The 57,517-nt window shown below is 66.7% G+C and carries 49 protein-coding genes and 1 tRNA gene (1 of these 50 cut by a window edge); 33 read left to right on the top strand and 17 right to left on the bottom strand.

What is annotated here, in order from left to right; all coding sequences use genetic code 11:
• The 13 genes from ACZ5V4_RS11180 to ACZ5V4_RS11120 all read left to right on the top strand — a co-directional run.
• On the top strand, positions 1-147 hold the final stretch of the coding sequence (locus ACZ5V4_RS11180; RefSeq protein WP_464314936.1) for a beta-lactamase hydrolase domain-containing protein. 330 nt of this gene lie to the left of the window's left edge; the window shows 147 of its 477 coding nt (coding positions 331-477); its start codon lies off the left edge, out of view; the stop codon is at positions 145-147.
• 31 nt (positions 148-178) lie between these two features.
• The gene (gene tmcD, locus ACZ5V4_RS11175; RefSeq protein WP_464314935.1) at positions 179-1,447 is read left to right on the top strand and encodes an electron transfer complex subunit TmcD; all 1,269 of its coding nucleotides are present in this window, start codon (positions 179-181) and stop codon (positions 1,445-1,447) included.
• Positions 1,448-1,463: 16 nt separating this feature from the next.
• The gene (gene tmcC, locus ACZ5V4_RS11170; RefSeq protein ID WP_464314934.1) at positions 1,464-2,123 is read left to right on the top strand and encodes a TmcC family electron transfer complex membrane anchor subunit; all 660 of its coding nucleotides are present in this window, start codon (positions 1,464-1,466) and stop codon (positions 2,121-2,123) included.
• A gap of 26 nt (positions 2,124-2,149) precedes the next feature.
• Entirely contained in the window at positions 2,150-3,487 is a 1,338-nt protein-coding gene (gene tmcB / locus ACZ5V4_RS11165; RefSeq protein WP_464314933.1) for an electron transfer complex ferredoxin TmcB, read from the top strand.
• 9 nt (positions 3,488-3,496) lie between these two features.
• Entirely contained in the window at positions 3,497-3,904 is a 408-nt protein-coding gene (gene tmcA, locus ACZ5V4_RS11160) for an acidic tetraheme cytochrome c3 TmcA (protein WP_464314932.1), read from the top strand.
• Positions 3,905-4,097: 193 nt separating this feature from the next.
• Entirely contained in the window at positions 4,098-5,816 is a 1,719-nt protein-coding gene (locus ACZ5V4_RS11155) for an FAD-dependent oxidoreductase (RefSeq protein WP_464314931.1), read from the top strand.
• A gap of 390 nt (positions 5,817-6,206) precedes the next feature.
• Positions 6,207-6,725, top strand: coding sequence for a phospholipase D family nuclease (locus ACZ5V4_RS11150; protein WP_464314930.1), 519 nt, complete (start codon positions 6,207-6,209; stop codon positions 6,723-6,725).
• Between the two features lie 689 nt (positions 6,726-7,414).
• Complete coding sequence (locus tag ACZ5V4_RS11145; RefSeq protein WP_464314929.1) at positions 7,415-9,145, top strand: aldehyde ferredoxin oxidoreductase family protein; 1,731 nt, start codon at positions 7,415-7,417, stop codon at positions 9,143-9,145.
• A gap of 79 nt (positions 9,146-9,224) precedes the next feature.
• Entirely contained in the window at positions 9,225-9,452 is a 228-nt protein-coding gene (locus tag ACZ5V4_RS11140) for a MoaD/ThiS family protein (RefSeq protein WP_464314928.1), read from the top strand.
• Positions 9,453-9,528: 76 nt separating this feature from the next.
• Positions 9,529-9,780, top strand: coding sequence for a MoaD/ThiS family protein (locus ACZ5V4_RS11135; protein ID WP_464317827.1), 252 nt, complete (start codon positions 9,529-9,531; stop codon positions 9,778-9,780).
• Between the two features lie 46 nt (positions 9,781-9,826).
• A complete protein-coding gene (locus ACZ5V4_RS11130) occupies positions 9,827-10,684 on the top strand; it encodes a ThiF family adenylyltransferase (protein ID WP_464314927.1) in 858 nt (285 codons plus the stop codon).
• Between the two features lie 105 nt (positions 10,685-10,789).
• Entirely contained in the window at positions 10,790-12,244 is a 1,455-nt protein-coding gene (locus ACZ5V4_RS11125; protein ID WP_464314926.1) for a sensor histidine kinase, read from the top strand.
• A complete protein-coding gene (locus ACZ5V4_RS11120) occupies positions 12,241-13,596 on the top strand; it encodes a sigma-54-dependent transcriptional regulator (protein ID WP_464314925.1) in 1,356 nt (451 codons plus the stop codon). The genes ACZ5V4_RS11125 and ACZ5V4_RS11120 overlap by 4 nt, the downstream gene beginning before the upstream one ends.
• 59 nt (positions 13,597-13,655) lie before the next feature.
• Here ACZ5V4_RS11120 and ACZ5V4_RS11115 read toward each other — a convergent pair whose 3' ends face one another.
• Both ACZ5V4_RS11115 and ACZ5V4_RS11110 read right to left on the bottom strand, forming a co-directional pair.
• Positions 13,656-14,333, bottom strand: a complete 678-nt coding sequence (locus ACZ5V4_RS11115; RefSeq protein WP_464314924.1) for a hypothetical protein — start codon at positions 14,331-14,333, stop codon at positions 13,656-13,658.
• 70 nt (positions 14,334-14,403) lie between these two features.
• On the bottom strand, positions 14,404-16,413 hold the full coding sequence (locus tag ACZ5V4_RS11110; protein WP_464314923.1) for a S16 family serine protease: 2,010 nt from the start codon (positions 16,411-16,413) through the stop codon (positions 14,404-14,406).
• 250 nt (positions 16,414-16,663) lie between these two features.
• Between ACZ5V4_RS11110 and ACZ5V4_RS11105 the strand changes: the two genes are divergently transcribed.
• Genes ACZ5V4_RS11105 through ACZ5V4_RS11085 form a run of 5 tightly spaced genes read left to right on the top strand, consistent with a single transcriptional unit; the run spans position 16,664 to position 19,677 of the window.
• Positions 16,664-16,831: a hypothetical protein gene (locus ACZ5V4_RS11105; RefSeq protein WP_464314922.1), complete on the top strand. Its 168-nt coding sequence runs from the start codon at positions 16,664-16,666 to the stop codon at positions 16,829-16,831.
• 2 nt (positions 16,832-16,833) lie between these two features.
• A complete protein-coding gene (locus ACZ5V4_RS11100; RefSeq protein WP_464314921.1) occupies positions 16,834-17,373 on the top strand; it encodes a hypothetical protein in 540 nt (179 codons plus the stop codon).
• A 59-nt stretch (positions 17,374-17,432) separates the two neighbouring features.
• Positions 17,433-17,732, top strand: coding sequence for a hypothetical protein (locus ACZ5V4_RS11095; protein ID WP_464314920.1), 300 nt, complete (start codon positions 17,433-17,435; stop codon positions 17,730-17,732).
• A gap of 27 nt (positions 17,733-17,759) precedes the next feature.
• Positions 17,760-18,821, top strand: a complete 1,062-nt coding sequence (locus tag ACZ5V4_RS11090; protein WP_464314919.1) for a sulfite exporter TauE/SafE family protein — start codon at positions 17,760-17,762, stop codon at positions 18,819-18,821.
• Between the two features lie 4 nt (positions 18,822-18,825).
• A complete protein-coding gene (locus ACZ5V4_RS11085) occupies positions 18,826-19,677 on the top strand; it encodes a universal stress protein (protein WP_464314918.1) in 852 nt (283 codons plus the stop codon).
• A gap of 50 nt (positions 19,678-19,727) precedes the next feature.
• Here ACZ5V4_RS11085 and ACZ5V4_RS11080 read toward each other — a convergent pair whose 3' ends face one another.
• From ACZ5V4_RS11080 to ACZ5V4_RS11065, 4 genes are all read right to left on the bottom strand, one after another.
• Positions 19,728-22,439 carry a cation-transporting P-type ATPase gene (locus ACZ5V4_RS11080; protein WP_464314917.1) on the bottom strand — a complete coding sequence of 904 codons (2,712 nt, stop codon included), beginning with the start codon at positions 22,437-22,439 and terminating at the stop codon, positions 19,728-19,730.
• A gap of 33 nt (positions 22,440-22,472) precedes the next feature.
• Positions 22,473-23,654 carry an AI-2E family transporter gene (locus tag ACZ5V4_RS11075; RefSeq protein WP_464314916.1) on the bottom strand — a complete coding sequence of 394 codons (1,182 nt, stop codon included), beginning with the start codon at positions 23,652-23,654 and terminating at the stop codon, positions 22,473-22,475.
• A gap of 4 nt (positions 23,655-23,658) precedes the next feature.
• Entirely contained in the window at positions 23,659-24,702 is a 1,044-nt protein-coding gene (locus tag ACZ5V4_RS11070) for a TerC family protein (protein ID WP_464314915.1), read from the bottom strand.
• A gap of 123 nt (positions 24,703-24,825) precedes the next feature.
• Positions 24,826-25,827: a Tim44 domain-containing protein gene (locus ACZ5V4_RS11065; RefSeq protein WP_464314914.1), complete on the bottom strand. Its 1,002-nt coding sequence runs from the start codon at positions 25,825-25,827 to the stop codon at positions 24,826-24,828.
• Positions 25,828-26,677: 850 nt separating this feature from the next.
• Between ACZ5V4_RS11065 and ACZ5V4_RS11060 the strand changes: the two genes are divergently transcribed.
• The 11 genes from ACZ5V4_RS11060 to ACZ5V4_RS11010 all read left to right on the top strand — a co-directional run bounded on the left by ACZ5V4_RS11060 (position 26,678) and on the right by ACZ5V4_RS11010 (position 40,107).
• On the top strand, positions 26,678-27,349 hold the full coding sequence (locus ACZ5V4_RS11060) for a Crp/Fnr family transcriptional regulator (protein WP_464314913.1): 672 nt from the start codon (positions 26,678-26,680) through the stop codon (positions 27,347-27,349).
• A gap of 72 nt (positions 27,350-27,421) precedes the next feature.
• Positions 27,422-31,162 (top strand): proton-conducting transporter transmembrane domain-containing protein, encoded by a 3,741-nt coding sequence (locus ACZ5V4_RS11055; RefSeq protein WP_464314912.1) that lies wholly within the window; start codon positions 27,422-27,424, stop codon positions 31,160-31,162.
• Positions 31,155-32,114 carry a respiratory chain complex I subunit 1 family protein gene (locus tag ACZ5V4_RS11050; RefSeq protein WP_464314911.1) on the top strand — a complete coding sequence of 320 codons (960 nt, stop codon included), beginning with the start codon at positions 31,155-31,157 and terminating at the stop codon, positions 32,112-32,114. Before ACZ5V4_RS11055 ends, ACZ5V4_RS11050 begins: the two co-directional genes overlap by 8 nt.
• A 66-nt stretch (positions 32,115-32,180) precedes the next feature.
• A complete protein-coding gene (locus ACZ5V4_RS11045) occupies positions 32,181-32,636 on the top strand; it encodes an NADH-quinone oxidoreductase subunit B family protein (protein ID WP_464314910.1) in 456 nt (151 codons plus the stop codon).
• Complete coding sequence (locus tag ACZ5V4_RS11040; protein WP_464314909.1) at positions 32,621-33,166, top strand: 4Fe-4S dicluster domain-containing protein; 546 nt, start codon at positions 32,621-32,623, stop codon at positions 33,164-33,166. Before ACZ5V4_RS11045 ends, ACZ5V4_RS11040 begins: the two co-directional genes overlap by 16 nt.
• Positions 33,147-33,695 (top strand): NADH-quinone oxidoreductase subunit C, encoded by a 549-nt coding sequence (locus ACZ5V4_RS11035; protein ID WP_464314908.1) that lies wholly within the window; start codon positions 33,147-33,149, stop codon positions 33,693-33,695. The genes ACZ5V4_RS11040 and ACZ5V4_RS11035 overlap by 20 nt, the downstream gene beginning before the upstream one ends.
• Positions 33,696-34,781, top strand: a complete 1,086-nt coding sequence (locus ACZ5V4_RS11030; protein ID WP_464314907.1) for a hydrogenase large subunit — start codon at positions 33,696-33,698, stop codon at positions 34,779-34,781.
• A 150-nt stretch (positions 34,782-34,931) separates the two neighbouring features.
• Positions 34,932-35,291 carry a hydrogenase maturation nickel metallochaperone HypA gene (gene hypA, locus ACZ5V4_RS11025; RefSeq protein WP_464314906.1) on the top strand — a complete coding sequence of 120 codons (360 nt, stop codon included), beginning with the start codon at positions 34,932-34,934 and terminating at the stop codon, positions 35,289-35,291.
• Between the two features lie 2 nt (positions 35,292-35,293).
• On the top strand, positions 35,294-35,881 hold the full coding sequence (locus ACZ5V4_RS11020) for a 4Fe-4S dicluster domain-containing protein (protein WP_464314905.1): 588 nt from the start codon (positions 35,294-35,296) through the stop codon (positions 35,879-35,881).
• A 408-nt stretch (positions 35,882-36,289) separates the two neighbouring features.
• Entirely contained in the window at positions 36,290-37,159 is an 870-nt protein-coding gene (gene ehuB / locus ACZ5V4_RS11015; RefSeq protein ID WP_464314904.1) for an ectoine/hydroxyectoine ABC transporter substrate-binding protein EhuB, read from the top strand.
• Positions 37,156-40,107, top strand: a complete 2,952-nt coding sequence (locus tag ACZ5V4_RS11010; RefSeq protein WP_464314903.1) for a PAS domain-containing hybrid sensor histidine kinase/response regulator — start codon at positions 37,156-37,158, stop codon at positions 40,105-40,107. The genes ehuB and ACZ5V4_RS11010 overlap by 4 nt, the downstream gene beginning before the upstream one ends.
• Before the next feature lie 39 nt (positions 40,108-40,146).
• Here the strand turns inward: ACZ5V4_RS11010 and ACZ5V4_RS11005 are convergent, their stop codons facing one another.
• Positions 40,147-41,070 carry a class I SAM-dependent methyltransferase gene (locus ACZ5V4_RS11005; protein WP_464314902.1) on the bottom strand — a complete coding sequence of 308 codons (924 nt, stop codon included), beginning with the start codon at positions 41,068-41,070 and terminating at the stop codon, positions 40,147-40,149.
• Between the two features lie 541 nt (positions 41,071-41,611).
• Here ACZ5V4_RS11005 and ACZ5V4_RS11000 point away from each other — a divergent pair.
• Together ACZ5V4_RS11000 and ACZ5V4_RS10995 are read left to right on the top strand one after the other, a co-directional pair.
• On the top strand, positions 41,612-45,052 hold the full coding sequence (locus ACZ5V4_RS11000) for a class I SAM-dependent DNA methyltransferase (RefSeq protein WP_464314901.1): 3,441 nt from the start codon (positions 41,612-41,614) through the stop codon (positions 45,050-45,052).
• On the top strand, positions 45,049-45,429 hold the full coding sequence (locus ACZ5V4_RS10995) for a hypothetical protein (protein WP_464314900.1): 381 nt from the start codon (positions 45,049-45,051) through the stop codon (positions 45,427-45,429). Before ACZ5V4_RS11000 ends, ACZ5V4_RS10995 begins: the two co-directional genes overlap by 4 nt.
• Before the next feature lie 60 nt (positions 45,430-45,489).
• On the opposite strand, the gene ACZ5V4_RS10990 is transcribed toward ACZ5V4_RS10995, so the two are convergent.
• From ACZ5V4_RS10990 to ACZ5V4_RS10945, 10 genes are all read right to left on the bottom strand, one after another.
• Positions 45,490-46,023: a hypothetical protein gene (locus ACZ5V4_RS10990; RefSeq protein ID WP_464314899.1), complete on the bottom strand. Its 534-nt coding sequence runs from the start codon at positions 46,021-46,023 to the stop codon at positions 45,490-45,492.
• A gap of 172 nt (positions 46,024-46,195) precedes the next feature.
• Positions 46,196-46,603 carry a hypothetical protein gene (locus ACZ5V4_RS10985; protein ID WP_464314898.1) on the bottom strand — a complete coding sequence of 136 codons (408 nt, stop codon included), beginning with the start codon at positions 46,601-46,603 and terminating at the stop codon, positions 46,196-46,198.
• Entirely contained in the window at positions 46,600-49,641 is a 3,042-nt protein-coding gene (locus tag ACZ5V4_RS10980) for a DUF927 domain-containing protein (protein WP_464314897.1), read from the bottom strand. Before ACZ5V4_RS10980 ends, ACZ5V4_RS10985 begins: the two co-directional genes overlap by 4 nt.
• Positions 49,638-49,817 carry a hypothetical protein gene (locus tag ACZ5V4_RS10975; protein WP_464314896.1) on the bottom strand — a complete coding sequence of 60 codons (180 nt, stop codon included), beginning with the start codon at positions 49,815-49,817 and terminating at the stop codon, positions 49,638-49,640. Before ACZ5V4_RS10975 ends, ACZ5V4_RS10980 begins: the two co-directional genes overlap by 4 nt.
• A gap of 10 nt (positions 49,818-49,827) precedes the next feature.
• Positions 49,828-50,031: a helix-turn-helix transcriptional regulator gene (locus ACZ5V4_RS10970; RefSeq protein WP_464314895.1), complete on the bottom strand. Its 204-nt coding sequence runs from the start codon at positions 50,029-50,031 to the stop codon at positions 49,828-49,830.
• An 852-nt stretch (positions 50,032-50,883) separates the two neighbouring features.
• Positions 50,884-51,198, bottom strand: a complete 315-nt coding sequence (locus ACZ5V4_RS10965; RefSeq protein ID WP_464314894.1) for a HigA family addiction module antitoxin — start codon at positions 51,196-51,198, stop codon at positions 50,884-50,886.
• Positions 51,199-51,214: 16 nt separating this feature from the next.
• Complete coding sequence (locus ACZ5V4_RS10960; RefSeq protein WP_464314893.1) at positions 51,215-51,493, bottom strand: type II toxin-antitoxin system RelE/ParE family toxin; 279 nt, start codon at positions 51,491-51,493, stop codon at positions 51,215-51,217.
• A gap of 49 nt (positions 51,494-51,542) precedes the next feature.
• Positions 51,543-52,763, bottom strand: a complete 1,221-nt coding sequence (locus tag ACZ5V4_RS10955) for a tyrosine-type recombinase/integrase (protein WP_464314892.1) — start codon at positions 52,761-52,763, stop codon at positions 51,543-51,545.
• A gap of 191 nt (positions 52,764-52,954) precedes the next feature.
• Positions 52,955-53,044 (bottom strand) — tRNA-Ser (locus ACZ5V4_RS10950).
• A 55-nt stretch (positions 53,045-53,099) separates the two neighbouring features.
• Positions 53,100-54,068, bottom strand: a complete 969-nt coding sequence (locus ACZ5V4_RS10945; RefSeq protein ID WP_464314891.1) for a chemotaxis protein — start codon at positions 54,066-54,068, stop codon at positions 53,100-53,102.
• A gap of 198 nt (positions 54,069-54,266) precedes the next feature.
• Between ACZ5V4_RS10945 and ACZ5V4_RS10940 the strand changes: the two genes are divergently transcribed.
• Positions 54,267-55,520, top strand: coding sequence for a glycosyltransferase family 4 protein (locus tag ACZ5V4_RS10940; RefSeq protein WP_464314890.1), 1,254 nt, complete (start codon positions 54,267-54,269; stop codon positions 55,518-55,520).
• Positions 55,521-55,523: 3 nt separating this feature from the next.
• Positions 55,524-57,422, top strand: coding sequence for an asparagine synthase (glutamine-hydrolyzing) (gene asnB / locus ACZ5V4_RS10935; RefSeq protein ID WP_464314889.1), 1,899 nt, complete (start codon positions 55,524-55,526; stop codon positions 57,420-57,422).
• Positions 57,423-57,517 lie beyond the last annotated feature (95 nt).

Genomic DNA, 57,517 nt, shown 5'->3' with positions numbered 1-57,517 from the left:
TCGGTGATCGAGGTGTTCCACAAGGCCAAGAAGTGCGGCTGCGCCATCGACAAGGAATTCGCCCTGAAACAGTTCATCCTGGATTTCTACTCCAGCCATCGCGGCGACATGCTGAACAACCACTTCCAACACCCGCATCACGCCTAGGCGCACGGGCAGAACACAACGCGGAGACAGAATGCTCTACTCAAAGGACTTCGACTGGCAAACGGGAAGCCGTCCGGTGGCCGACCTCGCCAACTGGGATGAGCGCTTCGACTGGGTCGAGGAACCCGTCGTCAGCCCGGACGGCAACCAGGTGGCCGCCGTGGGCAAGGTCGCCGACGATGACGCCTTCACGGTGTGCGTCAACGGCGTGGACTGGCCCGAACCGTTCGAGAAGATCTGGAACCTGCGCCACGCCCCGGACGGGCGACTCACCGCGCTGGTGCAGACCGACGGCGTGTGGACCATGGCCGTTGACGGCGAAGCCTGGGAGGAGACCTTCGACTTCGCCTGGAACCCCATGTTCGGCCGCGACGGTTCCGATATCGCCGTGTGCATCCAGAGCGGGGGCGAATACGGCCTGGCCGTGAACGGCGCGCCCTGGGAGAACCTCTACGCCAACGCCAACAACTCCTGCATGAGCCCCGTGGGCGGAAAGACCGCCGCTGCCGTGCAGACCCGGCCGCTAGGCCAGGCCGAGACCGACAAGTTCCTCTCAGGCATCTTCTCCGCCTCGGTGAACGGCGAAACCTGGGACAAGAGCTTCGTCAACGTCTGGGGCGTCACCTTCAGCCCGGACGGCTCGAAAGTGGCCGCCGAGATCCGGCTGAACCTGTACGAGTACTCCATCGCCGTGGACGGCACGCCCTGGCGCAGGAACTTCGGCGGCGTCTGGGAACCCGTATTCAGCCCGGACGGCAAACGCGTGGCCGCCCCGGTGCGCCTGGCCGGGAAGTGGACCCTGGCCGTGGACGGCGAACGAGCCTGGAACCGCAACTACTACCAACTCTGGCACCAGCTCTTCACGCCCGATGGCAAGAGCGTGGCGGCCATCGTCAGCCCCGAGTTCGGCAAGTGGACCGTGGCCGTGGACGACGCCCCCTGGGCCAGCACGTACGATGTGGTGAAGGACCTGGTGGTCAGCCCCGACGGGAAACACTTCGCCGCCGCAGCGGGCAAACCTGGGGACTGGACCGTCATCGTGGACGGACGCCCCTGGGACGCCTCCTTCGAGCGGGTCTGGACGCCGAAATTCAGCCCGGACGGTCGCCGCGTGGCCGTCATGGCCGAAATGAACGGCGAGAAGGTGACTGCCCTGGACGGCAGCGCGCTGGCCGTGAGTGCTGGCAGCTGCCAGGACCCGGTCTTCTCGCCGGACGGCTCCAGGCTGCTGGTCAAATGCATCAACGCAAACAGCTACATCCGCCGGGTGGTGTCCGTGGACGCTCCCGGAGGGGCCTAACGGGCAGGAGGGATATGTGAACGCCTTATACCAGTTCGTCAGCGGCCCGCTGGTCTGGGCCAGCTTCGCGCTCTTCATCGGCGGCTCCGCCTGGCGGCTTTACTCCATGGCGGTGCTTGCGCGCAAAAAGGACGTCTACGTCTACGAATACTTCAGCCTGCCGCACGCCCTGCGCTCCATGCTGCACTGGGTCGTGCCCTTCATGAACGAGAGCTCCAAAAAGAACCCGGCGCTGACCGTCGTGGCCTTCGTGTTCCACCTGTTCCTGCTGATCGCGCCGCTGTTCGTCATCGGGCACGTGGCCATGCTGGACAAGGCCTTCGGCATCTCCTGGGCCACCCTGCCAGACGGCGTTGCCGACGCCATGAGCTTCGCGGTGGTTGGCGCGTGCGTCTTCTTCGTGGCGCGGCGGCTCGCCGTGCCGGAAGTGGCCTACGTCACCTCCGCCTCGGACTACGCCATCGTGGCCCTGGCCGCCGCCCCCTTCGTCACGGGCATCCTGGCCTATCACCAGATAGGCGGCGCGCAGTTCATGACCATCCTGCACATCCTGTCGGGTGAAGCCATGCTGGTGGCCATACCGTTCTCGCGCCTAAGCCACATGATCTACGCCCCCCTGACCAGGGCCTACATCGGCTCGGAATTCGGCGCGGTCCGCCACGCCCGCGACTGGTAACCCGCTAGAATCAACAAGGAGACGACATGAGTTCCCAAGTCGCCAGAGAGCCGTACGTGCTGATCGCGGACAAGGGCCTGGACGCAGGTGTGGCCAGGCTCACGGATGAAAAGATCGCCAAGGTCATAGGCGCGGTCCTGGAGGCCGAGGGCGGAGCGCGCCTGAAAGCCTACGTGGACACCTGCGCCCACTGCGGCCTGTGCTCCGAAGCCTGCCACTTCTTCCACTCGCACGACCGCGACCCCCGGTACTCGCCGGTGGGCAAGGTCAGGCAGACCATGTGGGAGATCCTGGACAAGGGGGGCAACGTGAGCCCCGAGTTCATAGGCCGGGCCTCGCGCGTGGCCTACACCGAGTGCAACCTGTGCAAGCGCTGCGCGATGTACTGCCCCTTCGGCATCGACATCGCCTACGTCATCGGGGTCATGCGGCGCATCTGCCACAAGCTCGGCGTCACGCCCCAGTACATCCAGGACACCGCCCACAGCCACTCCGCCACCCTGAACCAGATGTGGGTCAAGGAGGACGAGTGGGTGGACAGCCTCATGTGGCAGGAAGCCGAAGCCCGCGACGAGCTGCCCGACCTGCGCATCCCCCTGGAGAAGCACGGGGCCGAGATCATGTATTCGGTCATCGGGCCGGAACCCAAGTTCCGCACCCAGCTGATCTACCAGGCCGCCGTCATCATGCACGCTGCCGGTGTGGACTGGACCATGCCTGCCACCCCCGGCTGGGACAACTCCGACATGGCCATGTACTCCGGCGACTACGAGATCATGGGACGCCTCAAACGCGCCCACTTCGAGACCGCCCAGCGCCTGGGCGTGAAGCGCATCGTCATGGGCGAGTGCGGTCACGCCTTCCGCTCCGTGCACGACGTGGGCAACAGATGGCTCGGCTGGAAGGGCGAGCCCGTGCCCGTGGTGCACGCGGTCCAGTTCTACCACGAGCTCCTCTCCAGCGGAAAGATCAAGATCGCGGAAAAGTACGGCGAGGCCGTCACCTTCCACGACCCCTGCAACATCGTGCGCGGCATGGGCCTGCACGAGATGGGCCGCGAGGTCACCCGCGCCCTGTGCTCGGAGCTGGTGGAGATGACCCCCAACCGCGAGCACAACTACTGCTGCTCGGCTGGCGGCGGCGTCATCAACTGCGGGCCTCCGTTCAGGAACACCCGCGTCAACGGCAACAAGATAAAGGCCGAGCAGCTGGCGGCCACCGGGGTCAAGACCGTCATCGCCCCCTGCCACAACTGCCACGGCGGCCTGGAAGACATCATCCACCACTACAAGCTGGACATGAAGATCAAGTTCCTGGGCGACGTCATCTACGAATGCATGGAAAAACCGTGGGCCGAGGCCTAGGAGGCGACCATGAAAAGGAAAATCCTGACCCTGGCCCTGGCCTCCCTGACGCTCATGGCGCCGTGCGGGAGCCTCTACTCCCAGGACGACATCAAGGCCCTCTCGGACCCGGCCTTCACCTCCATGCGCAAGGGGGCGGTGCCCTTCAAGCACGACCAGCACAATGAAAAGGTCAAGATCGCGGACTGCAAGGCCTGCCACCACCTGTACAAGAACGGCAAGCTGGACGCGTCTGGCGATTCCGTGGGCACCAAGTGCTCCGAGTGCCACACCCTCACGGGCGACAAGAACGCCATGCCGCTCATGCGGGCCTATCACCGCCAGTGCGAGAACTGCCATGCGCAAAAGGGCGCGGGGCCGGTGACATGCGCCGAGTGCCACCCCAAGGACGCCCCCCATGACGCATTGAGGAAATAGACCCCCTGGGTCTTCGGAAGCTGCCTGGGCCGTGTGCCCCCGGAGCCAAGAGATTGGCGTCTCCGACTCCGGGACACACGGCCAAGGCGCCATGCGCAAGGGCGGCGGCCCGGCTCCCCCACCGTCGGGTCGCCGCCCAAGCTGCTCCAGAGTGGCCGTCCGGGATTACCCCCGGACGGCCAAGGAGGACAAAATGTCCAGACATGTTGTGGTCATCGGCGCTGTGGCGCTCGGCCCCAAGGCCGCGGCGCGCTTCAAGCGCATGGAACCCGGTTCGCGCGTGACCATGATCGACCGCGAGGAGATCATCTCCTACGGCGGCTGCGGCATCCCGTATTTCGTGTCCGGCGACGTGTCCGACGCCTCCCAGCTGCGCGAGACCAGCTTCCACATGCTGCGCGACGAGTCCTTCTTCAGCCAGACCAAGGGCGTGGACGTGCTGACAGGCGTGGAGGCCGTGAAAATCGACCGCAAGGCCAAGGCCGTGCACACGCGTGTGGTGAAGACCGGCGAAACAGCCGTGATCCCCTACGACAAGCTGGTGATCGCCACCGGGGCCACGCCGCGCTGGCTTAACGTGCCGGGCGAGAGCCTGGAGGGCGTGTTCCACGTCTCCAACCTGCACGACGCCGAGCGCATCCGCGAGGCCGTGGCCAAGGGCCGGGTGAAGAAAGCCGTGGTGGTGGGCGCGGGGTTCATAGGCCTGGAGATGGCCGAGGCCCTGCGCGACATGTGGGACGTGGACACCTCCGTGGTGGAGATCGCCCCGCAGATCCTGCCGCGTGCCATAAGCCCGGTGCTGGCCCGCATGGCGCTCAAGCACCTGCGCTCCAAGGGCTTGCGCTTTCACCTGGGCGAGTCGCTTATGGACATCAGCGGAGAAAATGGGCGCGTGAACTGCCTGCGCACCGGCAAATCAAAGCTGGAAGCCGACCTGGTGATCGTTGGGGCCGGGGTGCTCCCGAACTCGTCCCTGGCCAGGGACGCCGGGCTGGACGTGTCCAGCCGCCGGGGCATCCTGGTGAACGCGCGCCTCCAGACCTCCGACCCGGACATCTTCGCAGGCGGCGACTGCATCGAGCTGCGCCACCTCATCACCGGCGACACGTTCTACCTGCCCATGGGCTCCATGGCCAACCGCCAGGGCCGCGTCATCGGCACCAACCTGGCCGGGGGCACGGCCCAGTTCGAAGGGGCGCTCGGCTCCTTCGTGGTCAAGCTGTTCGACAGGTCCGTGGCTGGCGCGGGGCTCACCCTGCCCTCCGCCCTGGAGCGGGGTTACGACGCCATGAGCGCGCTGATCGTCCAGCCGGACCGGGCGCACTTCTACCCCACCAAGGAATCCATGACCCTGGAGCTGGTGTTCGAGAAGGGCACGCGGCGCATCCTGGGCATTCAGGGCTTCGGCGGCGCGGGGGACGCCATGGTGGGGCGCGTGAACGCCGTGGCCGCCATGCTCAAATTCAAGCCCACCCTGGAGGACCTCAGCAACCTGGAGATGGCCTATTCGCCGCCGTTTTCCTCGGCCATGGACATCCTGAACAGCCTGGGGAACATGGCCGACAACCTGCTGGCCGGGCGCAACACGGTGGTGGGGCCGGATGGATTCGAGGCCCTCTGGGCCAAGGGCAACGGCAACGGGTCAAGCCCCTACTTCCTGGACTGCCGGGAGGAGCCCGACGCCAGGCAACTGCTGCAATGCCTGGGGGAGGAGCGCTGGCATAACATCCCCCAGGGCAGCATCAGGGAGCGCTGCGCCGAGATACCGCGCGACAAGCAGGTGGTGGTGGTCTGCAACACCGGGGCGCGCAGCTACGAAGCCCTGGTCACGCTCCATGACGCGGGGTTCCAGGACGTGGTCAGCATCCAGGGCGGCATGGCCGCGCTCACCAACTACGGGTCGGCTCCGTGACACGGACCGGCAAATCCGGGAGGGAGGCGCGCCATGGGCAGGTTCGTTGTCATCCAGGATGCCGACGAGTGCGGCCATTGCGAAGTGTGTGTCGCCGCTTTTGAGCGCGCCAAGCCTGGAGGGAGTTGCAGAAGCCTTGGTGTCGCCAGTCACGGGAGCGGCCTCGGGCTGAAGTTCGAAGGAGCGCACGGACGCCGTAGCCTCGGCTGGCCAGCCGCGGCCCCGCCGGGTCGCGTGCCGGGGGCCAGGAAGGCCAGCATCGCCACCCTGCAGCAGGCCGCGACCCGGCACAAGAAAGCGTCGAGCCTTGCGCTTTCCCGTGCTCCCTGGCACGAAACGCGCGGGCGGCGGCCCAGAACCGCCGAACCCGCGAGCACCACCGGGGACGACATGAAACGCCTCCTCACGGCCCTCTTCCTGGCCTTCTCCATCCCGGCCAACGCCGCCGAACTCACCCTCAAGGACGCCCCGGCCCAGGTCTACTTCTCCCCCAACGGCGGCGCGCAGGAGGCCATCGTCCAGGCCATCGGCAAGGCCCGCTCCGAGGTGCTGGCCCAGGCCTACACGTTCACGTCCCGGCCGATAGCCGAGGCACTCGGGCAGGCCCACCGCAGGGGCGTCCGGGTCGTGGTCCTCCAGGACACGAGCCAGCCCGTGGAGAAGCTGACCGGGGCCGCCCGCCTGAAGGAGTCGGGCGTGCCCGTGTTCCTCGACGCGGAGCACGCCATCGCGCACAACAAGCTGATCGTGCTGGACGGCGAGACCGTGATCACCGGCAGCTTCAACTTCACCAGGGGAGCCGAGGAGAAGAACGCCGAGAACGTGCTGATCATCAAGGACAAGGCCCTGGCCAGGCTCTACCGGGACAACTGGGAAGAACACCGCGCGCACTCGGCCCCCTACCGGTAAGCCCGGGGCTTCCCCGGCCCGCCAGCGGCATTGCGCCGCCCCGGCTCCACCCACCTTTCCAGGCCTGCGGGGTGTTTTTTCCGGTTTTTTTTGCCGGTAATTTTGACCCACCCGCCTCTCTCGCGCCGCGCCTCCCCCCGCACAACACTTTGCAGTCAACACTCGGTTTTCCCTGCATAAAACCATCCCCCGTGTTCCCGCAACCCGCCCCGCCCCCCTCGCCCTCCCCTCTTTACCAGTACATTTTTGTAACCCCTGTTCCCATATGACTCTTATGCCATCGATGGCATAAATTGACACCCAACAATCCATTAAATAATCAAATGGACCATACATGGGTTTCTCCCGGCGCGGACGTGCAACCGCCTGGAGAACGCGACTGATGGCCTTTCCGCAATGCAGCGATGGCGCTTTTGGACTTTCTCCCACGCCGTGGAACTGTCTTGCGGGCCTTTGGGAGGATCGTGGTGCGTGCAGCGAACGCCGTTTGCAGTGCCCGGAACGGGCTGGCCGGCGAGAATGAAGGGCCCGCCGTTTTCCGCTGCGCCCGCCCTGACCGGGGGAAAAAGCTCCCGGCCGGTTTCGCCCCTTCGCTTCCCTGGGCGCACGGTGCGCCCGCACGACCGGCCGCGAATTGGCTCGCGCGCACAACAGTTTAAAGTAATTCCTCATCCGCAACGGAGGCTCAGATGACCAAATTCATCCGCATCGACATGGGCACCAAGACCGCAACCACCGAGCCCTGCCCCGAGAAGTACGCCGGGCTGGCCGGGCGCGGCCTCACTTCCATCTTCGTGGCGAACGAGGTGAAGCCCACCTGCCACCCCCTGGGCAAGTACAACAAGCTCATCTTCGCCCCGGGCTTCCTCACGGGCACCAGCGCCGTGAACTCCGGGCGCATCTCCTGCGGGGCCAAGAGCCCGCTCACCGGCACCATCAAGGAGAGCAACAGCGGCGGCAGCTTCTCCCAGAAGATGGCCAAGATGGGCATCAAGGCCCTGGTGTTCGAGGGCATCCCCGAGGGCGACGCGTTCTACGTGATCAAGGTGTCCATGGACGGCGTGTCCATCGACGAGGCCCCGGCCGAACTCCTGGGCGGCGCGGGCAACTACGACGCCGTGAAGGCCCTCCAGGCCAAGTACGGCCCCAAGGTGGGCGTGGCCGTCATCGGCGCGGCGGGCGAGATGAGGCTCGCCTCGGCCAACATCTCCTTCGCCGACCCCGAGAGCAACCTGCGCAGCGCCGGGCGCGGCGGTCTGGGCGCGGTCATGGGCTCCAAGAAGATCAAGGCCGTGGTCATCGACGACACGGGCGCGCCCGGCGTCACCGTGGCCAACCCCGAGGCCTTCAAGAGCGCGGCCAAGCGCTTCGCCAACGCCCTGACCACCCACCCGGTCACGAGCCAGGGCCTGCCCAAGTACGGCACCGACGTGCTGGTGAACATCCTGAACGAGGCGGGCGGCCTGCCCACCGAGAACTTCCGCCGCGGCCGCAACGAGTGGGCCAACAACATCGGCGGCGAGACCCTTACCGCCACCATCGAGGAGCGCGGCGGCAAGCCCACCCACGGCTGCCACACCGGCTGCATCATCAAGTGCTCGCAGCACTACGTGGACAAGAAGGGCAAGTACATCACCAGCGGCTTCGAGTACGAGACCATCTGGGCGCTCGGGGCCGACGCGGCCATCGACGACCTGGACGCCATCGCCTACTGCGACCGCGAGTTCGACGAGGTGGGCGTGGACTCCATCGAGACCTCCGTGGCCGTGGCCGTGGCCATGGAGGCGGGCGTCATCCCCTGGGGCGACGGCAAGGCGGCGCTGGAACTGATCAAGCAGATCCGCACGGGCACCCCGCTCGGGCGCATCCTCGGCTGCGGCGCGGCGGCCGTGGGCCAGATGTACGGGCTGACGCGCGTGCCGGTGGTCAAGAACCAGGCCATCCCGGCCTACGACCCGCGCGCGGTCAAGGGCGTGGGCCTGACCTACGCCACCACCCCCATGGGCGCGGACCACACCGCCGGTTACGCCGTGGCCGCCAACATCCTGCGGGTCGGCGGCTACGTGGACCCGCTGGGCAAGGAAGGCCAGGTGGAGCTCTCGCGCAACCTGCAGATCGCCACCGCCGCCGTGGACAGCACTGGCATGTGCCTGTTCATAGCCTTCGCCATCCTGGACATCGCCGACGGCTTCAACGCCCTCGTGGACATGATCAACGCCTGCTACGGCCTCTCCCTGACCGCCGACGACGTCACGGCCTTGGGCAAGGCCATCCTCAAGGCGGAGCGCGGCTTCAACCAGAGCGCGGGCTTCACCAACGCCCACGACCGTCTGCCCGAATTCTTCGAGGAGCCCCTGCCGCCTCACAACGTGACCTGGGACTTCACCGACGCAGAGATCGACGAGGTGTTCAACTTCTAGCAACCGCAGGCGGGCGGACGGCCACCCGGCCGTCCGCCCGCCATTGACTCCCGGGCCGTGCGCCCGTAGTTTCGCAACCATGCAGATTACAGTGAAGTGCTTCGCCACCCTGAGCCCTTTCCAGCCCAAGGACGAGGAACGCTTCCCCCTGAAGCAGGGCGAGACGGCCGGGGACGTGATCGCCCGCCTGGGCATCGCCCCGGACGCGGTCGCCGTGCTCTTCGTCAACGGGGTCCACGCCGCTCCGGACAGGGCGCTCGCCGACGGCGACCGGCTGAGCCTCTTTCCTGCCGTCGGCGGCGGCTGATTCCCCCGGAGGCCACCACGTGAAAACCATTTCGCCGGATTCCCGGGCCGAGGCGGCCATCGAGCTGCGCGCCTTCATGGACCTGGCCGCGCTGTTTCGCGAGCGCGGCTGGAACATGCCCATGGAGGTCCGCATCCCGGGCAGCGTCAGCGGCGCCGAGTTGCTCGGACAGCTGGACATCCCCAGGGAGATGGTCGAGGTGATCTTCGTCAACGGCAAGGCCGCGACCCCCGCCCTGGCCCGGATATCCGGGGGCGACCGGGTGGCCCTGGCCCCCCCGGGCGTGCCCGGCCCCTACCGCGTGCTCCTGGGCTTCAAGAAGATGTGACCATGCCCCTGCGCGACCTCGCCCCAATCCTCCCCGGGACCGCCGGGTGAGCTCCCCCCTGGACGAACTGGCCGAACAAGGCGCGCTGCCCGACGGCACGCCCGTGCGCATGCTCCCGCACCGCGCGGTGCGAAGCGCCGCGCACCTCCTGGGCCTGACCCTGCGCCTCGCGGAAATCGAGGCCTTGCGGCGCGGGATCGTCCCCGAGCGCTACCTGCGAAACTTCAAGACCCTGGACTGCGCCGGGCAGGCCAGACTCCTGGAGACCAAAGTGGCCATGGTGGGCCTGGGCGGGCTCGGCGGCATCATCCTGGAGGGCCTGGCGCGGCTCGGCTTCGGGATCATCCGCGCGGCCGACCACGACGTGTTCGAGCCCACCAACCTGAACCGCCAGCTCCTGGCCACGGAGAGGACACTCGGAACCTCCAAGGCGGCAGCCGCCAAGGAGCGCATCGAGGCCGTGAACCCGTCGGTGGAGCTCCAGGTGCGCCAGGTTTTCGTGGAGCCCGGGGATTTCGAGGAATTCTACCGTGGGGCGGACATCGCCCTGGACGCGCTGGGGGGCATGGCCTGCCGCCCGGCGGCCGAGTCCGGGGCAGGCCGCGCGGGGGTGCCCCTGGTCACGGCCAGCGTGGCCGGCTGGACCGCCGTGGCCGCCACCGTGCTGCCCGGCGGGCGCGGCCCGGCGAGCCTCTTCTGCCCGGACGGGGCCGCCAGGCCAAGAAGCGCCGAGGACACGCTCGGCTGCCAGCCCCCTGCCCTGCACGTCGCCGCAGGGATCGTGCTCTCCGAGGCCGTGCGCCTGGCGCTCGGGCATCCGCCGCGACTCGGCGGCCCGGACGGGCGCATGGCCGTGGTGGACCTGGAGCGCGTCGGCATCGAGCGCCTCTCGCTTCAGGGCTGAGAGGCGCCCGGGACCGCTTCGCCCCGCAAACGTCCCGCACCCTTTTATTTCCCGCGCGCTTGCCGTAGACTCCCTCCCCGCGCGCCTGGCGCGCGAGGTGGGCCCGTGAAAAGCCTTTACGAACTCCTAGACTCCCTGCCGCACCTGACCATCCGCCAGAAGGTGGTGGCCGGGGTGGTCATCCCCGTGCTCATCTTCGCCGTGGTGGGCGTGGTCTCCTTCAATTACCTCACCCGCCTGGAAGCCACCCTGACGCTCATGGAGATGGCCGACGACCTCTCCAACACCATCCTGGAAATCCGCCGCTACGAGAAGAACTACCTGCTCTACGGCCACGCCGAGGATTTCGAGGAGAGCCAGCGCTACACCGGCCAGGCCCGCGCCGCCCTGGGCTCCATGTCCGCCATCGCGCGCGACGGCCGCGCAAGGCGGACCATGGCCCGGCTCTCGGAGGTGCTGGACCTCTACCAGTCCAGGAGCGCGGGCCTGCGCCCGGACAGCGCCGGGCAGCAGGCCTCCCAGCAGCGCGAGGACCTGCGCCAGGCGGGCAAGGACCTGGTGGACCTGTCCCTGGAGCTGAAAAACGCCGAGCGCGAGCGCACGCTTCTCTTGGTGGAAACGCTCAAGCGCCAACTGCTCATTTCCGGAGTGTTCATAGCCGTCTCGGGCATCGTGCTGGCGCTCCTGCTCGCGCGCAAGATCCTGCGCGCCCTGGGCACCATCGTGAACGCCACCACGGCCATCGGCCAGGGCGACTTCAAGACCCTGCCCGTGCCGCGTTCCAACGACGAGACCAGGCGCGTGCTGGAAGCCTTCAACCGCATGCTTCGCGAACTGGAGCGCCGCCAGGACCAGCTCATCCAGGAGAAGAAGCTCTCCTCGCTGGGCGTTCTCACCTCGGGCATCGCGCACCAGTTGAACAACCCGCTGAACAACATCTCCACCTCCTGCCAGATCCTCATCGAGGAGCACGGCCAGTGCGAACCGGCCTTCGCCGCGCGGATGCTCGGCAACATCCAGCAGGAGGTGCTGCGCGCCCGCGACATCGTGAAGGGCCTCCTGGAGTTCTCCCGCGCCAAGGACTTCAGCCTGAAGCCCGCGCAGCTCGCCGACGTGGTGGCCAAGGCCGCGAGGCTCGTCTCCAGCCAGGTGCCCTCGGGCATCACGCTCTCGACGGACATCCCGCAAGACCTCGTGCTCGAGCTCGACGCGGCGCGCATGCAGGAGGTGTTCATCAACCTGCTCCTGAACGCGGCCCAGGCCATACCGGCCCCGCCCGGGGCAATCACCGTCTCGGCCACGGCCGAGCCCGGGTCCGGCACGGCCGTCATCGCCGTGGAGGACACGGGAGTGGGCATCCCGGAGGACGACCTGGGCAGGATCTTCGACCCCTTCTACACCACCAAGGAGGTGGGCAAGGGCACCGGGCTCGGACTCTCCATCGTCTTCGGGATCATCGAGAAGCACAAGGGCTCCATCCAGGCCGAGAAGACCGGGGGCCGGGGCGCGCGCTTCGTCATCCGCCTGCCGCTTCCGCGCCCGGGCCAGGAGGCGGCGTGAGGGGCGGCACCATCCTCATCGTGGACGACGAGCCCATCGCAGTGGACAACCTGGCCCACATCCTGGGACGCGAGGGCTACGCCACGGCCAAGGCCGCGAGCGGCGAGGAGGCACTCGAGACGCTCGGCTCGCGCGAATTCGACCTCGTGCTCACGGACCTGCGCATGAAGGGCCTGGACGGCATCGCCGTGCTCTCGGAATCCAAGCGGCTCTGGCCCGACACCGAGGTGGTGGTCATGACCGGCCACGCCACCGTGGCCTCGGCCGTGGAGGCCATGCGCCTGGGGGCCTGCCACTACCTGACCAAGCCCTACGGCCTGGCCGAGGTGCGCGCCACCGTGGCCGAGGCCATGGACAAGCGCCGCCTGCGCCAGGAGGTGGCCCGGCTGTCGCGCCAGGTGGCCGAACTGGGCCACGGCCCGCTGATCATCGGCGAGAGCCCCGCCATCCAGGCCCTGCGCGACAACATCCGCCACATCGCGCCCACGGGCTCCACCGTGCTCGTCCTGGGCGAGACCGGCACGGGCAAGGAGCTGGTGGCCCGGGCCATCCACGACGCGAGCCCGAGAAGCGCCAAGCGCTTCCTGGCCATCAACTGCGGGGCCTTCAACGAGGACCTGCTGGCCAACGAGCTCTTCGGCCACGAGAAGGGCGCGTTCTCGGGCGCCTCCGCCCTCAAGAAGGGGCTCCTTGAGGTGGCCGGGGAAGGCACGCTTTTTTTGGACGAGATCGGCGAGATGTCGCTCACCATGCAGGTCAGGCTTTTGCGCGTGCTCCAGGAGCGGCACTTCTTCAGGGTGGGCGGCACGCAGGAGATCCCGGTGGCCGCGCGCATCCTGGCCGCCACCAACAAGGACCTCAAGGCCGAGGTGGACCTGGGGTTCTTTCGCGCCGACCTGTTCTACAGGCTGAACGTGATCACGCTGCGCGTGCCCCCGCTCTCGGAGCGCAGGCAGGACATTCCGCTTCTGGCCGGGTTCTTCATCGCCAAGTACGCCCCCGCCATGGGCAAGGCCGTGCGGGGGGTTTCTGCCGAGGCCGTGCGGCACCTGATGGCCTACGACTACCCGGGCAACATCCGGGAGCTGGAGAACATCGTGCAGCGCGCGGTGATCATGGCCAAGGGCGAGGAGATCGAGCCCGGGGACCTGCCGCTCGACCTGAGGGGCGAGGCCCCGGCGCTGGTGAAGCACGAGGGGCCGGAGCTGATCACGCTGGAGGAGCTTGAGAGGCGGCACATCGAGGCCGTGCTGGCCTTTGAAGGCGGCAACAAGACCAAGGCCGCCGAGGTGCTGGGGATAGACAGGGTGTCGCTGTGGCGGAAGCTGAAGAGGTACGGGATGGAGGAGTGAGGGAAAAGCGAAAGTGCTGCCTGTTACAACCACCCGTTTTTTACTCTTTGAGAGAGCTGTTATCGTTCAAATTTCAATATTCTCTTCCCAGGGAACATCTTGATGGCCACATCACTCAGCTCCCCTGCCACACCATAAGACATTTCGATTGCCGCATCACAAAAATCATACATATCGTCAGTCATTGACTTCATATTTCCATTTGTCTTCACACCGACAACTTTAATGACTTCGCTCTCTGTCATTTCACTATTCGGCGACACACTGTTCTTTTCAAATGCGCCCTGAACACATTCATAATGCATGTCAGACCGTTTGTTAATCAACATAACAAGCGAATTTAAAGTATCTTCAGCAGCAGAAATGCTTTGCACTAGCATTCGACAATCATGCTCAAGCAAAAATGATATTGATTTGTAATCTATAACAAATCTAGGCATTTCTATTTTAATTATTGGCCTAATATGTATATGCCTCCAAGCGTCCTCCCTGAATTCATCAAGGAATTGCTTCTTAATCGACAATGCCCTATTGTAATTCATTGCCATAGATGAAATAACCACATTAATTGCCCCAACTTGCTCATCTTCACGCTTCTTACGCTCTCGTTTCTCAACGATCCTTGCAGCAAACCAAGCCCCAAAAAATGCAGACGCCAACGGCGTTAATATTGGCTTAATGAACAACATAAACTTCTCTGCAACCGCGATGATTACTTGACACAAATCGTTGCCCATGCCCCCCGCGAGTTAAATAACAACCGCCAATCTCACCTCAAGCAAAATCACGTGAGACGGGCATCAACAATCACGCCACCGCCAGCCCCAACGCCTCGAACACCGTCATGACGAAAACCACCTCCACTCCTGCGGCCTCGCCCGCAGCCATGTTCGCGACCTCGGGCCGGTTGGCCTCGGGCAGGATCACCCTCGCGGCCCCGGCGCGCGCCGCGGCCAGCACCTTTTCCCGAATTCCGCCCACGGGCAGCACCTGGCCGGTGAGCGTGATCTCCCCGGTCATGGCCACGTCGCGCCTGAGCGCCCTGCCCGTGTAGAGCGAGGCAAGGGCAAGGGCCACGGTCAGCCCGGCGGAGCTGCCCTCCTTGGGGATGGACCCGGCCGGGATGTGCACGTGCAGGTCCTCCATCAGGAACGCTCCCGGGTCGATCCCCAGTTCCCCGGCCCTTGAGCGCACAAGGCTGAGCGCGGCCTTGGCCGACTCGCAGAGCACCTCGCCCAGGGACCCGGTCAGGGTGATGTTGCCCGAACCCTTCATGCGGATGGCCTCCACGAAAATGATCTCGCCCCCGTGGTCGGCGTACACGAGCCCCGTGGCCACGCCCACGCGCGGCTCGCCCCCGGCGGCCTCGCGGATGTAGCGCCTCGGCCCCAGAAGCGCGGGCACCAGGGCCTCGTCCACGGTGAGCGGCCCGGCCTGCCCGCCCTCTTCCAGGCGCAGCTTGGCCAGCTTGCGGCAGGCCCGGCCGAGCTCGCGGTCCAGGTTTCGCACGCCTGCCTCGCGCGTGTAGCCGTCCACCACCGCGTTCACGGCCCCTGGGGTGAACGCCGGGTAGGGGTGCGTCAGGCCGTGCTCGCGCAACTGCCTGGGCAGGATGTGCCCGAGCGCGATGTCCACCTTTTCGGCGGCCGTGTAGCCCTGGAAGGGCACCACCTCCAGGCGGTCGAGCAGCGGGCCCGAGAGCTCGCGCACGTCGTTGACCGTGGCGATGAAGAGCACCTGGGAGAGGTCGAAGGGCACCTCCAGGTAGTTGTCCACGAACTGGGTATTCTGCTCCGGGTCGAGCATCTCCAGGAAGACGGCGGCGGGGTCGCCCCGGAAGTCCTTGCCGATCTTGTCCAGCTCGTCGAGCATGAACACCGGGTTTCGCACGCCCAGGCGGCTCATCGCGGTGAGCACGCGCCCGGGCAGCGCGCCCACGTAGGTGCGCCTGTGCCCGCGCAACTCGGCCTCGTCGCGCAGCCCGGCCAGGGACATACGCTGGAACTTGCGCCCCAGCGCCTCGGCTATGGCCTGGCCCACCGAGGTCTTGCCCGTGCCCGGGGGGCCGGAGAAGCAGAGCACCGGGCTGCGGAACACCGTGGGCGCGGCCTTGTCCCGGGCCAGGGCCGCGACCGTGGCGCGCAGTTCGTCCAAATTCACGGGCTTGGCCAGGTAGTACACAGCGCCCTGGCGCATGGCCTGCACGGCCGTGTCCACCGTGGCGAACCCGGTGACCATCATCACCTGCGTCGAGGGCGAGAGCTTGCGCGCCTCCTCCAGGAGCTGCATCCCGTCCATCCGGTCCATCTTCAGGTCCGTGACGATCAGGTCGAACTCCCAGCGCCGCACCTCCTCCAGGGCCTCCAGGCCGTTGGAGGCCCCGCGCACGCGGTAGCCCTCCTTCGTAAGCACGTGCTCCAGGTTGGCCCGGGCGATGTCCTCGTCGTCCACCACCAGGACGTGGAACTCCGAGGCGGAACGCAGCGCGCGCGAGGCCAGGTACTCGAGCACGCGCTCCTTCACCTGCCCGAGCCCGTGGTGCCTGGCCGAGAGCACGGCCCCGGCGGCCTTGAGGTCCAGCCTGTCCTGGGTGGCCGCGCTCCAGGGCAGGCCCAGGAGGAAGTCCAGGTAGCCCAGGCCCACGGAGTACTCGGCCACGGACGGGTCGGTCTTCGAAAGCTTCTCGATCTCGCGCAGGGCCGCCTCCCTGGCGTGGGGCGGAAGGCCCGGGGCCTGGGCGCGGGCCTTGAGCTCGCCCAGGTCGCTGGTGGAGGGCTCGGGCGCTTTGCCCTCGGTGCGCTTCTGGAAGAAGATCATGTTCACCTCTGCGGTTTCACGCCTGATACGTGTTTTTCCATCCCCCCCGCAACGCCTGCTTCAGCTGCTGTGGCGTTTTGCAACACCCGTTGTGATGCGCAACACGCCTTGCCGGGACCTTGCCCGCATTTGCGTTGCAAAGCGCAACGGAATTCTTTTTCGATCAAAATTAAATTCAATTATTTCAATTAAATAATCCTGGCACGCATCTTGGTAACTGGGGGCAAAGAGCCACGAGGAGGACACGGAAATGGCCAGCATCAAGGAACGCATCGAGACGGTGTTCGCGGCCATGGCTTTCGCCGAGCGCGGCCTGGAAGAAGAATCCCTGGACCTTTTGGGGCAGGCCCGGGACCGAGGGGAACAGTCCGCGCCCAGGGCCAAGCGCCCGGACAGCCGCCCGAGGGCGAGGGTCTAGGCATGCCCGCTCGTTTTGGCTGCAAGCCGGAGCCGGGCGTGCGCATCCGGCGGCCGGGCCGTCTCCGGGAGTACCTGGAGGAGACGGGCCAGGCCGCCGGTTTGGCCGGGCACGGCCTGCCCGTGAGCGAGATGGGCCTGGCCAGCCAGGGAGCGGCGGCCAAGAAGATCGTGGCCGTGTCCACCGAGGCGGTGTTTTCGCCGGCTCTCATCCGCCAGGCCCTGGGCGTGGCCGGGCGGCTGGGAACGGAGGTGGTGGGGTTGAGCGTCGGCAAGATCGAGGCCGACGCGGAAGCCTCCCACGCCGCCAAGGCCGGGGAGCTTTTCGAGGCCCGGGCGGAGCAGTCGGCCGGGGATTTCGCCCGGCAGGCGGACGAGGCCGGGATCGCCTTCAGGCACGTGGTCCGCTTCGGCAAGGCGGCGGACGTGGTGGAGCAGGAGTGCGCGCGCCTGAGGCGCGTGGAGTTCGTACTCGCGGTCAAGGAGCAGCGTGGCAGGGACGGCTTCCATGTGAGCATGCCCCTGTTCGAGGTGATCGGGTAGGGGTGGCCTTGGTCCGCCCTTGTTTGTGAAATTTCAAACAAAACAAGGAGTCAACCGGAATGCGAGCCGACAAGAAAAAGCCCTTGGGCAAGCTCATGGCGTACGGCCTCGGCAGCTGCGCCCTGTACACGGCGGTCTACATGTTCCAGGACGTGATCATGGCCAACTTCGCCAAGGGAGGCGTGTACACCGCCCTGCCCATCGCCACGGTCTTCCTGTTCTCCTGGGTGCACGGCACGTTCGCGGGAACGCTGTGGGAAGTGCTCGGCATAAACGCCGTGAAGAAGGCCCCGGCCCAGGCTTCCGTGCAGGCCCCGGCCCGCAAGGACACCCGCCCCCGCGCCGCCGTCAACGCCTAACCGGCCGAACCCAAGGAGACATTCCAAATGGATATGCTTAACGAAGCCACCCGCTTCATCCAGCTCGACGCCACCGGGATCGGGTTTTTGTTCATCGTGGGCTTCATCGGCGGCCTGGTCAGCGGCTTCATCGGCTCGGGCGGGGCGTTCGTGCTCACCCCGGGCATGATGAGCCTGGGCGTGCCCGGCACCGTGGCCGTGGCCTCCAACATGTGCCACAAGTTCCCAAAGGCCCTGGTGGGCTCCATCAAGCGCTACCGCTACGGCCAGGTGGACATCAAGCTCGGCCTGTGCATGGCCGCGTTCGCGGGCATCGGCGTGCAGATCGGCATCAAGGTCCAGAACTTCATCCTCGCGGCCTGGGGCCAGGCCGGGTCCAACCTGTACGTGAGCGTGTCCTTCGTGGCCGTGCTGGTGATCGTGGGCGGCATCGTCATGGCCGACGCCCTCAAGTCCGCCAGGAATTCCTGCGGGGTGGAGCAGACCTGCTCGCTGGCGCTCAGGCTCCAGAAGATCGATCTGTGGCCCATGATCAGCTTCAAACGCGCGGGCCTGCGCATCTCCCTGTGGTTCCTGCTGCCCGTGGGCCTGGCCACGGGGATGCTCGCGGCCACCATCGCCGTGGGCGGGTTCATCGGCGTGCCCGGCATGATCTACATCCTCGGGGCCACCAGCCTTGTCGCCTCGGCCACGGAGCTGGTCATCGCCTTCGTCATGGGCCTGGCCGGCTCGGTGAACTGGGCCATGCAGGGCATGGTGGACATCCGCCTGACGCTGATCATCCTGGCCGGGTCGCTGCTCGGCGTGCAGCTCGGGGCCATCGGCACCACCTACGTGAAGGAGCACATGATCAAGATCGTCATGGGCGTGATCATGCTCATCGTTGCCGTGTCGCGCGCCCTGGCCATGCCCGAGTACCTGGGCCAGCTGGGCCTCATGCAGGTGAGCGACGCCACGGTCTCCATCCTCGGCAAGGTCAGCTTCGCCTTCATGGTGGCCGCCCTGGCCGTGGGCGCGGTGATCATCCTGGGCAGCATGCTCAAGGCCAAGAGGGCCATGTCGCCCCAGGCCCGGGAGCTGGAGGCCTAGGGCCATGCCGCTCAAGCGCCTGCTCGTCTGCGTGGACGACTCGGCTCCCAGCGCTTACGCGGTCAAGGCCGCGCTGGACCTGGCCGGAACCCACGGGGCCTCGGTGACCGCCGTGGCCGTGGTTCCGCCCTACCAGGGGGACCTGAGGCTCGTGGGGGTTTCGGACATCGCCCGGGTGCTGCGCCAGCCCTGCGAGCAGGCCCTTCAATCAGCCCGGAGGGAGGCCGCCACGCGCGGCCTCCCCCTGGCCACGGCCTGCGAGGAGGGAGAGCCGGGCGAGGCCATCGCGGACCTGGCCGAGGCCCTGCGCGCGGACCTGGTGATCATGGGCAGGCGCAACACCTCCGCCGTGGGCAGGCTGCTCCTGGGCAGCGTCACGGCCAGGACCATAGGGTTCTCGCGCACGGACGTGCTGATCGTGCCCGAGGGCGCGCCCGTGAACCTGCGCAGGCTCGTCCTGGCCACCGACGGCTCGCGTTTTTCCAGGGATGCGGCCGCAAAGGCTATAGCCCTGGGCCGGGAACTCGACTCCATGGTCGAGGCGGTTTGCGTGATGGACGTGCCCAACGAGTACCTGGCCCTGGCCCCGCAGGCCGCCGCCGAGCTGGCCGCAGCCTCCAGGGGCCACCTGGACGAGGTGCTGGCCATGGCCCGCGAGGCCCAGGTGGCCGCCCGGGGCAAGCTCCTGGAGGGAAACGCGTCCGAGGAGATCCTCAAGTACGCCGAGAACGGCCCCCCCGGCGTGATCGTCATCGCCTCCCACGGCCGCACCGGGCTTCGCAGGCTGCTCATGGGCGGGGTGGTGGAGTGGATCGTGGCCAACTCCGGCCTTCCGGTCTGGGTGACCAAGTCCTGATCCGTCTCGGCCTCGCCCCTTCGCGCGCCGCCGGGCCGTGTGGCCCGGCGTCAGGGCAGGCGCGCGGCGCGCCGGGCCTGGAACTTCTTCTCGAACTCCACCACGACATAGGCCACCAAGCCCACGCCCACGGCCTTGACCCAGGCCAGAAGCCCCACCGGGGCCGACTGGAACATGGCGTTCATCACCGGCAGGTAGGTGAAGCAGGCCTGCAGGGCCATCATCAGCGCGAACCCGCCAAGGAGCCAGGGATTGGCCGCGAAGCCCAGCTCCCAGGGAGAGCGGGTGAAGGAGCGGCTGTTGAACAGGTAGAAGGCCTCCACCATCACGAACACGTTCACGGCCACGGTCCTGGCCTGGGCCTCGCCCGCGCCCGAGGCCAGCTCCCACTTGTAGAGCCCGAAGGCCGCCAGCAGGAGGATCGCCCCGACCAGGACGATGCGGCTCACCAGCTCCCGGTCCAGGATGGGGTGGTCGCTTTTCCTGGGCTGGCGGTCCATGAGTCCGGGCTCCTTGGGCTCGAAGGCCAGGGTCAGGCCCAGGAACACGGCCGTGGTCATGTTGATCCAGAGGATCTGCACGGGCAGGATGGGCAGGGCCACGCCCAGGAAGATGGCCGCGAGGATCACCAGGCCCTCGCCCAGATTGGTGGGCAGGGTCCAGACGATGAACTTGAGCAGGTTGTCGTAGACCCCGCGCCCCTCCTCCACGGCTGCCTGGATGGTGGCGAAGTTGTCGTCGGTGAGCACCATGTCCGAGGCCTCCTTGGCGGCCTCGGTGCCGCCCAGGCCCATGGCCACGCCGATGTCGGCCTGCTTGAGCGCGGGCGCGTCGTTCACGCCGTCGCCAGTCATGGCCACCACCTCGCCGCGCCCCTGCAGGGCCATGACCAGCCGGAGCTTCTGCTCCGGGGCCACCCGGGCGAACACGTCGGTCTCCACGGCGGCCCGCGCCAGTTCGGCGTCGGACATGCCGGCCATGCGCGCCCCGTCCAGCACCGCGCACCCGGCCGCGTCCGGGCAGGACGCCCCGCCCAGCCCCAGTTGCGCGCCGATGGCGGCCGCGGTCATGGCGTGGTCCCCGGTGATCATCTTCACCTTCACCCCGGCGCGCCGAAACGACCGGACCGCCTCCACGGCCTCGGGCCTGGGCGGGTCGATCATGCCCTGCAGGCCCAGGAACACGAGCCCGGAGTCCACGTCCGCGTGCTCGATGGAGGCCGTGCCCGGGGGCAGCTTCTTGCGGGCCATGGCCAGCACGCGAAGGCCCCGGGAGGCCATGCGCGCGGCCTGGGCGTGGAGCATGGCCGCGTCCAGGGGCGCGGCCGAGCCGTCCGCCCCGAGCGCGCCCGCCGAACGCGCGAGCACGGCCTCCACCGAGCCCTTGAAGTAGGCCACGGCGGGCTGGCCGCCGCCCCGGCCGTGCAGGGTAGCCATATATTGGTGCTGGGACTCGAAAGGCAGCTCGTCCAAACGCGGGAGCCTCGCGTGGACCTCTTCCGGGCTGTCCAGCTCGGCCTTGGACGCGGCCACCAGGAGCGCCGCCTCGGTGGGGTCGCCCACCACCACGTACCCGTCCGGCCCGGACTCGATGCGCGTGTCGTTGCACAAGAGCCCGGCCCGCAGGGTCTCGCGCAGGGCCTCGTCGCGGCTCCCGGCCCCTTCTACCTCTCCGGCCAGGTCGTAGCCGGCCCCGCTCACGGCGTGGGAGCGCCCGCCAGCGAAGATCTCGGTCACGGTCATCTGGTTCTGGGTCAGAGTGCCGGTCTTGTCGGAGCAGATCACCGTGGCCCCGCCCAGGGTCTCCACGGCCGGGAGCTTGCGGATGATCGCGCCGCGCGCGGCCATGCGCGAGACGCCCATGGCCAGGATAACCGTGACGGCGGCGGGCAGGCCCTCGGGGATTGCGCCCACGGCCAGGGCAACGGCGGCCATGAACATCTCCGCCGCGGATTCGCCGCGCAGCACCCCGGCGGCAAAGGTCGCGGCCGCCAGGGCCAGGATGGCCCAGAGCAGCACCCGGCTGAAGGATTCGATCTTGCGCGTGAGCGGGGTGGCCAGGTCCTGGGCCTCGGAGACCATGCCGGAGATGCGCCCGATCTCGGTGCGGTCCCCGGTGGCCGCCACCACGCCCGTGCCCTGGCCGTAGGTGACCAGGGTGGAGGCGTAGGCCATGTTGCGCCGGTCGGCCAAGACCGTGTCCTCGGGCAGTTCCGTCTCGTCCTTTTCCACGGGCACGGATTCGCCCGTGAGCGCGGACTCGTCCACCTGGAGGTTCTTCACCGACACCAGGCGCAGGTCCGCCGGGGTCTTGTCGCCCGAGCGCAGCACCACCAGGTCGCCGGGCACGAGCTCCACGGCCGGGATGCGGCTCATCACCCCGGAGCGGATCACCGTGGCCTCCGTGACCATGGACCTGGCCAGGGCCTCCAGCGCCCCCGCGGCCTTGGCCTCCTGGATGTAGCCCACCACCGCGTTCAGGATCACCACCCCGAGGATCACCGAGGAGTCCACCGGCTCGCCCAGGGCCGCGGTGACCACCCCGGCCGCGATCAGGATGTAGACGAGCGGCTGGTGGAACTGGAGCAAAAAGCGCGTGAGCGCCGACTTGCCCGGGCGCGCGGTCAGGGCGTTGGGTCCGGATTCCCCGGCCCTGCGCGCGGCCTCGGCCGCGTCCAGGCCCTTTTCGCCGTCAGAGCCCAAGGCCTCGATGGCCTGGGCGGCGCTCATGCGATGCCACTGTTTTTCGCTGGCTGGATTCACGATGCCCTCCCGTCGCGTTCCGGCGCGCCCGATTCAACCGCTCCCCTGGCCGGGCTGGGCCTCGATGAACAGTTGGAACACCACGAGGCACAGGCTCATGGCCACCGGCCCGTAGATGATGCCCAGCGGCCCGAAGAGCAGGATGCCGCCCACGATGGCCACGAAGATCATCAAGAGGGGCAGTTGCGCGCTTCCGCTTATGAAGAACGGCCGTACCACGTTGTCCACGGTGCTGACCACCGCGAGCCACCAGATCAGCAGGAAGACCGCCTTGCCCGTGGACCCGGCGGCGAAAAGGTAGATGACGAACGGGATGTGGATGAGCGCCAGGCCCACCACCGGCACCAGCGAGGCGGCCACGGCCACCATGCCCCAGAACAGGGCGTCCACGCCCGCGATCCAGAGCCCGACGGCCGTGGCCAAGCCCTGGGACAGCCCGGCGGCCACGCCCCCGGCCAGGATGGAGCGGGCCACGTTCTTGAGCCGCCCGGCGAGCTCCTGCTCCTGGCCGTGGCGCAGCGGGGAGAGGCGGCGAAGCCCGCGCACCACGCGCTCGGCCTCGGCCAGGAAGTAGAACAGGAAGAGAAGCAGCATCACCACTTGCGAGAGGAACCAAGCCATCTGACCGGCGAATCCCCTGCCGATGGACAAAAGCCCCTTGCCCGCGCCGCCCGCCATGGTCACCAGCCAGGCCTTGAGCTGCTGGGCCTCGAAGGGCACCCGGTCCAGCACGGGCTGGAGCCAGTCCGGCAAACCCAGGGACCTGACCCAGGCCAGAAGCGTGGTCAGGCCGCCCTCGTTGAACCAGTTGATTCCCTTCTCGATGACGGCCCCGGCCTCGTTGGCCAGGACCACCACCAGGGTGGCCGTGGGCATGACGATGAACAAAAGCGTCGCCAGGGTCAAAACCCCGGCCGTGGCCAGGCGCGCGCCGCCCAGGGCCTTTTCCATGCGCTTGCGCAGCGGAGCGAGCACCAGCGCCAGGATGGCGGCCATGACGATGGCGTGCTTGAAAGGCCATAGGAGCGCGCCGAACACCAGGACCGCGCCCACGAACACCAGGAGCAGGAACGGCCGGTAGAACCGCGCGTGCAGGGGGCCGACCTCGTCCGGCCCCTGGCCCCCGGCGTCCGGCGCGCCCGGAGAACCCGGAGAGGCGGTCCCGCCCGCGCTGGGATCGAGGCGCTCGGCTGCGTCGTCTTGCGTGTGCTTCATGGCCTCATTCCTCCGTAGAGCGTTGCCTCGCCGCTGGGGCCTTGTCCTCTCCGCCGGGAGGGACAGGAGCCTTGGGCGGGCTGCCGGGCACCCACCAGCGCGCGGCCTCGCGCAACTCCTCGCCCGAAGGGCGCTCGCGGGTCTTCAGGAGCGACACCAGCACCGAGGCCGCGATGATCGCGCTGGTGACCGAGAGGGCCAGTTCGGTGGAGATAACCTTGCCCCCGAACCAGGCGTTGACGATCATCTTCGCGCCCACGATCACCAGCACCAGCGACAGCCCGTACTTGAGGTAGTGGAAGCGGTGGATCACCCCGGCCAGGGCGAAGTAGAGCGCGCGCAGGCCCAGGATGGCGAAGACGTTGGACGTGTAGACGATGAAGGGGTCCGTGGTGATGGCGAAGATGGCCGGGATCGAGTCCAGGGCGAAGACCACGTCCGTGAACTCGATGAGCGCCAGCACGATGAAGAGCGGCGTGATGTAGAGAAGCCCCCCGCGCCTGACCACGAACTTGCCGCCCTCGAAGCCGTCCGTCACCCGGAAGTGGCGGCGCATGAAGGCGTTGATGCGGTTGTTGGCGAGGTCCGGCTCCTGGCCCACGGTGACGAGCATCTTCAGGCCCGTGAACACCAGGAAGGCCCCGAAGACGTAGATGAGCCAGTGGAAGGCCTCGAGCACCGCCGCGCCGGCCACGATGAGCGTGGCGCGCATGACGAGCGCGCCCAGGATGCCCCAGAAGAGCACCTTGTGCTGGTGTTCGCGCGGCACCCCGAAGTGCATGAAGACAAGCACGAAGACGAAGATGTTGTCGATGGAGAGGCTCTTCTCGATGAGGTAGCCCGTCAGGTACTCGGTCCCGGCCTGGGGGCCCAGCACATGGTGCACCCCCGCGCCGAAGGCCAGGCCCAGCGCCACGTAGACCAGGCTCAAGAGCAGGGCCTCGCGCACGCCGATCTCCCGGCCCTTGCGGTGCAGCACGCCCAGGTCCAGGGCCAGGAGCGCCAGGACCAGCAGGTTGAAGCCTATCCACATCCAGGTGGTTTGCACTGTCGTCTCCAAACGCGGCGGGGGGGGGCGCCGCTATCTTATCGGCGCTTTCGCGCGCCGGGTTTCAGGCGCGGCCCGGGGTCGCGAAGAGCCCCGGGCCGGTATCGAGGCCGCTTTTCACGGTCAGTTGAGCTGCTGGATGCCTTCGAGGACCCACTGCGGCTTCGGAGACGCCTCGTCGCGGCGGATGTGCCAGATTTCGCGCACCTGCGACGGGCGGTCCTCGGCCTTGTCCTCGCGCAGGAGCGCGTCATAGAGCACCGATATCACGGTTTGCGTCCCGTGCGTAGCGGCTTCCAGCACGCGGGCCTCCACCACCAGCACGTCGGTCCGGCCGGGCTGCGGGTCGTTCTTGGCCTGGTCGCTTATCTCGGCGAAGACCTCGGGGCTGGTGAAGCCCTTGATGTCGTCCAGGTCCCGGCGGTCCCAGGAGGCCTGGAGCCTGGCGTAGAGGGCCTTGGCCCCGGCCAGGAACTCCTCCTCGTCGATGCCGTCGGGCAGCGCCACGGGCGCGCTCGCGACCGCCGCTCCCCCGCCCGCCTGGCCCTGGCGCAGGGCGCCCCAGCCGTCGGGTCGGACGTCCTGGGCGGGGTCCGGCGCTCCGGCCCCGGCGTAGGCCAGGCCGTCATTCGCGGCCGGGCGCTCCCCGCCAGCCTGCGCGGCGCGGCGCGAACGGATGAACCTGAAGAGCATGTAGCCCGCGAAACACAGGAGCATGATCTCGAGGATTCCCACGCCCCCGCCCATGCCGCCGAACAGCAGCGAGCCGAGCATCCCGCCCACGAGCAGGCCGCCCAGCATCCCGCCGATGCCGCCGAACTTGGACATGAACCCGCCCTGGCCGGGCGCGCCCTGCGGCTTCTGCGCGGCCTGCTGCTGGGTGGTGGCGGCTCCCTGGGCCGGGGGAGCGGGCTTGGAGTAGTTGGTCGAGTAGGAGTCGCGGCTGCCGAAGGACTTGTTGCCGCCCAGGCGCTTGGCGTCGGCCTGGCCCGCGCCGGCCAGGAGCACGGCCAGGGCCAGAAGAACGGGCAGCACGAGCCAGCGCAGCGGCAGGCCCTGCGCGGGGGCTTCCAGGGCCACGGCCCGGGGGTGCGGGAAGGATTGGTGGAGAGGACTTGTTCGCATGGGGTACTCCAGTTCGCCTGGCTGGTCGCCAGGGTTTTGCTGGAAGTCCCCAAACTAAAAACGAGACTTCCAGCATGATTGCTCATGCTGAAGGTCTCGCTCATCGGCGGGGGCCGACGGCAAGGCCAAGCGCCGGGACACGACGCCAGTACTGTTGACCTTGCCCAGGAGAGCTACTCCCCTTCAGTTGCTTTCAACAAATACGCATTCCCCTCCCGCTGTCAAGAAAAACCGGCCGGGGCGCCTCACGGGCAAGGGGAGCCGGCCCGGCGCGCCCGGCACCGGGACGGAAACCGGCGCGGAGAACACCATTGTGCGCAGGAGAGCAGCAGGCCGCGCCTGCCCGGGGCCACGGATTCGATCTCGTCCCGGACGGCGCAGACCTTGAGCCCGCCGCAATCCGGGTTGCGGCACCGCCCGCAAAAGCCGCCTCCCGACTGATGCCAGACAGGTTCCCAGAGGCAGCTGAAGCAATCCCGCCGGACTTCATGGCTCGGTTTCGTCTGCATGGGGGCGACCTCCATTGACGCCTGATACACCAGATCGGCATGGGCGGAACACGCGAAACAGACATGCGGCGGCAATTCCCTGTTCCAGGCAGAAATTCTTCAGGCGACCCTACCGGCGAAAAGCGGGAACGGTTTCGAGCACTGGCGCCGAATCCGCCCGGGACGGTTGAAATCCCTGGACTGCGGCCGGGCGTTCGAGTATGGGGGCTTCTTCGAAGCCTCTCGGATTCCGGCCCGCCCTTCCGATCCCGCACCCTCGCACTCTCCCCGCTCCCAGCACTCGGAAAAAAGCGCGCCAGGAACCTGGGCTTTCACTCTATACCTCCCAGGCGGCCCCTCCCATGCCCCTCAAGCATATGAAGATAGGCCAGCAGCTGCTCGAAATGCTGGCCAGCCCGGAACACGCGGAGATACTCTCCCAGCTGGTCGAACGGCGCTACAAGAAAGGCCACATCATGTTCTGGCCCCACCACAAGGAGGACATGATCTTCATCGTCCGCCAGGGCAAGGTGCGGGTCTACCTGGGGCTCGAGGGCAAGGAGCTCTCGCTCGCTCTTCTTGGCCCGGGCGACGTGTACGCCACGCACACGCGCGCCTACGTGACGGCCATGGAGGACACGGTGCTGCTCACCTGCCCGGTCTTCAAGTTCTACACACTGGCCTCGACGAGCCCGGGCATCGTCCTCTCGCTGTTCATGTCCCTGGGCAAGCTGCTGCACGGCTCCATCTCCACCATCGAGAGCCTGTACTTCTTCGACATCGACAAGCGCGTGGCCGCCTACTTCTACGAGCAGGCCCTGGTGCGCGGCGACGAGACCCCCAACGGCATCCTGGTCAGCGTGGGCCTCACCGTGGACAAGATCGCCACCATCGTGGGCTCCTCGCGCCAGACCGTGTCCTCGCTCATCTCCGGGATGGAAAAGGAAGGCATCCTGAAAAAAATCTCCCGGGGCGAGTATCTAGTTATGAACATGGACGAACTTCAGTACCTCGCCCATCCCTGCCCCGAATGATCGGCGGAAACGTCGGCTGGCGGACAGAAATCAAAACCGTTCCGTAATAGGGGGGCCTCAAAGGAGGCTTCAATGGAACTGCCAACCCAACTCGGACTGCTCGCCGGAGCTGCGCTAGCGGTCTACTCCGAAACACGCTCCCTGCGGTCCATGGACCGGATGACGCGCCTCATGGCGTTCTCCGCCCTGGCCCAGTTAGGCTATATAGTCATCGGCGTGACCCTCGGCTCTGTTTCCGGACTCACCGGTGCGGCCGCGCACCTCTTCTACCAGGCGGGAGCGCGCGCCCTCTGGTACTTCGCGTACTTGAAACTGAACAGCCGGGCCACGGCTCCCGGCCTGCCCGGGCTTGCCGCCTCGGCCGCGAGCCAGCCCCTGGCCGCCACGGTCATGGGCCTGGCTCTGTTCGCCTCGCTCGGCATGGGGCCCTTCAAGGCTCCCGGCGGCAAGGGCCTGATCCTCTTCTCCGCCCTCGAGGGCGGGCACTGGCTCACTGCCCTGGCCATGGCCGCCGCCAGCGTGATCGCCGCCGTATACACCATCCGCATCGTCCAGGGCGTCTGCCTGGAGAAGCCGCGCGAACCCCAGGCCCACGGCGCGGGCTCCAACGCGCCCACGGCCCTGGCCGTGTGCGCCGGGGCGTACCTGCTGGCCTGCCTGTTCCCCGAACCGCTCGTGCACCTGGCCCAATCCATCGCCGGCAAGTCCGGCGCGGCCCTGCCCGAGCTGGAGGGAACCTGGCCCCCAAGCGCCGCCATCCCCTTTGCCGGGGCGTTCGCGCTCTACCTTGCCGGGCGCCTCGCCCCCCGCTGGAGGGACGCCTCCGCCGGGATCGTGGCCGCGGCCTCGGTGGCCGCCTTCTTCGTCCAGGGTGATTCAAGCCCCGTGCAACAGCTCTTCGGCGGACTCTTCGCCCTGGCCGGGGCCCTGGTGGTGGTCTACTCCATCGGCTACATGGAGCACGAGAAGGGTTCCGATCACTATTACTTCTTCCTGCTGCTCATGACCTCCTCCCTGGTGGGACTGGCCACCGCGCCGACTTTCGGCGGGTTCTTCGCCTTCTGGGAGATCATGACCTTCAGCTCCTTCATGCTGGTGGCCCACAAGCGCACCCGCGAGGCCCTCGGCGCGGCCAAGCTCTACTTCGTCATGTGCGCGGGCGGCGCCTATGCCATGCAGGTGGGTCTCTTCGCCCTCCAGGCCGCGGCCCCGCACGCAGGCATGGCCCAGCTCGGCCAGGCCCTCCAGGCTTACGGCCCGGCGGCCGGAGCCGGGATCGCGCTTCTGGCCCTGGCCGGGTTCGCGGTGAAGGCGGGCCTCTTCCCGCTGCACTCCTGGCTGCCCGCCGCGCACCCCGTGGCCCCCTCGTCCATCTCCGCCCCGCTCTCTGGCCTGCTGACCAAGGCGGGCGTGCTGGGCCTGGCCGTGCTCGCCCCGCTCCTGGCCACCGGGGCCGTGAACGGAGGCGGCCAGACCCTGGCCTCGCTCCTGGCCTTCGCCGCCGCCGTGACCTTCGTTTTGGGCGAGGTCATGGCCCTGCGCCAGCAGGACGTGAAGCGCATGCTGGCCTACTCCACCCTGGCCCAGATCGGCGAGATCACCCTGATCCTCTCCGTGGGCACCTTCGCGGCCACTGCGGGCGCGCTGACCCACGCCGTGAACCACGCCGTGATGAAGGACCTGCTCTTCCTCGCGGCGGGCGCGTTCATCATGCGCGCGGGCACGCAGCAGATCGAGGGCCTGGCTGGCATCGGCAAGGCCATGCCCTTCACGGGCGCGTGCATGGCCGTGGGCCTGGTGTCCATCATGGGCCTGCCGCTCACGGGCGGGTTCTTCAGCAAGTTCATGATGCTCACGGCCGCCGTGCAGGCCGGGCACGCCTGGACCGCCGCCCTGATCCTGGCCGGAAGCCTGGTGGGCTGCGTCTACTACGGCAGGCTGATCCGGGTGTTCTTCTTCAGCCCCTACACGGGCGGCCAGGCGGCCGAAACGCCCATGACCATGCGCGTGGTCCTGGGCCTGTTCGCGGCCGCCGCCGTGGCCTCGGGCCTGTTCCCCACGGCCTGGGCCGGGCTCGTTGTCCCGGCCGCCGCGTCCATCCTGCCCGGCAGCGCGCTTGACCTGCCCGCGCTCGCGGTGCCCTGGAAGCTCTCGGCCGTCATCCCCGTGCTCGGCGCGGTCGCGGCGGTCATCCTGCGCTCGGACCTCAAGAAGGCGGGCATCGCGGCCACCGCGAGCCTGGTGCTGGCCCTGGTGGCGCTCGGCGTCGAGTCCGGCTCCTGGGGCGGGTTCCAGCTCGGCTTCGCCGCCCTTGTGCTGGCGCTCGGCGTGTGCAACGTGGCCTACTCCACGGGCTACATGACCCACAGCCACACGGGCTGGCGCTTCCTGGCCGTGTTCCTGGTGATGATCGCGGGCCTGGTGGGCATGGCCTCGGCCACGTCTCTGTTGGCCTTCTTCTGCTTCTGGGAAGTGATGAGCAGCTGGCCGCTCTACTTCGCCATCATCCACGAGGAGAGCCCCGAGGCGCGCAGGGAGGGCACCAAGTACTTCCTGTTCAACCTGGCCGGAGCCTCCTTCCTGTTCATGGGCCTTCTGCTTCTGGGCGGGCTGGCCGGGGGCTACGGCTTCGCCGAGGTCGGGCGCGCCCTGGCCTCCAACCCCTCGAGCCAGTGGCTCGGGGCCATGGCGCTCGTCTGCCTGGGGCTGCTCATGAAGGCGGCCATGCTGCCCGTGCGCATCGACTGGCAGATGCACCCGGCCACCGCGCCAACGCCGGTGTCGGGCTACATCTCGGCCATGCTGCTCAAAAGCGCGCCCTTCGGCATCGTGCTCTTCCGCTTCGTGCTGGCGGGCGACGTGAACCCGGACGCGGCCAGGGCCATGGACGCCCTGCTCTACGTGGGCGCGTGGATCGGCGGGATCACCATCCTGTACGCGGGCATCCAGGCCCTGGTGCAGACGGGCATCAAGGAGATGCTCATCTATTCCACCGTGAGCCAGCTGGGCTACATCGTGCTGGGCGTGTGCCTGGCCACGCCGCTGGGCGTTGCGGGCGGCCTTCTGCACCTCTTCAACCACATGATATTCAAGAACCTGGCGTTCCTTTGCGCCGGGGCGCTGATGTTCTCCACCCACGCCCATTCGCTGAGCGAGCTCGGCGGCATCGGGCGCAAGATGCCCTTCACGCTGCTGGCCTTCGCCTGCGCGCTGTTCGCTGCGGCGGGCATGCCGCTCTTCAACGGCTTCGCCTCCAAGTACGTGCTCTACTACGCCCTGATCGACCAGGGCGAGATCGTCCTGGCCGTGATCGCCATCCTGACCAGCGTGGTCACCCTGGCCTACTTCCTCAAGTTCATGCACACGGCCTTCTTCGGCCAGCTCTCGCCCAAGGCGGCCCACGCCAAGGAGCCCGGGCTCTTCATGCGCCTGCCCATCCTGGCCCTGGCCGGGCTGTGCCTGCTCACGGGCCTGTTCCCGGGCCTGGGCCTCATCCCCATCGCGGCCATCGAGAAGAGCTTCGGCCTGGTTCCGCCCGTGGTGGGCCTGACCGGCATCCTCCAAGGCCCCGGGACGCTGAACATCACGCTCCTCGGCTTCATGCTCCTGGCAACGGGCGGCGGCGTCTGGTACGCGGCCTCCCGCCTGGCCAAGACCGCCAGGCGCACGGCCATCCACACCTGCGGCGAGAAGGTGGACCCGGCCGCCACCCACCTCGGCCCCGCCGACGTGTTCGCCACTCCCCTTCAACTCTTGTCGCGCATGACCCGGGGATACTTCCAGGCCCCGCGCGCCGGAGGGAGCCATGAATAGCATCTTCGAGGCGGCCTTCGCCCTTCTCGTGTTCCCGGGCGGCGCGGCCGCCCTGTCCATGGGCCTGTTCCTCAAGGCGGTGGACCGCCGCGTCGCTGCCAGGCTCCAGCGCAGGGTCGGGCCTCCGCTCATCCAGCCGGTGCTGGACATCCTCAAGCTCATGACCAAGGAGACGCTCATCCCGTCCACGGCCAACGAGGCCGCCTTCATCCTGGCCCCGGTGCTGGGCCTGACGGGCGTCCTCGTCACGGCCGCGCTCATGCCCATCGGCGGGGTGTGGTCCGGCGTAACGGGGCTCAATGACCTGATCCTGCTTCTGTACCTGCTGCCCATCCCGGCCATGGCCCTGATGATCGCGGGCTCGTCCTCCAGCTCGCCCTACGGCGCGCTCGGCTTCTCGCGCGAGATGGCCATCATGTTCGCCTACGAGACGCCCCTCATCGCGGCCTTCCTGGCCGCGGGGGCGCGCGCCGGAGGTGCTGGCGAGTCGGCCCTGTCGCTGACCGCCATCATGAGCCACCAGTACGCGAACGGCCCCATGCTTTTAGACCCCGTGATGCTGCCCGCCCTGGCGGCCATGCTCATCTTCATCCCGGGCACCATGAGTAGCGGCCTGTTCGACATCCCCGAGGCCGAACCCGAGGTCATCGAGGGGCCGCTGCTGGAATACAGCGGCCCGCTGCTGGCCGCCTTCAACCTGATGTCGGCCGTGAAGCTGGTGATCGTGCTGGAGCTGGTGGTGGCGCTCTTCTGGCCCAACCCGCTGGGGGGCAACGTCCTGGTGAACCTGGCCTGGCACGTGGTGAAGTGCCTGGGCCTGATGCTCCTCTCCGTGACCTGCTTCCGCGTGGCCACCGGACGGCTGCGCCTGGAGCAGGGCTTCACCGTGTTCATCAAGTACGCCGCGCCCCTGGCCCTTCTGAGCCTCGGGCTGGCCTGCGTCCTGCGTTAGCGGGAAGCTCCGGAAAAATCCCGGACAGGGCTCGAGCCCCCGGGTGAAGATACAAGCGAGGACCCGATGCTCAAGAAACTGAGTAAACTCGTCACGAGGTCGCCCTGGATCTACAGGCTCAACGCCGGATCCTGCAACGGATGCGACGTGGAGATGGCCACCACGGCCCTGATCCCGCGCTACGACGTGGAGCGCCTCGGATGCAAATACTGCGGCAGCCCGCGCCACGCGGACATCGTGCTCATCTCCGGCCCCCTGACCGCGCGCGTGCGCGACAAGGTGCTCCGGGTGTTCGACGAGATCCCCAACCCCAAGGTCACGGTGGGCGTGGGCGTCTGCCCGGTGTCGGGCGGCGTGTTCCGCGACAGCTACACCGTGGACCAGGCCCCGGAGCAGTACATCGACCTGGACGTGATCGTGCCCGGATGCCCCCCCAGGCCCCAGGCCATCATCGAAGGCATCGCCATGGCGCTCGACGTCTGGCGCGAACGCATGGAGGAGGGCGCATGCTCCCGTTCCTGAAAATAATGGTCAAGAACCTGCTCCAGGGCCCGAGCACCGAGGCGTTTCCCTTCGCCCCGGCGCACACGCCCGCCAGGTTTCGCGGCAAGGCCCAGCACGACAAGTCCAAGTGCATCCTGTGCGGCATCTGCCGCCACGTGTGCGCGGCCGGGGCCATCCAGATGCGCGTGGTGGAGGACGGCTCGGGCGTTGAGTACGTGCTCTGGCACAACAGCTGCGTGTTCTGCGGCCTGTGCGCCCACCACTGCCCCACCAAGGCCCTGACCATGAGCGGCGACTGGCACCTCTCGCACCGCGGCGCGGAGCGCTTCGAGGTCCGCGAGCACAGCTTCGTGCGCTACGGGCAGTGCGCCGAGTGCGGCGCGCGCATCCACCCCCGCCCCGGCTGCGTCGTGGAGTCGCTCGGATCGAAATACCCCGAAAAGTTCATGCTGTGCCCGGCCTGCAAGCGCGAGCACCTGGCCAAGCACAACGCCCCGGCCCCGGCCGTGGCCGCCACCGAGGAAAAAGATGAACGAGATTGCGCGTAAGACCCTCCACGAAGCCGTCGCGGGCGCGCTCGGAGAGGAATGCATACACTGGACGCAGGACCTCAAGAAGAACGACTACGGCTGGGTCAAGCTCTGCCAGCCCGGGTCGCTCGAGGTCGTCGCCCCGCGCCTGGCCCAGGCCAGGGCGCGGCTCATGACCATCACCGCCTACCGCTCGGACAAGTACGCCCGCGTGGACGGCCGCGAGATCGCCTACCACTTCGACCTGGACGGCGTGTGCCTCACCGTGGCCGTGTGCGTTGACGAGGACCCGCCGCGCGTGCCCTCGCTGACCCGCTGGTTCCGCAACGCGGACTGGAACGAGCGCGAGTTCATGGAGCTCTACGGCATCAAGGTGGACAACCACCCCAACCCGCGCAGGCTCTTCGTGGACAAGGACATCGAGTCCGGCCAGCTCGACAGGCTCATCCCCCTCTCCACCATGATGAACGGGGCCTCCACCAAGACGCTCTGGGAAAAGGTCTTCGCCGGGGTGGACATGCCCCAGTGGGCCAAGGAGGCCAAGTAGATGTCCAGCACCTACACCCTGCCCGTGGGCCCCTTGCACGTGGCCCTGGAAGAGCCCATGTACTTCGAGGTCAAGGTGAGCGGCGAGACCGTGAGCTCCCTCGAACTGGCCGCCGGCCACGTCCATCGCGGCATGGAAGCCCTGGCCATGAACCGCAACTGGTTCCAGAACGTCACCCTGACCGAGCGCGTGTGCTCGCTGTGCTCCAACAGCCACCCCGCCACCTTCTGCATGGCCGTGGAGAACCTGGCGGGCGTGGTGGTGCCCGAGCGCGCCCAGTACCTGCGCGTCATCGCCGACGAGGTGAAGCGCATCGCCTCGCACCTGTTCAACGTGGGCATCATGGCCCACCTGGTGGGCTTCGATTCGCTCTTCATGCACGCCATGGAGATCCGCGAGATCATGCAGGACGTGAAGGAAGGCGTGTACGGCAACCGCATGAACCTTGGGGCGCTCGCCATCGGCGGCTGCCGCTACGACATCGACGCCGAGGTCACGGGCTTCATGCGCGGACAGCTCGACAAACTGAAGCCCCTGCTGTCCGAGCTGACCCGCGTCTACGAGACCGACCCGCTGATCACCAAGCGCACCATGGGCATCGGCGTCCTGCCCCTGGACAAGGCCCGCGAGTACGAGGTGGTGGGCCCCGTGGCGCGCGCCTCGGGCATCGCCTACGACGTGCGCCGCAAGGCCCCCTACGCGGTCTACCCCGAGCTGGACTTCGAGGTGCAGACCGACACCGCCGGGGACGTGCACTCCCGGGCCATGCTGCGCCTGCGCGAGGCCAGGGAGTCCGTATACCTCCTGGAGCAGTGCCTGGACACCATCCCCGAGGGCCCCATCGGCCAGGAGGGCGCGGTGTACGTGCCCGAGGGCGAGGCCGTGGCCCGCTCCGAGGCCCCGCGCGGAGAGGTGTTCTACTACGTGCGCTCCGACGGCACGGACATGCCCCAGCGCCTGAAGTGGCGCGTGCCCACCTACATGAACTGGGAAGCCCTCCAGGTGATGATGGCCGGGTGCCAGGTGGCGGACATCCCGCTCATCGTCAACAGCATCGACCCCTGCATCTCCTGCACGGAGCGCTGAGGGGACCCTTCGTTCCTTGCAAAGGAGCCGCCCGGCCGGGCGGCTCCTTTTTTCCGTTTTTTTTCCCATCTGTCGCGCCGCTGACAGAAATACGAAACGAAAAGAGAGAAGGTGAGGCCGTGCCGGACAAGACCGGCCCGGAGAACCCGCATGCATGAGTCGTCGCTTGCGCTGAGCATTCTAGATATCGTGGTGAGGCAGGCCCAGGGGGCCTGTACGGGGGCGGTGCGACAGGTGGAACTCTGCGTGGGGGAATACGCCGGGGTGGAGGAAACCACCCTGGCCGAGTGCTTCGAGATGATCGCCCTGGGCACCCAGGCCGACGGGGCCAGGCTGGTCGTGGAAAAGATACCCGCTTCCGGGCGTTGCGACGCTTGTGGAGAGAAGGCCGTCAAGGCGGGCCGCATCCTGCGCTGTCCGGCGTGCGAGCGGTCCAGCGTCACGCTTTCGACCGGGCGTGAGCTCTACGTGAAAAGCATAGAGGTCGAAATACCCCACAGGGAGGCATGACAATGCCAGCTCATCATCACGAAAACCCCATCGTCTACGCCACGCCCGAAAAGTGCGTCGGCTGCAAGAAGTGCGAAGCCGCCTGCGTCAGCGCGCACATCAATATGCCCTTCCGTGAAGCCAAGAAGCGCGGCGTGCCCGTGGTGCCCCGCATCAAGGTCATCAAGGTCGACAAGCTGAAGTTCCCCATCCAGTGCCGCCATTGCGAGGACGCTCCCTGCGCGCACGCCTGCCCCTTCGGCGCCATCCGCCAGGTGGACGGCCTGGTGAACGTGATCGAGTCGCTTTGCGTCGGTTGCAAGATGTGCGTGATGGCTTGCCCCTTCGGCGCCATCGAGGTCGGCATGGAAGGCGAGAACGTGCAGCACGGCAGGACCAACCAGGGCTCGGCCAAGAAGTGCGACCTTTGCCAGGCTTGGCGCGCCAGCAACGGCAAGGAAGTTTGCGCTTGCGTGGAGGCTTGCCCCAAGGGAGCGCTCCAGTTCGTGGACCTGCGCGCCTACCGCGAGGCCCAGGCCCAGGCCAGGATCCTCGAACTCGCCCGCGCCAGCGCCATAGTGGACTCTTCATCCTCACCCACGCCGGCCTAACGGCCGTCGAGTCACCTCCCTCCGCCCGGCAATGCTTAGGGCGCTTTGCCGGGCGGGGGGACTCCTTCGATTTCACCTGAACGAATCGGCCTCCTGACCGAAACTCCGGACCGGGCTTCGCCCCACCGGCCCCTCCGGAGACCCCACCCCGGCCCCGGGCGACACCACCGCCCGGGGCCACCTTCTTTTGCGTTCCCCATCGCCGCCAGCGACTGCCGCGCCTTTCCCTCCTTTTACGGTGTGATATTGTGTCAACGTATCAAATCCATATTTTGCGCAGGCACAATTGACAACGCGATGGCCGGGGGCGTACAGAATAAGCCAAATCCTAAGCGGTGAGTTGCTCCGACCGCGGCCCCCTCGCAATGCTCCAGCCGCCGCCGACGTGAATATGCAGAGGTCCGGACGATGAACGCCAGAAGCAAGAGAAACCTGTTCTTCGTGGCCGCGGCTTTCACCGCCGCCTTCGTCCTGGTTTTCCTGCGCGGCAGGGACCACTCGCTCAAAAGAATCCTGGACACCGGGACCATCCGCGTGGGCTACGCCGTGGAGCCCCCCTACAGCTTCGTCAAACCCGGCGGGGAGGTCACGGGCCAAAGCCCGGAGATGGCCAAGCTCATCGCGGACAGGCTGGGCATCAACACCATCGAATGGCGCCAGGCCGCGTTCGGGGCCTTGATCGACGAACTCGAGAGCGGCCGCGTGGACGTGGTCGCGGCGGGCATGTTCATCACCCCCGAGCGCGCCCGGCGCGTGGCCTTTTCCGAACCCGTGGCCAAGGTCGCCCAGGCCATGCTCGTGGCCAGGGGCAACCCCTTGCGCATCCACTCCCACCGCGACTTCCTGGACAGGCCCGAGCTGCGCGCCGCCGTGCTGTCCGGGTCGGTGGAGGAGAGGCTCTTCAAGAAAATGGGGCTGCCGGACGAAAGGCTCGTGCGCGTGCCGGACGCGGCCACGGGCCGGGCGGCCGTAGAGAGCGGCATCGCCCACGGTCTGGCCCTCTCCGCGCCCTCCGTGAGGTGGATGGCGGGCACGGACAAGCCCGGCAAGACCGAGATGGCGGCGCCCTTCGACCAGCCCGGCGCGGGGTACTCCGGAGGGCCGGGCTACGTGGCCTTCGCGTTCCGCAAGGCCGACGAGAGCCTCCGCGAGGCCTGGAACGGGCAGATCGCCGCCACGCTGTCCAAGGAGGACTACGCGGAACTGGTCGAGCCCTTCGGCTTCGGCAAGGACGAGCTCCCCACGGGCGAGACCACCAAGGACATCCTTTCACGATGAACACGCCGCACGCGCCCATGCACCCTCTGCTCACGAGGCTCCTGAACCGCAGGTTCGAAATCTGGGGCACGGTGGCCGTGTCCGCGCTCATCTGCGCGGGCATCGCGTTCATGCACGTGGCCTACACGGACTCGCTCAGGCAGGCCACGCAGCGCGTGGAGCGCCTGCGCCAGGCCAGGACCGAGCTGGCTCTGGGGCTTCTGGCCGTGACCATGTCCGACGAGCCGGGCTCGCCCTTCCAGCGCGACCAGGGCCTGGCCCTGGTGCGCCAGGCCCTGGGCTCGTTCGAGAAGGACATGCCGGGGGTTGGCGACGCCGACCCGGAACTGGCCGCGCGCTTCTCGGAAAGCCTCACCGTGTTCTCGGCCCTGCTGGCGGACTGGAGCAGGACCGTCCCGGCCAATCCCGACAAGGAGACGGCGCTGATGATCGCCTACCACGGGCTGGAGCGCCTGGCCGCCAGGGCGGACGGGCGCATCCGCTCGGAGATGGCCGGGCGGGCCGAGCGCCTGGACCGCGAGTTCGCCCTGGCCATGACGGCCTCGGCCGCGCTGCTCGCGGTCATCGCCACGCTGGTGCTGCTGGCGGGCAAGGCCAGGCGGCAGGCCGAGGCCGCGCGCGACCGCCTGGCCAGGCGTCACGAGACCACCCTGCGCAGCATCGGCGACGCTGTGATCGTCACCGACCCGGCCGGGCGCGTGGAGCTCATGAACCCCGTGGCCGAGGCCCTGACAGGCTGGACGGACGCCGAGGCCAAGGGCTTGGCGCTGCGCGAGGTGCTGGACATCGTCAGCGCGGAATCCGGGGAGCCCGCCCGCGACCCGGTGGGCCAGGTCATCGAGCACGGGGTCGTGGTGGGGCTGGCCAACCACACCCTGCTCAAGTCCCGGGACGGCGCAACCCGGCCCATCGCCGACAGCGCGGCCCCGATCGGGGACGGAGGCGGCGGGATGCAGGGCGTGGTCCTGGTGTTCAGGGACCAGTCCGAGGAGTACGGCTTCCGCAAGAGCCTGGAGGAGAGCGAGCACCACTTCCGCACCCTGGCCGACAGCGGCATGGCGCTCATCTGGACCTCCGGCCCGGACGGCTCCTGCACCTACTTCAACCAGCGCTGGCTCGCCTTCACCGGAAGCACGCCGGACAAACAGCTCGGCGACGGCTGGAAGGCAAGCCTGCACCCGGACGACCTGGCGCGCCGCGAGGCCGTGGTTTCCGGCCGCGTGGCCAAGCGCGAACCCTTCAAGTGGGAGTACCGCCTGCTGGGCGCCGACGGCTTCTATCGCTGGATGGCGGAGCAGGCCACGCCGCGCCTGGACAGCGAGGGCCGTTACCTGGGCTACATCGGGCACTGTTTCGACATCACGGAGCGCAAGCGCGCCGAGCAGGAACTCCAGGAGAGCGAGAAACGCTTCCGCACCCTGGCCGACAGCGCGCCCGTGGGCATCTTCATCCAGACCGGCGGCCGCTTCGCCTACCTGAACGCCACGGCCGCGAGCCTCCTTGGCGCGAGCGACGCCGCCGCGCTCCAGGGCAGGCAGGTGCTCGACCACATTCATCCCGATTTCAAGGACAAGGCCAGGGAGCGCATCCGCGCGCTCAACGAATTCGAGGAGCCCGCGCCCCCTAGCGACATGATCCTCCTGCGTCTGGACGGCTCGCAGCTGGAGGCCGAGACAGCGGCCGTGCCCTTCCGCTTCGCGGGCCAGTCCGGAGCGCTGGTGTTCTTCCACGACATCAGCGGGCGCAAGCGCGAGGAGGAGGTCATGCGCAAGGCCAAGGAGGCGGCCGAGTCCGCCTACAAGGCCAAGTCGGACTTCCTGGCCAACATGAGCCACGAGATCCGCACGCCCTTGAACGGCATCCTGGGCATGCTCCAGCTCATGGAGTTCGGCGAACTCGACGACGAGCAGAAGGAGTGCCTGGCCTCGGCCATCGCCTCGACCAACAGGCTGGGCCAGCTGCTCTCGGACATCCTGGACCTCTCGCGCATGGACTCCGGCAGGCTGGCGCTCGACTCCGCCCCGTTCGCCCCGGCCAACCTCAAGGGCTCGGTGCTGGAGCTCTTCTCCCCCACGGCCAGGCAGAAGGGCCTGGACCTCGGGTTCGACCTGGACGCGTCAGTCCCCCCGGTGCTCGCGGGAGACGAGATGCGCCTGCGCCAGATCCTGTTCAACCTGGTGGGCAACGCCGTCAAGTTCACCGAGAAGGGCTCGGTGAAGGTGGAGATCGCCCGGATCGCGGATGTGAGCCCCTCGCGCGCGCAGATGCTCTTCGTGGTGGAGGACACGGGCATCGGCATCTCGGAGGAGAAGCTCAAGCTGGTCTTCGAGCCCTTCGTGCAGGCCGACGACGTCTACACCAAGCGCTTCCAGGGCGCTGGGCTCGGGCTCTCCATCGTGCGCAGGCTGGTGAAGCTCATGGGGGGCGAACTCGGCGTGGACACCACCGAGGGGGAAGGCACCACGGTCTATCTCTCGCTGACCTTCGGGCTGCCTTCGCAGCCAGCGGCGCAAGAGCCCGCCGCCCGCGAAGCCGGGGATTCCCAGGACAGCCCGGGGCGGCTCAGGGTGCTCCTCGTGGAGGACGACAGGATCAACATGCTGAGCGCCAAGCGCATGCTGGAGAAGCGCGGCTACGCGGTGGAGGCCGCCCACGACGGGCAGGAGGCCCTCAAGATGCTGGCCGGGCAGGACTTCGACCTGGTGCTGATGGACGTGCAGATGCCGGTGCTGGACGGCGTGGCCGCCACGAAGATCATCAGGACCGCGCCCGAGTTCGCGGCCAAGGCCCGCGTGCCCATCGTGGCCGTGACGGCCTACGCCCTGGACGAGGACAGGCAGGCCTTCCTGGACGCGGGCATGGACGCGTACCTGCCCAAGCCCTTCGACGCGGCGGAACTCAAGGAAGTGATCGGGAAGGTGACGGGGGACCGGGAAGGCCAAGGCTGAAGCCCCCCCTGTCCGTCCCCCGGCGGCTTCACGCCGGGGCTAGCGCCTGCCGTCGTATTCGATCCAGAGGCTGCCGCCCTTGGGAGCCGAGCGGCCGTGCATCAGGTTGGCGAGCTGCCCGGGGTTGAAGTGCCGGTGGTACTCGCTGCCGAAGAGCACCTTGGCCCGGGGATTGTCCGTCAGCCAGGCCAGCAGCAGGTACTGCTCGGTCCAGTGTATCTGCAAGTCCAGCAGCCAGTCCTGGGGCAGCCCGAACGGCAGGAACACGTCGTGGACGTGGATGTAGATCCTCTTCCTGACGGCCGGGATGAGCCGCAGATAGATGTGCAGGCAGTCGCTGCCGGTCTTGACGGTGTGGGTGGAGTCCACGAACAGGATGTCGCCGTCGTCCAGCATGGAGTCGAGCGCCTCGGGGGTGAGGTCCTGAGCCCGCATCCTGTGGAGCCCAAGCCTTCCCTGACGGTCCAGTTCCTCGATGAAAGGCCTCGGGAAAGGCTCGATGCACGCCAGGCGGCCCGCCCCGTTCCTGCCGAGCGCTTCCAGCGCCACGAAGGAGGAGAACCCGCTCCCTATCTCGACCACGGTTTTCGGCCGGAGCCGGCGCACGTAGGCGTAGTAGGCCATGGCGTCGCTGAAGGAGAACTGGGTGTTGTTCCAGAAGAAGGCCGTGGCCTTTTCCTCGTCCCCGTTGTCCGGCGGATCGAACTCCGCCGAATACTCCACGAGGGCCGCCAGTTCGTCCTGGAGCCTCTGCTGCACGAAGACGTCGCGGTTCAGGTACGGAGGGTCCTTCTCCCGGTATTCGTAGGACTCCTCGATCTCGGCGAGGGAGGGCGTGTTGGAGTAGAAGTTGGCGGGGACGACGTTCACCCCGGACTGCTGCAGCATCCCGCGGATCGCGCGCGGGCCGTAAAGCGACTCGACCAGCGACGGCAGGGCCTCGCGCAGGGCCTTCTCCAGCATTGTCGTAACCTCGTGCGCTTCGGGTGGTGACGCAGCGGCGCGGGCCGAACCGCAAGCAGCAACCGGACCGCCCCGCCACGGGGGACAGTCCGGCCTCGTTCACGCATGCGGGATGGCGGGAGAGGACACCGAATCCAGCGCATATCACATTAAAATATCTTATTTTTTGCAATATGGCTTGTGCATGTTGTCCGGTTTGTTGTCCGGCTTGAAATTTCTCTCATCTTCGCCGGGCTGCCTATCCCCCCCTGGTTCCAGGCTCCAATTAGCCTGTAAAAAAAGCCAAAATCATGCCGAAACTCTACGCGAAAGAGCGCACCCGGTCTACCCTCCTGACGGCGTGAACATTTGCCCCCCTCCCCCGGTCCGCCCCGATCTTCTCCCCCAGGCCGCCAGCGACCGGCGTTTGCCGATCTTGCGCCCCCCGTGATTGCCGCCCTCTGGAACCATGCAAGAGCAACAGGCCCGTAACCCGCTGCTCGCCTATTGTTCTAGCGGTTATAAGACACGCGCTATTGCGTCCGCTATGCCGGTAGCTTAAATGCGTTCCATGTCTGACGCCGCCGAACGCTTCATAGCCAAGTGGAAACCCTCCGGGGGCTCGGAGCGGGCTAACGCGCAGCCCTTCCTCATCGACCTGTGCCGGTTGCTGGAGCTTGAGGAGCCAAGGCCCGTCACGCCTGGAACACTCAGCCACTACGGTTTTGAACGCGACGTGGTGTTCAAGCATGGCGACGGGACCACGAGCACAGGGCGCATCGACCTGTACCGGCGTGGCGCGTTCGTGCTCGAAGCCAAGCAAGCGAAGGATCAACCGCAGGAGCGCGGCCTGTTGCCGGGCGTGGGCTCCAAGGCGGGGCTCAGGCGCGGCACGGCAGCATGGAAGACGGCCATGCTGCGCGCCAAGAATCAGGCCGAATCCTACGCCCGAGCATTGCCTGCCAGCGAGGGCCGTCCGCCGTTTCTGCTCATAGTGGACGTGGGCCACTGCTTTGAGTTGTACGCTGAATTCAGCCGCTCCGGCGCGACGTACACGCCTTTCCCCGATCCCAAGAACCACCGCATAGAATTGGACTCCCTCAAGGAGCCCCGCGTCCGGGAATTACTGCGCTCGATCTGGCTGGACCCCTTGAGCCTGGACCCCAGCAAGCGCCAAGCCCGCGTCACGCTCCAGGTTGCAGAAAGCCTTGCCCGTCTGGCCAGGTCGCTTGAAGAGCAGGGCCATGAACCCCGTATCGCGGCGGATTTCCTCATGCGCTGTCTGTTCACGATGTTTTCGGAGGACGTGGGGCTCCTGCCGAAGCGCTGTTTCACGGGCCTGCTGGAATCGCTGCTGGACGCGCCGGACGGCTTCGTGCCCACGGTCGAAGAGCTTTGGGCCAAGATGAACACCGGCGGATGGTGCGTGGCCCTGAAAAAGCAAGTGCTCTATTTCAACGGCGGGCTGTTCCACGATGCCAAGGCCCTGCCTCTCAACTGGAGCCAGCTCACCTTGCTTCTGGAAGCCTCCCGCGCCGATTGGCGGGAGGTGGAGCCCGCCATCTTCGGCACGCTGCTGGAACAGGCCTTGGACCCCAAAGTGCGCCATCGCCTTGGAGCGCACTACACCCCCCGTGCTTATGTCGAACGCCTCGTGCTGCCCACGGTGATAGAGCCCCTTCGGGAGGAATGGCTTGGCGTCCAGACCGCCGCCACCCTGCTTCTGAGCCAGGGAAAAGACCGCGAGGCCTGGGACGAAGTGAAGGCCTTCCATAGGCGTCTGACTCAGGTGAAGGTGTTGGACCCCGCCTGCGGCACGGCGAACTTTCTCTATGTCTGCCTTGAGCATCTGAAGCGCCTGGAAGCGGAAGTTTTGGATTTTGAAAGCGACCTCGGACGCGAAGGGCTTTCGCAAGAGTTCCTGGCGGAAATGAAGAACCTGACCGTGGACCCCAGGCAACTCCTTGGGCTGGAAATCAACCCGCGCGCGGCGGCCATCGCTGAACTGGTGTTGTGGATAGGCTATCTGCAATGGCACTTCCGCACCAAGGGGGATGTCAACCCGCCTATCCCGGTCATCCAGAACTTCGGCAACATCCAGGAGCGGGACGCGCTCATCACGCACCAGGGCCTTGTGCCGGTGCTGGACAAGCACGGCCAGCCCGAAACCCGCTGGGATGGCGTCAGCACGTTTATTCATGCCGTCACGGGCAAGCCTGTGCCGGATGAAACCCAGCGCGTCCCCGTGCTGCGCTTCGAGCATCCAAAGCCGTACGAATGGCCGCAGGCTGATTTCATCGTGGGCAATCCACCGTTCCTGGGCGGCAAAGACAAGCGCGAAGCCTTTGGGGAGGCCTATTTCGACGCTATCCACAAAGCCTACCCCAAGGTTCCAAAGTCGGCTGATTTCGTCATGTTCTGGTGGCACAAGGCTGCGCTTGCGGTGCGAGACGGCAAGGCGCGGCGCTTCGGCTTCATCACGACGAATTCCTTGTCCCAGACCTTCAACCGGCGCGTTGTGGAGCCTTTCCTTGCCGACGCGAAGCATTCCGTCAGCATCGTCTACGCAATACCGGACCACCCCTGGAAAGACGGCTCCAGCGCGGCGGACGTTCGGATCGGTTTGACCGTTGCCGAGGCGGGGCATTTGCCGGGCAGGCTGCTCCAGGTGGTCAAGGAAACACCGGGAGAACACGGGGAAGTCGTTGTCGAAATGCTGGAGAGCACGGGGCACGTCAACCCGGATTTGAGCCTCGGTGCTGACCTCAGTGCCTCGAAAGCTTTAAAGGCCTGCGAGGGGTTGAGTTGCCCTGGGGTCAAGCTCCACGGGGCGGGCTTCATCGTTACCCCGGAACAGGCCAAGTGCCTGGGGCTGGGGAGCCGTGCAGGCCTGGAACAACATATCAGACGCTACGTCAACGGGCGGGACCTTACGGCAAATTCACGTGGGGCAATGGTCATTGACTGTTTTGGGCTCTCAGTGGATGAACTTCGCGTATGTTACCCCGAAGTATACCAATGGCTGCACGAACGGGTGAAGCCTGAACGGGACAGTAACAATCGCGCTTCGTACAAGGATTGTTGGTGGGTCTTTGGAGAGCCACGTAGGGAATTCCGTCCTGCCCTGGCGGGCCTGCCGCGCTACATCGCCACGGTGGAAACCGCCAAACACCGGGTCTTTCAATTCCTGGATGCCACAATTCTTCCGGACAACATGATTGTGGCCATCGCGACCGCTGACGCCTACCATTTGGGCATCCTCTCCAGCAGGTTCCATGTCGCTTGGGCACTGGTTCAAGGGGGAACACTCGAAGACCGTCCGCGCTACAACAAAACCCGTTGCTTCGAAACCTTCCCCTTCCCTGCGGACCCTGCGCCCGCGCTCAAGGCCCGCATCCGCGACCTTGCGGAGCGCATCGACGCCCACCGCAAGGAGCGTCTTGCCGCCCACCCCGAAGAACTGACGCTCACAAAGCTCTACAACGTCCTGGAGGCCTTGCGCTCAGGCCGCGCCCTGACCGATGCGGAAAGGATCATCCACGACAAGGGCCTTGTGGGCATCCTGAAAGAACTCCACGACAGCCTGGACCAAGCGGTTGCCGAGGCCTATGGCTGGCCTGCGGACCTGCCGGAAGCCGAGGTGCTTTCCCGCCTGCTCGCGCTCAACCAGGAACGCCAGGAGGAGGAAGCCAACGGCTTCATTCGCTGGCTGCGCCCGGACTATCAGGCCCCCAACGCGCCGCGTGCCGTGCAACTGCCCACCGGACTCGTGGCCCTGCCCGCCAAGGCCAAGAAAGCCGCCTTGCCGTGGCCCGGAACGTTGCCGGAACAGGCCGCAGCAGTGGCGGCGGTACTTTCGGCGCAGTCCAAGCCCGTCAGCGCGGAGCAGGTGGCCAAACTGTTCAAGCGAGCCAAGCGTGACCGCGTGGCCGAACTGCTGGAAACCCTGGCCAGCCTGGGACAGGTGCGCCGTCTGGGAGAGGGGAGGTACGAGGCGGCATGAGTTCACAACATAGTGACGTTTTTTTTCATGTTGAGGACAAATTCCTTAAGGTCATGGCGGACTTTTGCGCAGAGGGCTTGTGGACAAGCTCCGGTTCTCTCTCGCCCTACAGCCTGCCGTTGAGTGATGACCTCAGGGAACGATTCATCGCCTGGAATTGGTGGTATGACCTTGAATACGAGGGTAGAGACAAAGACTTTGATATGGATGCCTTTGCTTCCGAGGGGCTGGATATTGCCAAACAATTAAAGCGAGAGCTCCCAGATTGGACCATTTTCTACTTCGATGAAGCAGAATTCTTGCGTTCATTCAACCTGGAGCAGGAGACAGGGCAGAAGCCGGACCTCGGCAGGCGATGTTATGAAATCATCCTGTAGAGGACAAACATTGATCGCCCCCTCAAAGACTTGGCTACTTCGTGGTGCAAGCCATGCTTCTCACAACACCATTCTGAATTTATTCATTGCCAGCAATAACCCTGTATTCTCGAACTGCCGGATTTCTTGCTCCATCCGCTCGAACGTCGCCCACCGCATCCCCTTGGGTTTGACGATGAATGAGGACACCCCGGCCTTCCCGCCCAGCCGCGCCCGCAGCTTGTTTGCCCGGCGTAAGAGGCGGTCCGGCCTGTCTTCGCTTTGCGAGGCATAGGCCAGCTTGTGGCAGGACCGGCAGAGGAAGGCCCGCAAGCCGTAGAGCACTCCTACGCGCCCCCAGCACCCCGGGCAGGTGAACCAGGGCCGGTTTCCACCATACCGGCAAGGCGTCCGCTCAAGATGGATCGTCTGTGAGACTTCTTCCCACTCGCCGCCATTCACCCGAACGCGAAACATGAGCTTCAAGGCGTAGCCAAGGCCCTGGAAGGAAACGGTGGATGTTTCGCCGCCCCCCCTGTTCCAGGTGATTTGACCGGCTCTTCCGCTCTCCAACGCGCCGCACTTGTGCAGGTTGGCCACGTCCAGCCGAAGCATTTCCCTCGTCTTCCTCTTCCAGCCAGGCCGCCCGGAACCGATACCGCCCATGTGCTCCCCCGGAATTTTTTACGAAATCATTTGGCTAAACTTCCCTGCTTCCAAAGCCGAACTGCCCGCGAACAAAGATGTGCCCTTGTTCCCCAAGGGATGATGATGTCCATGAAAACGATCATTCCATGTTTCGCATTCGCTCCTTGGCTTCGGCCTGAATCAGGGCAACCCAGCGGGCGGAGAGGTGGCGGGATTGCCCTTCACGCTGTTGGGCCAGCCATGAGACCACGCCGCGCGGGTCCGCCTCGAACCGGGCCAAGGCCTCCAGAGGGGAAGCGTCGGCAGGGATGGGGCCAGAATGAGACACATTCGCCCCGGCCACAGCCTCCCCGCGCGCGCGTTGAGGTGTCCTGAGATTGTCCGCTCGAAGCTCCTCGACGATCTCCGCCTTGCGGGCGCGGGCCACCTCCAGGACGCGGGCGTAAAGCTCATCGTCCAGGTTTTCGAGTCCATCCAGTTCAAGCCCGCCTTCCGGGGTCAGGCCCACCCCCACGCCGGTTGATTTCATCCAGACAAGGGCGTTCACAGGACCAACCTCGAATGGCGTTCGAGCGGTTGTCTTTTCTCCCCCTCGTCATTATGGATAGGGACATTCGGGACAGGTAGGGACACCGCGCCATTGCTTGATTGCGACTGTCCCGACCTCCCGTTTTCAGGGTAGGGACAGGTAGGGACAGGCTTCGCCGGGGAGCCGGTTTGTCCCGACCGTCCCGACCTGTCATGCTCAGGGTAGGGACACCCGGAACCAAGGCCGGTCAACGTGTCCCTATCGTCCCGGCCTGTCCCGACCTGATTTTGCCATGTGGTCGTTTGTTCGCCTTCCCCGAGGATGCCCGGGGCGATGTGATAGAAGCGCGTCCCGCTCCCCACGCCGGGAATACGCGGCTTGACCGTCAGGCCTTTCGCCTCTTGCGTCAGGAGCAGGCCCCGCGCCTTCAACTCGCGCAACACCATCTCCGCGTTCTGCCCCTGGCAGACCTCCACCTTGAACACGTCCTGGAAGACGTAGAAGGACCATTCCCCAGTGTTCTCATCCTTGCGTCGGAACCCGGCCCGGTTGATGATCCTGGAGGCGTCCGCAGCCTCTCCCCACGTCTCGAAGCGGGCCGCGCCGTGGGCCTGGAAAAACTGTCGCACCTGGGCAAGCCCCGCCGTCACTTCCGCCGCGCCAGCCCCGCCCCTGGCGTCCAGCCAATCCCGGAAGCACCGGGCCGCAGCCTGCCGGGCATCACCCTTGGGCCAGGACAGCACGCCCCAGGCCGCGCCGAACTCCCCAGCGCAAGCTACAAGCCCGAACCGCGCCGCGACCCGGGACACCTGGCCGTCAGCACCGGGAGGGCAAACCCCCGCCACGAACTCCCGGACGAACTCCGGGGCGGCCTGGGCCGCTTCGTCGTATCGAGCGGTCAGCTTCTCCAGGAAGGCCCGCAGGGGTGAGCCGTAGACGCTCCGGGCCTGCTCATTCAGATGGCGGGCGAACGCGGCGGGAGCGTCGAAACCGTGGATGTCCTCGAACAGCCCCAACCCGGCCCCGGCGTCCGCCTGGATGTCCACCACCCGGACAGCCTGCCCGGCCATGATCTTGCCCCGGCCATCCTCGCGCACCTTGTCCGCCAGGGTGATTTCCCCGGTAGACAGGAACAGCACGCGCCATTCCTGGGGCTTGCGGGCCGTGCCGTCGCGCCGGGAGCGGGCCTTGCCCTGGCCGTTGGTGAGCATGTAGGCAACGGCTCCGGCGGTCTTGGCGTCCGCCTGCCCGAGTTCATCCAGGGGCAAGAGGCAATCGCAGGACCCGGAGGAAATAGACTCAAGGGCGTTGTCCGTGGCCCGCCATTGGCGGAGATAGCCATTGAGGCCGCCCCCGCCGCACACGGACCCGGCCACGCGCAAGGCCGTGGTCTTGCCGGTGCTCGATCCGCCCACCAGATGGAAGCCGCCCGACTCCGCCCCGGCCAGGGCCAGGAGCGGCGCGGCCAGCGCGGCGGACACGGCAAGCACCAGCCGGGAGTTGCCGGGGCAGTATCGCCCGACGGCCTGTTGCCAGTCCTGGAGGCTCCCAGCCACGCGGAAGGCGTGGTCCGCAGGCCCGCCCTGCAATATGACCTCCTCGCCGTCCTGGGAGCCGTAGACGCCATCGGGGAGAACGAAGCGGCGGCCATGCCAGCCCACGCGGGAGACGCAACGGGCTCGGGCCTCGGGCCGGGAGAGGGTCAGGAAGTCATGCAGGCGCTTCGGCCCCTTCCCGGAGGCCAGCCGCAGTCCCATGGAAAGCAGTTCGCGGCGGTACTCTTGCCCATCCCCGGCCAGAGCGGACATGGGCATTGCCCAGCGGTGGGCGTTGCCGTCCGCGTCCACCACCTCCACCAACCGCCCCCATTCTCTGCCTTCGCCGTCCCGGGTCATCGCCAGCACGGCCAGAGGGGAGCACAGCCAGGACGGATCGCTGTCATCCTCCAGGAAGTAGACGCCATCGGCCCGGGCCTTGAACGGGAACCAGCCCGAGGCCGTGGAGCCCTCCCGCTTGGCCGAGGTCTTGGCCTCAATACCGTGCCGCTCCCGCGCCATCGCCTCGAAAGCGGCCACGTCCATCTTGTGGGCTTTGATGTGCTCTTTGACCCTTTCCAAGGTCCAGCCTTCGGCCTCCCCGTCCGCCAAGTCCCACTTCTCGGGCACGCCACTAGGGGGCGGGATGATCGACACTTCGACGGCCCCGGCCTCCTTCACCCTGGCGGCAAGAGCGAGGGCGGCCTCGAAGCCCGGCTTGTCCGCGTCCGGCCAGACGGCCACGCGCCGCCCGGCCAGGGGGGAGAAGTCCGCGTTGCCCACGTTCTTCGAGCCGTTGGGCCACGTCATGCACACGGCCCCCGACACAAGACGTTGAGCGGCATCAGTGCTCTTCTCCCCCTCCGACAACAACACGGGGGCATCAGGCTTGGCGGCGGCCAGACGATCCAGGCCGTAAAGCGGGCGGGGGACAGGGAACCCCTTCCACTTCCAGCGCATGGAACCGCCCCGCCCCTGGCAGAAGGTCAAGGGGGCAACCGTCTTGTCTGGCTTCCCTTCCTTGTCCACGACGTCGAACCGGCAGACGTAGCCCAGCAACCGCCCCTGGCCGTCACGGTAAGGCCAGTGCATCGACGGCAGCCCGTGGCCGGGATGCTTGAAGTCAGGCCCGGGCGTGCCGTCAGGGACAGGGAGGACGGGCCTCCATTCGTCGGCGGGCTTGGCCTTGGCCTGCCCTTGCGGCCTGGGTGCCGAACCGTTGCCGCCAGGATCAATGCCAAGCTCAACGGCCAGCTTACGGGCCGCGTCGGCTTGGCCGATGCCATGAATCGCGGCGTACAGGCTCACGGGGTCAGAACCGCCCGCGTCCCCGGCGAAGTCGCGCCAGACGCCCGAGGTCAGGTTGACGGACAGGGACCGTCCCGCTTCGCCGTCCAGGGAGCCGCACACGTATTCCTCGCCGTTGACCTTCCCGCCGGGCAGCCACCTGGACAGGAGGCTTTCCAGGCTGGCCAGGGCCACGGCGTTGATGCGGTCGAAGTCGATTCGGGGGGTGCTCATGCGGCCCCCAGGTGCAGGACGCGCAGGATGAAGGCCGCCAGGGCGGCGGGGGCCAGTTCGTGGGCGGCGAGAATGGTTATCAGGGCTTTTACCATGAACGGCAAGGATGCGACGAAGGGCTTGCTAGGTCCCGTCTCTCTCAGCCCCCGGCTCATGATGGAGGTCTCGCGTTTCATGGGCAAAGCCCTAGGCCGCAAGTCGGGCAATCAGGGTGCGAATGTCCGAAGCCCGCCATGCGCTCGTGCGCGGTCCCAGCTTCACGGGCGAAGGATAGCGCCCCTCTTTGATTCCAGCCCACCACGCGGAGCGGCTGACCGGGATGAACTGAAGCACCTGCTTTTCCCGAAGGAAGCCCGTTTCCGGAATCTGTTTCATGGCTTCTGTCTTCATGTTTCCTCCCAAGAAACAAAGAAAGCCCGGCCAAACCGCATCGCATGCGGCCTAGCCGGGCTGTAGTTGGCCCCTTCGTGAAGGGGGGTTACAGTAACCGGTGAATAAGCTCAGTCATCTAGCAATGAATGACTTGCCCTTGTACCTCTTGAAGCGGGACTACCTGCCTCGGCACTCCCTTTACGAAGTGTGTTCGCATGACACAAGAGCCCGTCATTCCTTTCGCCTGTGCTTCAAGCAGGAGTTGTACATACCCTCCTACTGCGTTTTTTTGAGCTTGCGTCAGGCTGGAAAAGCCAAGCTCCTGAAGCGCCATTGCCGACTTCTCTGCCGCCTCGCGCATCCGGGCGAGACGAGGCCCCTCTTTGGGAAAACCGGAGATACGCGCCTCCTTCTTGAGGTCGTGTCCAGGAATGGCTTGATTCGGGCGGGAGAATCCGGCAGAAGTGCGGTGGTGCTACACACTTCGGGGCCATCCCCGTCGGGGCCGTTCAAGCCAGTCTTGGGCGGCCTCTGCTTTTTGATAAACAAAAGAAGTCCTGCTCGCCTTGTACTGGACAATATGATGCCGAAAAAAATGGAAACGTCAAGGAGGGCAGTCAAAGTCATGAAAAGCAAGACGTGGCGCGGGTTTCCAGGAACCTGCTTCACCAGAATTTCTCGGCCCTGGCGACAACGCACCAACAAAATGCACAACCCCAAGAAGCAGTTGTGCGGACCAAGAAAAAAATAAGGGGCGGGTCTGTTCTCAAAAAAAGCCACGCAGGTCAAGTATCGCCATGCAGGACAACACTGACCAGGCCGCCAGGGACGCGGCTTTTCGGGAGCTACCCTAGGGCGGGGAAAAGTCGGCTAAGCCTCCGCCTGGCTGCTGTTTACCCCATCCATGGGCACGGGAACCACACTCTCCCAGCCCGTAGCCTCATGTTCCGCGCACCACAGGGAATGCGATTGCTGCATGTTCAGCCACAGGTCCGGCGTGGTGCTGAAGGCCCTGGACAGCCGCAGGGCCATGTCCGGCGTCACTCCGGCCCGTTCGTTCAGCACGGCGGAGAGGTGCTTGCGCGACACCCCCAGAACTTCGGCCAGCTTGGTCACGGTCAAGCCCAAGGGCTCCATGTACATGCGCCTGAGGATGCCGCCAGGATGGGACGGCTTGCGGGTCATCTTCCGCCGCAGCGGCTCAGTGGTAGTCGAGATAGTCAACATCGTGGGCGTCTCCTTGCTCCATGCGAAATACCAGCCGCCAGTTGCCGGAAACCTTCACGGCCCAAAACCCGGCCCGGTTTCCCTTGAGCGGATGAAGGCCCGAACCGGGGAAGCCCATGTCTTCGGGCCGCCGGGCGTTGTCGAGCAAATCCAGGATGTCCGTCAGCTTTTGGGCATGCTTGGCCTGAATGCCCCTGGTGGAACCATCGAGGAAAAGCATTTCCAGGCCCTTGTGCTTGAAGCTCCGAATCACTGTAACCACCTTGGTTGCACGTGTCCAGATTGGCAACCGCCCCCGGCGGCTATGCCTCCGCCGCCTCCCGGTGCAGCGGGACCACCCTGCCCCCCTTGCGAAGCGCGTCGAGGTAATCCGCCCATGCCTGCATCATCTTCCGGCGCTCCGGAAGATGTCCAGCCCTGTTGTACGCGGCCTTGACCTTGTTGCGCTCGGCATGGGCAAGCTGGCGCTCGATCACGTCAGACGGCCAGCCCTGCTCATGAAGCAGCGTAGAGGCCATGGCGCGGAAGCCGTGCCCGGTCATCTCTTCCTTGGAGTAGCCCAAGCGGCGCAGGGCCGCATTGACGGTGTTCTCGCTCATGGGACGGTCTTTTGTGCGACCGGACGGGAAACAGTAGCGGCCCCGGCCCGTCAGGGGATGGAGTTCCCGCAGAATCGCCACGGCTTGTTTGGACAGGGGCACGATGTGAGCATCGCGCATCTTCATCTTCTCGGCAGGGATGCGCCACTCTGCGGCGTCAAGGTCGATCTCGGACCACTCAGCCCGGCGCAGCTCGCCAGGACGCACGAAGGTCAGCGGGGCCAGCCTGAGCGCCGCAAGCGTTTCCGGCGTGCCACCGTAGTCGTCTATCGCCCTGAGCAACCCGGCCACCTCGCGCGGGTCCGTGATGGAGGCGAAGTTCTTCGGCTTGGCCTTGGCGAGCGCTCCGCGAAGGTCCGCCGCCGGGTCGCGTTCGGCCTTGCCACAGGCCACAGCGTAGCGGAAAACTTGGCCGCACAGGGTCCGCAACCTCCTGGCCGTTTCCTCCGCTCCGCGTGACTCCACACGGCGCAACGCGGCCAGCACGTCAGGCGCGGCAATGTCCTTGATGGAGCGAGCGCCAAGATAGGGAAAGATGTCCAACTCCAGGCGGCCAATGTTCGTCTTGGCCGTCTGCTCCGTCCAGGTGGGGGCCATGCGGGCGTGCCATTCGCGGGCGATGGCTTCGAAGGTTTCGGCCCGCTCCAGCGCATCGGCTTTTTCGGCCTTTCGGGCCTTGGACGGGTCCACTCCTGCGGCAATCTGCTTGCGGGCGGCGTCGCGGCGTTCCCTCGCCTCTTTCAGGCTAACGTCAGGGTAGACGCCCAAACTCAGGCGGTTTTCCTTGTTGTCCAGCCAGTAGCGCAACCGCCACCACTTCCCGCCCTTGGGCGACACTTCCAGATAGAGGCCTCTCTCATCCTTGAGGCGGACGGTTTTTCCCTGTGTCTTCGCGGACTTGACGGCAATTTCGGTGAGCGCCATGCGACCTCCGGAACCGAACCTCGATCCGAACGGATGTTGTCCGGTCAGATTCGGCAGGTGTCCGGTTTGTTATCCGGTCAGTTGTCCGGCTGTCAATGGACGAAAATGGATGAGGCTGGACTATCGCTAGCCCAGCCTCTTAATATTTTCAGGGACTTTTGGACCTTCTCGGACTTCCCTAGATCGTCATTTGGCGGAGGGAGAGGGATTCGAACCCCCGGACGGGTCTCCCCGCCAATGGTTTTCAAGACCACCGCCTTAAACCGCTCGGCCATCCCTCCGCGCGCGGAAAACCCGTCTACACGCCCTCGCCCCCCGGGGCAAGCGGGGCCTCGCCTACTTCCGGCGCGGGCGGCCCTTCTGCTCGATGAGTTCCTTGGCCTTTCTGGTCAGCAAGCCGATCTCGGGCTTGGTGATCTGGTCGTCCGCGCCCACGGACTGACCCTTGTGGTAGAGCTTGTCGTTGATCAGCGACGAGAACAGGATCACCGGGATGTCGCGCAGCACCGGGTCGTCCTTGATGCGCTTGCACAGGTTGTGGCCGTCCATCACGGGCATCTCGATGTCGCTGACCACCAGGTTCACCAGCTCCAGCACGTCCGTGCCGGCCTCGGCCGCCTTCTGCTTGAGCACCACGAGCCGGTCCCAGGCCTTCTGGCCGTTGATGTCCTGCACCACCTCGTAGCCGTCGCGCTCCAGGGTGTTCACGATGAGCTTGCGGATGGAGCCGGAGTCGTCCACCACCAAGGCCCGGTAGGCGATCTCGTCCGTGGGCTGGACCTTGGTCTCCTCGCCCGCCTCCTCGCGCATGGCCAGGCTGGGGTTCAGGTCCCAGATGATCTTCTCCATGTCCAGAAGCAGCACGATGCGGTCCTCGAACTTGACCACGCCGGTGAAGCTGTTGGAAGAGAAGCTGGCCACGTAGCCGCTGGGCGGCTCCACCTGCTCCCAGCTCAGGCGGTGGATGCGCGTCACGCCCGAGACCAGGAAGGCGTTGGTGATGTTGTTGAACTCGCTGACGATGACCTTGGGGGCCTCGTTGTCCACCATGTCCTTGCCCAGCCAGACCGACAGGTCTATGAGCGGGATGATGCGCGAGCGCAGGTTGAAGGTGCCCTTCACCGCCGGGTGCGGGGTGCTGGGCATCTCGGTGACCTTTGGCTTGCGGATGATCTCCAGCACCTTGGCCACGTTCACGCCGAAATAGCTGCGGTAGGGGCCGCTTGGGGTTTGCTCGTCGATGTAGAATTCGACGATCTCGAGTTCGTTCGTGCCGGATTCAAGCAGGATGTTCGTCTGGCTCATGAGGATTCCCGGTAGGTTGAAACTGTGCCGAACCGTGCGCATAATACCTGCCCGGCAGCCCTATCCAAGCGGATGTGTGACATTGCGGCCGATGTCAAGTTTTTCCTCCGCCCCGTCCGTCGCGCTTTACACCGCGCCCGGCCTGGAATAAAACCCGGCGACGGTATTAGCCCGTCAGACCACACCCGAGGCCTCAGTTTGAATCTGCCCATCACCGCATACGTCCTGCTCTGGTTTCCCCTCTCGTCGGAAACCTTCATCTTCCGGGAGGTCCAGGCCCTGCGCCGCGAGGGCCTGCACGTGCTCGTGTACAGCCTGTACGGCAAGAAGCTCGCCAACTGCTCCCCGGAAATGCTCGACTTCTCCCACGGGGTCAGGCGCATGGGCGCCTTCGCGATCCCGCTCATGATACGCGACATCCTCTACTGGAACAGGCGCGACCCGGGTTCGTTCATCCGCCTGATGAAGGAAATCGCCCTGCGGCGCTGGTGCAGCCTGGAGATCACGGGCGAGAGCTGGTGGGCGTTCTTCGCGGGCTTCCGCCTGGCGCGGCTTCTCGAGCGCGACAAGGTGGCGCACATCCACGCCCCTTGGGCAGGGGGCCCGGCCACGGCCGCCTGGGTGGCCTCGCGCCTCACCGGCATCCCCTTCTCCATGGCCGGGCGCGCGGGCGACATCTACCCCCCGGACGGGGCCCTGGCGGACAAGATCCGCGCCAGCGCCTTCGTGCGCGTGAACAACCGCGCCAACATCGATTACCTCTCCTCCCAGGCCCCGGACCAGGCGGACAAGATCAAGCTGGTCTACAACAGCCTGACGCTCAAGGAGAAAGGCGAAAGCGACGTGGCCATGACACCGCCGCTCAAACTGCTGGCCGTGGGCCGCTTCGCCAGGACCAAGGGCTTCGACGTGCTGCTCAAGGCTTGCGCCCTGCTGCGCGACCAGGGCCTGGACTTCAAGCTGACCCTGGTTGGCGCGGGGTTCCAGGGCCCGGTGTTGAGGGCCCTGCACAAGCGCCTGGGCCTGGACGGTGTGGCGGACATGCCGGGCTTTCTCTCCCACGACCGCCTGACCTGGCTCTTCAAGAGCCACGACATGCTCATCGTGCCGAGCGTGGTGCACTCCTCGGGCGACCGCGACGGCATCCCCAACGTGATTATGGAGGCCCTGGCCCACCGCCTGCCCGTGGTGGCCACGGACGTCTGCGGCATCCCCGAGGTCATCCGCCACGGCGAAACCGGGCTCATCGCTCCGCAGAAGGACCCCGATGCCCTGGCCCGGGCCATCGCGGACATGGCCTCGGACAGGGAGCGCGCCGTGGCCATGGCCGCGCGCGGCCGGGACCTGGTGCGCGAGATGTTCGACCCGGCGGCCAACGGCAGGAAACTCTTCGAAATCTTCAAGGCCGAGCTTCTGGCTGGGCAAGGCCCGGCCTCCGGGAACGGGGCCTAGGCCATGTGCGGCATCGCCGGGTTCGTGCGCGCCTCCGGGGAGCCCCTGGGGCCAGACGCCCTGGAAGCCCTCAGGGCCATGACCGGGAACCTCGCCCATCGCGGCCCGGACGGCGACGGCCACCTCGTTGAGGGACCCGCCGCGCTCGGGCACCGCCGCCTCTCCATCATCGACCTCTCCACGGGCGGCCAGCCCATGGAGGACGCCACGGGGCGCTGCGCCGTGACCTTCAACGGCGAGATCTACAACTTCCAGGAGGTCCGCGCCGAACTGGAAGCCAGGGGCCACGCGTTCCGCACCCACTCCGACACGGAGGTCATCCTGGCCGGGTGGCTCCAGTGGGGCCCGCGCTGCCTGGAGCGCTTCGAGGGCATGTTCGCCTTCGCCCTCTGGGACCGCAAGGAGCGCGCGCTCTTCTGCGCCCGGGACCGCTTCGGCAAGAAGCCCTTCTACTACACCCTGCAGAACGGGCTCTTCGCCTTCGCCTCGGAGCTCTCGGCCCTGCGGCTCGCGCCCGGGCTGTCTCTCAGCGTGGACCCGCGCACCCTGTCGCGCTTTTTGGCCTACGAGTACGTGCCCACCCCGGAGTGCATCTACCGGGAGGTGCGCAAGCTGCCGCCCTCGCACTGGCTGGTGCTCAGAAACGGCGAGGTGACGCTCGGTTCCTACTGGGAGCTGCCCGCGCCGGAACCCGCGCGCGCTTCCGAGCAGGAGCTCATAGAGGAGCTGCGCAGGCTCCTCTCCCAGGCCGTGAAGCGCAGGATGATCTCGGACGTGCCCCTGGGCGTGTTTCTCTCGGGCGGCATAGACTCCTCCATCGTGGCCGGGCTCATGGCCCGCGAGGCCCCGCGCATCAAGACCTTCTCCATCGGCTTCACCGAGGCCAGCTACGACGAGTCCTCGTTCGCCCGCTCCGTGGCCAGGATGTGGGACACCGACCACCACGAGCGCATCCTTTCGGCCGAGGAGTGCGCGGACCTGCTGCCCGAGATCGTCACCCGCTTCGACGAGCCCATGGCCGACCCCTCCATCGCGCCCACGTACCTGCTCTCGCGCATCACCCGCGAAAAGGTCACCGTGGCCCTGGGCGGGGACGGCGCGGACGAGCTGTTCGCGGGCTACGAGCACTTCATCGGGCTCAAGGCCGCGCGGCTCTACAACGCCCTGCCAGGGGTGCTGCGCAAGGGCGTGATCGACCCCATCTGCGCCGTGCTGCCCGCCTCGGACGGCTACGTGAACCTGCGCCTGGGCGCGACCACCTTCCTGGCCGGGGCCCGCCAGCCCGGCTGGCTGCGCGTGCAGACCTGGCTCACGGCCCTGCACCCGGAACTCCAGGAGCGGCTCTGGCTCACGCCGGACCACTCCTTTTTGTCCAGGCAGACCCTTTTCTCGTCCACGCGCCGGGCCTTCGACCGCTCCAGGGCGGACAACGACTTCGACCGGGCCTTCCACGCCTACGCGCGCCAGTTCATGCTGGACTACATCCTGGTCAAGGTGGACCGCTGCACCATGATGCATTCCCTGGAGGCGCGCGCCCCCTTCCTGGACCGCGACTTCGCGGAGTTCGCCTCGCGCCTGCCGTCGAACCTCAAGCTGCGCGGGCTGACCAGGAAATACCTGCTGAAGAAGGCCATGGCCGACGTGTTGCCCCCGGAGATCCTCACGCGCAACAAGCGCGGGTTCCTGATCCCGGTGGCGCGCTGGCTGCGCGACAAGCTGAAACCCCTGGTGGAGGAACTGCTCGGCGAGGCGCACCTGAAGCGCCAGGGCCTCTTCGACCCCAGGACCGTGCGCGCGCTCGTGGACGAGCACGACTCGGGCCGGATCGACCGGCGCAAGGAGCTCTGGACGCTCCTGGTGCTCCAGTTGTGGCTCGCCCACAACAAGCCGGACATCGCCTAGACCGTAGTAATGGAAGCCTCCGGCGGCCAAAGGGCTCGCGCCCTCTCGGATTTTTGAAGTGGGGCGCTGCCCCATGCCCTGGCAGGGCTCTGCCC

It is taken from the genome of Fundidesulfovibrio sp. YSD1, assembly GCF_055397115.1.
The sequence above is the reverse complement of the archived record's forward strand: the minus strand, read 5'-3'. Positions and strand labels throughout refer to the sequence as shown.

Coding starts and splice junctions, on each gene's coding strand:
- tmcD (WP_464314935.1), top strand. CDS start 179: ATGCTCTACTCAAAGGACTTCGACTGGCAAACGGGAAGCCGTCCGGTG.
- tmcB (WP_464314933.1), top strand. CDS start 2,150: ATGAGTTCCCAAGTCGCCAGAGAGCCGTACGTGCTGATCGCGGACAAG.
- tmcA (WP_464314932.1), top strand. CDS start 3,497: ATGAAAAGGAAAATCCTGACCCTGGCCCTGGCCTCCCTGACGCTCATG.
- ACZ5V4_RS11155 (WP_464314931.1), top strand. CDS start 4,098: ATGTCCAGACATGTTGTGGTCATCGGCGCTGTGGCGCTCGGCCCCAAG.
- ACZ5V4_RS11150 (WP_464314930.1), top strand. CDS start 6,207: ATGAAACGCCTCCTCACGGCCCTCTTCCTGGCCTTCTCCATCCCGGCC.
- ACZ5V4_RS11145 (WP_464314929.1), top strand. CDS start 7,415: ATGACCAAATTCATCCGCATCGACATGGGCACCAAGACCGCAACCACC.
- ACZ5V4_RS11140 (WP_464314928.1), top strand. CDS start 9,225: ATGCAGATTACAGTGAAGTGCTTCGCCACCCTGAGCCCTTTCCAGCCC.
- ACZ5V4_RS11135 (WP_464317827.1), top strand. CDS start 9,529: ATGGACCTGGCCGCGCTGTTTCGCGAGCGCGGCTGGAACATGCCCATG.
- ACZ5V4_RS11115 (WP_464314924.1), bottom strand. CDS start 14,333: ATGGGCAACGATTTGTGTCAAGTAATCATCGCGGTTGCAGAGAAGTTT.
- ACZ5V4_RS11110 (WP_464314923.1), bottom strand. CDS start 16,413: ATGATCTTCTTCCAGAAGCGCACCGAGGGCAAAGCGCCCGAGCCCTCC.
- ACZ5V4_RS11105 (WP_464314922.1), top strand. CDS start 16,664: ATGGCCAGCATCAAGGAACGCATCGAGACGGTGTTCGCGGCCATGGCT.
- ACZ5V4_RS11100 (WP_464314921.1), top strand. CDS start 16,834: ATGCCCGCTCGTTTTGGCTGCAAGCCGGAGCCGGGCGTGCGCATCCGG.
- ACZ5V4_RS11095 (WP_464314920.1), top strand. CDS start 17,433: ATGCGAGCCGACAAGAAAAAGCCCTTGGGCAAGCTCATGGCGTACGGC.
- ACZ5V4_RS11090 (WP_464314919.1), top strand. CDS start 17,760: ATGGATATGCTTAACGAAGCCACCCGCTTCATCCAGCTCGACGCCACC.
- ACZ5V4_RS11085 (WP_464314918.1), top strand. CDS start 18,826: ATGCCGCTCAAGCGCCTGCTCGTCTGCGTGGACGACTCGGCTCCCAGC.
- ACZ5V4_RS11075 (WP_464314916.1), bottom strand. CDS start 23,654: ATGAAGCACACGCAAGACGACGCAGCCGAGCGCCTCGATCCCAGCGCG.
- ACZ5V4_RS11065 (WP_464314914.1), bottom strand. CDS start 25,827: ATGCGAACAAGTCCTCTCCACCAATCCTTCCCGCACCCCCGGGCCGTG.
- ACZ5V4_RS11060 (WP_464314913.1), top strand. CDS start 26,678: ATGCCCCTCAAGCATATGAAGATAGGCCAGCAGCTGCTCGAAATGCTG.
- ACZ5V4_RS11055 (WP_464314912.1), top strand. CDS start 27,422: ATGGAACTGCCAACCCAACTCGGACTGCTCGCCGGAGCTGCGCTAGCG.
- ACZ5V4_RS11050 (WP_464314911.1), top strand. CDS start 31,155: ATGAATAGCATCTTCGAGGCGGCCTTCGCCCTTCTCGTGTTCCCGGGC.
- ACZ5V4_RS11045 (WP_464314910.1), top strand. CDS start 32,181: ATGCTCAAGAAACTGAGTAAACTCGTCACGAGGTCGCCCTGGATCTAC.
- ACZ5V4_RS11040 (WP_464314909.1), top strand. CDS start 32,621: ATGCTCCCGTTCCTGAAAATAATGGTCAAGAACCTGCTCCAGGGCCCG.
- ACZ5V4_RS11035 (WP_464314908.1), top strand. CDS start 33,147: ATGAACGAGATTGCGCGTAAGACCCTCCACGAAGCCGTCGCGGGCGCG.
- ACZ5V4_RS11030 (WP_464314907.1), top strand. CDS start 33,696: ATGTCCAGCACCTACACCCTGCCCGTGGGCCCCTTGCACGTGGCCCTG.
- hypA (WP_464314906.1), top strand. CDS start 34,932: ATGCATGAGTCGTCGCTTGCGCTGAGCATTCTAGATATCGTGGTGAGG.
- ACZ5V4_RS11020 (WP_464314905.1), top strand. CDS start 35,294: ATGCCAGCTCATCATCACGAAAACCCCATCGTCTACGCCACGCCCGAA.
- ehuB (WP_464314904.1), top strand. CDS start 36,290: ATGAACGCCAGAAGCAAGAGAAACCTGTTCTTCGTGGCCGCGGCTTTC.
- ACZ5V4_RS11010 (WP_464314903.1), top strand. CDS start 37,156: ATGAACACGCCGCACGCGCCCATGCACCCTCTGCTCACGAGGCTCCTG.
- ACZ5V4_RS11005 (WP_464314902.1), bottom strand. CDS start 41,070: ATGCTGGAGAAGGCCCTGCGCGAGGCCCTGCCGTCGCTGGTCGAGTCG.
- ACZ5V4_RS11000 (WP_464314901.1), top strand. CDS start 41,612: ATGCGTTCCATGTCTGACGCCGCCGAACGCTTCATAGCCAAGTGGAAA.
- ACZ5V4_RS10995 (WP_464314900.1), top strand. CDS start 45,049: ATGAGTTCACAACATAGTGACGTTTTTTTTCATGTTGAGGACAAATTC.
- ACZ5V4_RS10990 (WP_464314899.1), bottom strand. CDS start 46,023: ATGCTTCGGCTGGACGTGGCCAACCTGCACAAGTGCGGCGCGTTGGAG.
- ACZ5V4_RS10980 (WP_464314897.1), bottom strand. CDS start 49,641: ATGAGCACCCCCCGAATCGACTTCGACCGCATCAACGCCGTGGCCCTG.
- ACZ5V4_RS10975 (WP_464314896.1), bottom strand. CDS start 49,817: ATGAAACGCGAGACCTCCATCATGAGCCGGGGGCTGAGAGAGACGGGA.
- ACZ5V4_RS10970 (WP_464314895.1), bottom strand. CDS start 50,031: ATGAAGACAGAAGCCATGAAACAGATTCCGGAAACGGGCTTCCTTCGG.
- ACZ5V4_RS10965 (WP_464314894.1), bottom strand. CDS start 51,198: ATGACCCGCAAGCCGTCCCATCCTGGCGGCATCCTCAGGCGCATGTAC.
- ACZ5V4_RS10955 (WP_464314892.1), bottom strand. CDS start 52,763: ATGGCGCTCACCGAAATTGCCGTCAAGTCCGCGAAGACACAGGGAAAA.
- ACZ5V4_RS10945 (WP_464314891.1), bottom strand. CDS start 54,068: ATGAGCCAGACGAACATCCTGCTTGAATCCGGCACGAACGAACTCGAG.
- asnB (WP_464314889.1), top strand. CDS start 55,524: ATGTGCGGCATCGCCGGGTTCGTGCGCGCCTCCGGGGAGCCCCTGGGG.